This is a genomic window from Mucilaginibacter sp., assembly GCF_039921305.1.
Classification (GTDB): Bacteria; Bacteroidota; Bacteroidia; order Sphingobacteriales; family Sphingobacteriaceae; genus Mucilaginibacter.
This window is the reverse complement of record NZ_JBDSCA010000076.1, coordinates 57,354-115,024: the sequence shown is the minus strand read 5'-3', so window position 1 is coordinate 115,024 and position 57,671 is coordinate 57,354. Positions and strand designations below refer to the sequence as shown.

Sequence of the window (57,671 nt, the reverse complement as noted above, 5' to 3'; positions counted from 1 at the left end):
AGTGCTGCGAATCTCCACTTAATTGTGCACCGGTGCTATTCTGAATCTGATTCAGGATAGTATTGGTATTTTGCCCCTGGTGTTTGCCTCCAACAATGATACCCGTCCACCATGTGGTTGTGCCCGTTCCAAGCGTATGGTTCATTTCATGGAGCGTTGTTCTTAATTTTTGGTAAGTTGGGTCTGAACCATAGCGGATCCATCCTTGATTAGTAGCATCCGCAGTTGCTACTCCAGGTACGTAATTCAGAGTAACCTGCTTGGTGGCCGAAGTATAATTATTTAGATACCATACAGCGCTGTCGGCAGCAAACTGCATCCTGGCATATGCCGCGGTTTCGTCTGCCGTGGGTGCTGCAGATTTATTAATGGTATAGGTAACGTTACCTTTTCCAATAGTTTTAAAAGTTACATCACTGCTATAGCTTACTCCCTTTCCATTAATAGCGTATGCCCTCAAATGGTAAGACGTTCTTTCTGTTAAACCACTAAGTAAGCCACGAAACTTGCCTATCCCTATACTGCTGTGTTTTGCTTTTTTATCTGTAATTAACGGGTTGGCATTTAAGCCCCAGCATATTCCTCTTTCTGTAATGGCGCTACCTCCATCGGCAACCACCTGAACATCTACAGCGGCCAGGGCCGAACCTATGATGAACATAGGAGGTATAGTGAATGTAGCACTTAAAATATCGGCGGTATTGAATATCATTTCATTACCATAAGATGTACCGCCTTTATTGGTTGCATAGGCTCTTACATAATACGTTGTAGATGCTGTTAGTCCGGTTATTGAGCTGGTAAAGGCTCCTGATCCGGATACACTGGATGTTCCGGCTTTATAGTTGCCTATGGTGGGTGTCGGGGTTAAAGCCCAGCAAACACCTCTATCAGTTACCGAAGAGCCGCCGCGATCTACAACAACACCTCCAGCCATTGCTGTAGTTGTTGTAACACTTGTTAAAGTTGAAGTTGTTAATGTTGCAATAGCACCACCGGTTGTTGTTGATGGTATTGTAGGTGTTACTTCTCCACTCTGAGTACTCTTCTTACAGTTTGTTAGAAAAAGCACCAGTGCAAATAATAAAATATAAACACTATAGTATGTTTTTTTCATATTAAATTGATTAAAGGCTTGATAATAAATAGTGCATTAAGGATACCAAAACTTCACACTGCTTTGGTATCCTGTTAATGGTAGGTTATTAGTTACAAATACTTTATTGTGTAAAGCCTTACTGTTTTTATTTTAGAGTAAAAACCCGTACTGCCTGTTCCGCCGGTCATGGTAGCTTCAAATCCGATAGACACTGTAGTACTTGCTGTTAACGTAAATGTCATTGCGGTAGTAGGCATCTGTAAGCTGGCATATCCAATGGATGCTGTTGGAACGCTTGTTACAGCTGGTAAAGTAGTTCCGGCTGCAACAACCATGTACCTTGTTCCACCGGTATTTTGGTCTACGCCGCCAATCTCAAAAGAATAAGTACCTGCGGGTAATACTACAGTTTGATAAATGAAACCGTTTGTAATATCTGGAAGCCCCCAACCGGCCTCTAAAGAGATAAAGCCTACACCTGAGCGATTTTCGTATCCTCCATAACCACTTGCATTTTTAACAGCCGCGTTTGTAACCCAATCAGAAAGGATACCCCAACGGTTTCCGGTAATGGAAGAATAGTTTACCGGAGAACCGGTATTTTTTAAATAAGTAGTGGTTACATCCTGTTTAACAAACTTTGGAACAACTCTTGATACAAAAGCTGTACTAAAAGTATCAATACTGATAGTATCGGGCAGGAAAAGTGTACGATATTTCATAGTAGAACTTAATTTAAAGCTCGTTATTATGGTAGTATCTGTTTTTATAGGGATCCTTAATGTTTTTTCCACGTTATTGGCATCCACGTAAACAACTTCGGTAGCAAAAACACCGGTCAAACGGTCCATACCCTCCCAGGCAATTTGAGTTAAGCCGTTTTCCAGAGTTTGTGCTGATGCGACCCCCCTGTTAACAAGGGCAGATTGATATCTATCTGCATACACTCTTCCTGTTTTATAAACTGGAATAGATCTGTTTCCTGAACCGTCATAGGTGTAGATAGTGAAATTCTGCACACCTTCGGTTAGATTATTGATGGAGATATTCAGCGTATCTACAGCGTTTTTTCTAACAACAGGAACTATGATAGAATCTGCCTTATTGTTCCAAAATATTATACATTTTGTAATTTTAGGATCGGCCAGAAAAAGGCCTTTTACAACCACCCTGCTACGACCAGAATAAATCTTCACCGAGTCTACCTTACCCGTGTAAGATATTTCTCCTCCTGTCGTAAATTTTTTATAGGCGTCCATCTTGCTGCATGAATACATCATGCCTGCCAATAGCAATGGCAAAACAAGAAACAGTAGATTTTTACTTTTATTGCTTATATGATTTTTCATATTATCTAATTGTTTTTTAATATTTTACCTTGGGTCCCCATAAACCTGTACTTCAGAAATACTCATAAAAGAAGTACCTTGCCAGTTTTTGATGCTCTTGATCCTTAAGTATCTAAACTTTTGAGCCGAGATAGTGAAACTGTAGCTAATCCCCACATTGGCAAAGTTGTAATCTTCGCTGGTTTGTATGCCATACCCACTTCCCGAAGGTTTTACACTGCTAAATTTCCCTAGTAATGTCCAATTGTTAAAGCTTCCGTCACTCGGCGGGTTATCAGAACCATATACCTCAAAATCTTTGATGTCGCCGCCATAGTAATAGGCACGGCCCGCGTTCAAATATTCAGGATAGTCCCAAATCACAATCCGGCTTAAATTGGCCAATTTACCAATATCAAAAGTCACCCATTGCGGTGTAAGTATAGCTGTTGAAGTGAGGGATATATTAGGCCAATTAATAATATCATTATCCCACATTTTCGATAAACCGGTAGATGCATATTGCTGGCCCACATCGGTAGGTAACAAAACTGCTTTATAACCAGATTTAGGGATTGTAGTTTCGTACAAAGGCTTCAATGTGGTGTACAAAGTATCCGTATAATTTAACCATCTGTCGCGTATGGTAATGGCAAACTTTTGCGATGTGGTATCCAAGCCTCTAACAGATTGATCTATTTGAACTGCAGCTGTATATATATTTCTGGATGTAGGAATATATTTCCCTTTGCTATAAGTCATCAGCTCTATCGCCAAATCGGCTTTGGTAAGGTTATCGGCTAAAAACTTAAGTCCTCCAAAATCTGCAAGTACCTTTAAGCTTCTATATACCGCCCATATTGGGTTTTCCAGGGGCTTAACCACAACAATAATAGGATCAGAAGCCACTTCGCTCCTGTTCACAGCGTACAATTTTACTTGATGTTCCTTCGTATCGGCAAAACCTTCTAACGTTAAGGTATTGCTGTAATAAGAAGCCTTAACTTCCATTTCTTTACCTGTGCCTAAGGTATAAACTGCTTTGATGTATAGCAGATCTTTATCACCGGGTGCTATATACGTTAAAACAGCAGTACCCGGACCATTAGTTACCGTCACTTTTGACACCGCACCCGGAGGAGTTGTGTTACTTTCCAAAGGTGAAACTTTGTCTTCCTTACACCCTGAAAACATTATAGTTATTGATAATAACAATAAAAACAGGTTCATAATCATTTTTTTCATAACTGTATCTTTTAATATTTAAAACAGAACTATTACCACCCTGGGTTTTGAACAAGATTTGGATTAACCGACATATCGTACACTCTAATCGGCGTCAAATAATCTCTGGGTGCAACAAAGTTTTGAGCAAAAATGGTTCTCACTTTATAGTATTCCGAAGTTGTTGGTTGGAAAACACTCCATCCTGTAATAGATTGGTTAAACACATCCGAAGCAAGCTTCCATCGCTTCATGTCCCAATAACGGCTACCTTCAAAAGCCATTTCAATATTTCGCTCCTGGTGAATTATTTCTCTTAAACCGTCTTTAGTAGCGTATTTTGAAGCATTAGTTGAAAAATTATTCCATGAATCTTTGACACCTAATAATCCAGCGCGAGCGCGAATCAAATCAAGATAAGTGAAAACGTCATTTACAGGTCCGTCACTTTCATTCAAAGCTTCGGCATACATTAAATAAATATCAGCTAAACGAATCTCGGGCCATGGGTAATCTCTATAAGTTACTCCATTTGTTCCATTAACCATATTCCAGTCTACAACCTTTTTTATATAATAACCTGTTTCATTGTACCAACCGAAATTGCTGGCACCTGCAAGCTGGGTAGATTTGCCCTCCACAGAGAAAGTATTCTCGTCTGAATTTGAAGGGCTATCATATTTATACCATATTCCACCGTCAAAACATAAATCGGCATAAAACCGGGGCTCTCTGTCAAAATTCAACCGTGCAGTTTGATACCCTTCTTTAATGTAAAACCGCTCACTATGTACAGCCGTTCTAACAGTATATTTGTTATTGAAGTTTAATGTTTTATCTTCATTAATGGGTACGCCATTAACAGAATAAAACATTTCGGCTATTTTTATAGGCGCAGAAAGTTGTTCCCTTGCATCGCTGGTGGTGACTGTTGATACCAAACGCGCCATAGCGGTTTGTTGTAAAAAACCAGTTCTGCTATTTGGATTTGCCCAAACATGTTCTGTATTCACATTAAAGCGTTCAGTCAAAGCACCACGAATGGTTAACTGACGTTTAGTACTATCAGACAGCTTGAAGGTTGAAGTTGTTGGAAATTGATACAATTTAAACCCAACACTTTCAGCAGAAGTAATGGCTGCTTTTGCCGCATCGGCTGCCTTTTTCCATTTATTAGCATCATAGGTTGTATTCATTAGCTTAACCCCATCTTTATCTTTGAAACTCGCATAATCGGCATTTCCATTAAATAAAGGGCTTGCAGCCATCAATAACAATTTAGCTTTAACAGCTAACGCCATAGGTTTTGTGGCTCTTCCCAATTCTGTACCCCTATCTGTAATAATAAGGGGAAGGTTAACCGTTGCCGAATCCAAAAGATTAGAAACATAGTTTACGCAGTCGTCAAATGGAACACGTTTAATACGTACTTGCTCTTCGGGTGCGCTTATATCAATATTTTTATCTACAATTGGAATTGGCCCATACATTCTTAGTAAGTAAAAATTATAATAGGCCTTTAAAAATTTCACTTCCGCAATCCATCGTTGGCGCTCATCCAGCGTTAAATCCCTAACCTTGGTCATATCCTGAACATTCTCCAAAAAGATATTGCAGTTTCTAATGGCGATGAACATTCCGTAAAGGTCACTGGGTCCACCACCTTGGTAATTACCAGACCAGGCATTCATATACGGGTTTGCTGCATTTTGCCCCCCACGAGCTATCCTGAAACCATACGAAACCAGCTCTCGTTCATCTAAAGGAGCCCAAATTTCATCGCCGGCCATATAGCCCATATTGTACAGCGGGTTTCCATCCTTAGGTAAAAATGAATAACAAGTAAACAAATACTTTTCTGCTTCATTACGCAAGGTAAAAGCATTGGCAATTGTGGCCACATTATCTGGGATAATATCCAGATACTTTTTACAGGCTGGCAATGTTAAAACAACCATGCCAATAGCTATCGCGTAAAGGGCCTTCTTCACGTTATTTTTAATATTTTCGATCAATATATTTCTGATTTTCATACGCTGTGTGTTAATTAAAATGATGTGCTTAAGCCTATATTATATACGCTTTGAACAGGGTAACCGAGGCCATTGCCCCCCATTTCCGGATCCCACATTTTAAACTTGCTGAATATGGCAAGATTGGTTCCATTAACATAAAACCTTAGGTTTCTAAGCCCCAGTCGTTTTTGAAGATTTTGAGATAAGTTATATCCAATTTCCACACTTTTCAGTCTTAAAAAAGTACCGTTACGCATCCACCAGGTTGATGTTTGATTATTATTATCCACAAAGGTGGAACTCAATCGTGGCCAAAAAGCATAACTATCACGCTTATCTTCAGACCAATGATTATTCGCAACATCTGTCAACAAACCATTTTGATTTCCTCCGTTCAACACAAAAGGGGCAATATTTTGAGGGTTTATAAAGAAAGACGACCGTCCTGAGCCCTGGAAAAATGCTGAAAAATCAAATCCTTTAAAGCCTACCGTTCCACCAAAACCATAAATAACTTCGGGCGATGTTGGATAGCCGATCGGAACCTTATCCGCATCACTAATAATACCATCGCCGTTAACATCTCTGTATTTGATGTCTCCGCCGCCATATGTAACCCCTGGTGTTCCGGCTAATTGTATCGGGGAGTTTTTGGCTTCATTATCATCAACAAACAAGCGCTCAGCAATATATCCAAAGGCTTGGGTAGTTGGCAAACCAACATGGTAACGGTAGTATTCATTACTGTTGTATGATGTTTCATCGTAAATTAAAACCTTATTGGTAGCATAAGTAAAATTCCCTCTCAACTGTACAAACCATGTATTACCTAATGTTTTATTATAGTTAACAGATAAGTCTAAACCTTTACTTTCGGCTTTATTGGTATTGGCCTGTACAGCGGCCTGTAAGCCCATTGTGGCCGGTATATATGTTCTTGGTGTAAGGATATTTGAGCGGCTGGCTTTATATACATCAACAGATACATCTAAGGCATCCAAAAATCTCAGATCTACACCAAGGTTTACTTGTTTTGATCTTTCCCAGGTAATAAAAGGATTGGCGTATCTGGATACAGAAATACCGTCTCTATAATATGAGCCATCTTCACCAAAACGTGCGCCATAATTGGCGTTAGTCATATTTACTTCCGACATGTAAAAGAAGCGGTCGGCAGCTGCGCCAATCTGGTCGTTACCAACCAAACCATAAGTGGCCCTTAGCTTAAATGAATTAACAATATCTTTATAAGGTTCAAAAAACTTCTCATTAGATACTACATAACCTAAACCCACCGAAGGGAAAAAGCCAAAGCGATTATTTTCGGCAAAACGCTCTGAGCCATTGTAACCGAAGTTAAACTCAAAAAGATAGCGGTTATCATAACCATAGGTAGCTCTTCCCGAAACCCCTTGGTTTCGCGAAGGCAAAGAAAGCTGTAGGCTCCCGGGATTGGCAGCCAAATAATTACGCATAGTGGTGATCAACATACCGCTTACAGCATGTTTGCCTTTAAATGTACGGCTGTAGTTTGCAGCAGCCTCCAAATAAAATGTAGAGTTCAGGTCTTTTGTACCTTCGGCATAACCCAAATACTCTGTCCCTACTGTACCGATTGAACTTGCGCCCCCCCCGTTTATTAGATTGATAGTCGCAGATCCATCCGGTTGTTCCTGAGCAGAATAATAAAATGGATTGTAAGACCGGGAGATGTCAAAATAAGAATATCTTCTTACATAACTCATCATTCTTACATTCAAACCTGGAGTAATAAACTTCAGATCTTGTTTTAGTTCAATTTGAGCTTGTATGGTTGATGCGTTCTTATCCTGGTATCCTTTAACCATTTGTGCATATGGATTTACATACAAACCGCCCGAAGGAGATATGGCGTTACCAAAAAGAGGGTGTGTGGCAAAAGGCGAATAACTGGAAGGATAAACCGCAGGAAACATTACCGGATTTGACCAAATTGCCTGGTTAAAAATATTAGTACCACCACCAATTGGCCCCACATAATCGTCAAACTGACCATACACCCTTATTATCCCTTCCAGGGTCTTGGTTAAGTTGACATTAACATTTGAGCGTATAGAATAATTTTTAAGTTTAATGTTGCTGTTAAAGTTGTTTAATCCATTAACCTTTAATACACCATTATCAATATTATATGTACCTGCCAGGTAATAAGTCGCCTTATCTCCACCACCTGAAATATTCAGATTGTAGCGTTCATTTATGGTATAGTCTTTAATCAACTGGTTAATCCAGTTGTTATTAGGATATAACAGCGGGTTATCGCCTCTTGCTGTGGCATCAATTTTGGTTTGAGTATAAGGCAGAATAGCCAAACGATTCCGGGTTAGTGCGGCCTCGTTTGCCAATTTCATATAGGTAATATTATCTGCAAACTGGAAATTACTCGTATTTGCAGAAACAGATGACTCGGCTCTAAATCCAAATTTTGTTACTCCGGCCACTCCTGATTTGGTTAAAATAAGTACCACCCCGTTTGCACCTCTGGCACCATATACCGCAGATGCAGTTGCATCTTTCAGCACGTTAAAAGATGAAATATCATCGGGTTGCAGCCTGGCCATATCGTTCTGGCTGGATTCAACTCCATCGATCAGGATCAAAGGGTCTTGTTTCCCTGTACCAAAAGTTCCCAGGCCACGGATAAAGAATTGGGCGTTGTCGGCCCCGGGTTCTCCACTACGCTGGTACGCAATTAAACCAGCCACCCTGCCTGCCAGCATTGTAGTTAAGTTACTTGTTGGTCCTTTTAGCTCCTTAGGATTTATAGATGTAATGGAACTGATTAAACTTGTTTTCTTTTGTGTACCAAAGCCAACAACAGCTACCTCCTCCAAAGCATTCTCGTTAGTCTCTAAGGTTATATTGATCCGGTAATACCCATCGGCACTTTTTTCATAATCGGCAACAGATACTGATTTAGGCTTATAACCAACCATAGTAAAAAGCAGTCTACCAGATCGGGGTAAACTGATGCTATAATTCCCGTTAGCATCAGTAGCTACACCCTTATTAGTACCGGATATTTTAACTCCGGCTCCTGGCAAAACACCTATGGAATCCCGTACAACCCCTCTTACGTTAACTGGTTCTTGAGCTAGTGCCCGGGCACTTCCTGTAAGTAAAATACAATAGATAAATATTTTAAAAATTGATCTTAGATTACTACAGGACGGATAAAATTGAAACTTTTTGAGTAGTTTTTGATTCATGTATGTAATTTATTTTTGTTGACTAATTGACAATAAGTGATTATGCTGGAACGTTATGTTATTTGTGATTGAGGTTGCTCTATGAAACCAGCTTACCTCTTGTTGATTTACTCTGAATGCTTTTTCATATTTTATTTTGCTTGATTTATACTTCAGTATTAAATATTCTGATAAAATTAGGCTCAATTAAATTTGTATAATCAACGAATTTTAGCCAAAACAACCCTCATATTATCCTATGTTTAAATTGAGGTAACAAACACTTCTGAGACAATCCTAAACACGGTTCGTCCCGCTCAAAATGCAAGTATTAAATGCAGTAGCTATTTGCTATTGAGACTATTGCAGGATGAACCGGGCTAATACAATTACTTTTTAATATGAAATAAAGATGAGTGCCATGATTTGAATTTGCGCATACCTAACTAGCTCATAAACCCATTATCTATCTGACTATTAACAATATATAAATATACCTACTATTCACAGCGATGAATCCCCGGATTTTAGCCACATCAAACTCTATATTAACACTATGTAATTTTCTTGAGACAAATACCTAACTAAAAACAAGGAATGTGATAATGAAAGAGGGCGTATAAATAAAAAACCAACCTGCATAATAAATGCAGGTTGGTTTAAGAATGAAAAACGTAACTGGGTTTTTCCTAATAAAAAAAGCCTGTTAATAGATCATAATTTTATCTATTAACAGGATCCCTATTGAAAAAGCAACACCTGGCAATTTTAATTTTTCATATTACTTGCTTTATTTCAACGGTTGCTGTTTTGAGGCCATCGGCTGTTGCTGTAAGCACAACAGAACCTGCTTTACTTCCCGCTTTAATAATTATTTGGGCCTTACCCCCAAACAAACTACGTTGCCATTTGCCTGGTAAACATTGGTCGGCTTCGTGGCTGCTCGGATCGCCATTTCCAACGCCTATTATTTGGGCGTCGCCGTTAATTTCAAAATGCACTAAATTTAAAGCATCGGGTACTTCACGACCCTTTTTATCAACTAAACTTACATTAACTACAGAAGCATCGCCACCATCGGCAATTAATGTTGTTTTGGATGGACTTAGTATAACTCTGTAAGCTGGCTCGGTAGTTTCAACTTCGGATACCAATTTTTTCCCTTTTTTATAGGCTATAGCTTTCAGCTTACCAGGTTGATAATTTACGTCCCAAACCAAATGCCCGTTTCGCTCCATATCCTTTTTACCAAGGCTTTTGCCATTGAGGAATAGCTCAACATTATCCGCATTGGTATTTACCCAAACCTTTATGGGTTGGCCCTCTTTTCCTTTCCAATTCCAATGTGGCGCTATATGCAATACATCCTTATCTGTCCACCATGACTGATAATAATAATAAACATTTTTTGGAAAACCGCACATATCCATAATCCCGAAGTGAGAGTTAATATTTGGCCACCTGTATGGTGTTGGCTCTCCGCGATAATCAAAACCCGTCCATGCAAAGCCTCCCATAAACCATTCGCGCGCTACTGTAATTTTCCACCACGACTCGGCTGTAGAGGCCCAGGATGGGTAAGTCACATCATAATCCGGAACGTAAGCATGCACCGTATCTTTAACGTAAATACTACGAGTGGTAACCGTACTGGCTACCTCGGTACCAATAACCGGCTGGCCGGGATGTTCTTTATGATAAGCATCAATGGCAAATAAATTGTAATTGAACCCTCTAACAGGTATTACTTCGTTTACGCCATGATAAGTGTTACCCACATTGGCGGCGTAAGTACTTGTACGGCTTGGATCAAGCTGTTGCTGAAGTAATATTTGATTTTGAGCTATACGCTTACCAATGTCTGTTCGCTGCGTAACATATTCCTCATTACCGATAGACCACATAAAAATACTCGCGTGGTTCCTGTCACGAAGGATCAGATCGCGAAATTGTTGTTCATATTCTTTTCCGCTGGTTAACAAACGTGTTTCATCCATAACCACCATTCCAAGGCTATCACAGGCGTCCAGCAACTCAGGCGTTGGCGGGTTATGTGTTGTGCGGTAAGCATTAACGCCCATCTCTTTCAAAAGTCCGATCCGGTAATATTGCAGGTGATCAGGCAATGCACTGCCTACCCCTGCATGATCCTGGTGGCAACTCACTCCCTTAACTTTTAAAGGCACTCCGTTTAAAAAGAAACCATGATCACTATCAAACTTAAAAGTCCTGATCCCAAATCTTACATTAACACTATCACAAACGCGGCCTCCATATTTTACAATAGAAACAGCTCTGTAAAGATACGGGTCGTCCAACGACCATAAATGAGGATCCCTTAAAGTTAGCTGTTCTTTAATTGTTTTACTTTCGTTTATAGCCAATGCTAAGGGTAACTCTTTACCTGTAGCTACTATCTTACCTTTTCTATCGGTAACGTAACTGTATACTGTTGCATCTGAATTATTGATCGCTTTATTTTCAACAGTAGTTTCAATATTTATTTGTGATGTATTGCCATTTATAGTGGAATTTACATAAAGTCCCCCTTCGGTTTTAATATGAACATTGTTATATATATTTAACCAGGCATGGCGATAAATACCGGCACCTTCGTAAAACCAGCCTTCGCTTTGTGTTGCATCCGCCCTTACTACAACAATGTTGGGCTGTCCAAAATGTACAAAATCTGTTATATCGAACGATACACCGTTATAGCCGCTAAAATGCCCGCCAATATAATAGCCGTTCACCCAAACCTTGCTATCCCGGTATATACCGTCAAACTGCAATGCAATACGTCCGCCAGAATCTGCTCTGGTTACTGTAAATGATTTACGGTACCATCCAATGCTATTTTCGGGAAACAATGCACCTACAGGTTTATAACCATGAGAATCGATATCATCATTTTTAACATATTTAAAAGGTAAGCCTACAACCCAATCATGCGGCAAACTTACAGGTGCCCAGCCGGCATCATTAAATTTCACCGCGGTTGCAGTGCCAGCGGTTTCTCCGGATTTTGATAAAATATTACCAATGCCGAAGTTAAAATCCTTTGCAGGATCAGCAGCATTACCAAGACTGAATTTCCAACCCGCATCAAAATTAAGATGCTTGCGTACACTCGTTTTTTGAGCCATTGCATTCATACCTATGCATGAGACAAAGAAATAAAACAGAACATCTATTTTTTTTACCATTTTAAATTTGTTTATACTGATCTGCGAAGTTTGCCCTGAGTAAAAATTCCCGATCAGCCATTTTAAGAAATATTAAATTTTGTTCATGCTGCATTATTGAGTTTACACTCTTATTCCCTGAATACAGTTTAACCTGATGTATAATAGCCCGGAATTTAAATTGCTCAACTTAACTGGGTTTACTTTTTCAAAACATTAACATGTAAAATAACCCCTATAGTAAACAATAAAACTAAGCTGATCAACGCAGATTTATACTAATTTAATTATCAATAACTAACAATATTTTAACAACTTTTCCAATTCTATAGTTCGCTCAATATTTAAGATGTAAACAAGTCTTCCCATAAACCAAGAAGAAGTTATCATCAATCAATCACAATAGTTGATATTGATCTTGCTGGTAATTTCACATGCCCTGTATATAACTGTGCACCTGCTGTTTGCATATTAACACCCTCACCATTTGCCGTTAAATAACGTGACAACATTTTGTATTTTCTCTTCTGATGCCTGATATCCAAATCAATATCAATATTTCCGGTGCCATTATTAATTGCTACTACAACCAGTTTGTTATTTTTGTCTCTATAGGATGAGACCAATACTTTGCTTTGATCAGCATTCAGTTTATTGCTCATTGAAGTAACAATACGTTGCATCCCAGGGCGCACAAAGCGACTGTAACTACCTAATGCCCATAAGTTTTTAGTCATGGTAAATTCACCGTCTTTAAAATCGGGCTTAGCATTAAGCGCAATTAAATAGTACCTGGTATCAAAATCAGGGCTTCCGGGTTCATAGGCATTCCAAAACTGCCATGCGGCAGCATTACCGATACTGATATCGGTATGAATAATTTTGGCTAAAAACAATGCGCAGTCCATAGCACTACGGCGCCCCTTAGCCCCCTCTTTGTAACCATCGGCCAGCATTGAATATTCCGTTTGCCAAAAACCAACATTATACCGTTTTACAGTATCTGCCAGAATACCACGGGTAGTTACAAGCGCGCTATCATTCGATTCTGTATAATAACTATGGCCGCCGATCACTTTAGGTACATGACTCAATGCCCCCATATATAGTGGACTTACAGGATCAAAAAAGCTTTGGATCTGATGCGACGCAGGTGTCTTTCCGCCATATAAATAGGTAAGCATTCCTGCTTCGGTCACTAAAATTTTACTGCTGACTTTGGCGCTGTCTAAAGCCGCATTCAAGTATCTGGTTACTTTATAGATATCTTCGTTTTTCCAGGGAGAACCCTCCTGGCTACCCTGCATATATTTATTAGACCAATCCCATTGGGGCTCATTAACCGGGCTAACATAATCAAAATGTAGCCCTTGTTGATCAAAATGCTTTACCACATCAGATAAAAAACGACCATATGCCTGGTATGATCCCGTTTTGAGATTTGATCTAAAATCCCTTTCGGTTTTATAACCTAATCCGTTAGCGGTAAACTGTACCGGTGGCGAATTTGAAAAAGCGATCAGCGTTTCTACACCATACTGGTGTGCCTTTTTTAAAAAAAATTGGTACCCCGACTGTTTGTTCCAATCGTAAGTTCCATCCTTGTTCAAAAAACTTTCCGTTCTTTTTCTAAAATCAGTAATACCGCTGCTATCACCTTGTTCAAAGGTACCCGCCCCTACGTTAAATCGCCACGAAGATAATCCTATCCCCATAGGGTTCCCTTGTTTATCAAAATTTCGGCTAAACAATAACTCTGCTATTTTTTCTTTTTTTACAGCAGGCCAATACTTACCGATACCTTCGGAGAACCAGCATCCCGATGCGCCAATATTATCGATGGTTTGGGCTGTTTGATCTACATCGATAATTACTGTAAACAAGGTGTCGGTAGTAGATCGTGCTTTAGCAGATAATGTTATGAAACCGGCGAGAAGAAAGACACCTATTCTTTTAAACATATTGTTTTTATTTATATTCATGATAATTAACGAGGATCAACATTATTTTGGTAAACCAGGTGCAGAAATATCAGTAAAAATTAATCGTTAAGTACATATAATATTTGCTCATCATCAATTAAGGCTAATACTTCGTCCTCTTCCTTTTGTTTGATAAATGGAGATACGACCAGGTAAATAACAATAAATACACCAAGCAAACCTGTAAAAAACCAATAATAACCCGCCCCTTTAAATTGCGAAAAAAAACCACCTGTAGCAATACTTTGATTAACCAGGGCTGTAAAAAGGTTGCCCAATGCAGTAGTTAACAACCAAATGGCTATCATCGTACTTTTCATTGATCTACTGGCCTGGGTATAAGCATACTCCAAACCGGTTATTGAAACTAAAACCTCGGCAGCGGCTAATATTATGTACGCCAACACCTGCCACATTACCCAGGGGTGCTGCCCAGCATCAACCTTGGTTTGAATAAGCGCAATAACAATAAAGGATATTGCCGTTAATACCAACCCTGTCCCAATGCGTCTTAACGGTGTTGTTTTTATGCCCCGTTTATCTAAAAATGGGTAAATCCAGTAATTAAATATCGGTATAAATACCAGCAGGAAAAAAGGATTTGCAGTTTGGATCTGTTCTGGTAAAATTTCAATACCTAAAACTTTTCTGTCCAATTTAGCTGCCTGCAACACCCACTCCGATAGATTCTGATCCCACAGGGCCCAAAATATGGGTATAAAGCAAAATACAGCCAACACATTATAAACCGTCTTCACATCATCTACCTTTTCGGGTGTAAATTTTTCTTTGGCAACATCAAGTAAATGCTTGCCTTTTTCTTTTTTCCGCCAGTTAAAAAGCGCGTATAATGAAATAAATACAAAGTTATTTTATTTATTCCGGATGGTGGCAAACTCACGTATATTTTGCGCCCGTTAATAAAGATCAACGTTGCAATGGCCATCAAAATTCCCGGTATCCCAAATGCCCACTTAGGGCCATAATAAGCATAAACAAGCGGAATTAATATGGTAGATAATACCGATCCGGCATTGATACTAAAATAAAACCAGCCATAAACCTTCGACATTAAATGTCTGTTTTCGTTTGTAAACTGATCGCCAAGGTTAGCCGACACGCATGATTTAATGCCACCGGCCCCGATCGCGATCAGCAATAAACCACATTTAAAAATATCAAGCCGGTTATCAAACATAGCCAGGCAAAGGTGACCGAAACAATATACAATGGATATATAGAATATTACCCGGTACTTGCCAAAAAACCAGTCGGCCATTAGGCCGCCTAAAAAAGGCAGCGCATAAGCCAAAGACACAAAAAAATGGGTGGTTTCATTGGCTTTTGCTTCTGCAACAGACCGCAAAGCCGGATCCATGGTCGGGTTAAAAAAATGCAGTACCAAAAAAGATGCTAAAATTGATCTCATCCCATAAAAACTAAAACGCTCCGCTCCTTCGTTTGCTATAATATGGTATACGCCGGGTGGATATTTGTTATTTATAGTGTGGGTTTGAGTCATTTGATAAAAATCATCCATTTCTCCTGATCTTTATTGACGGATCTTCACCATGTAAAGCAATATTTTATCTAATACCAGTTAACACATCTATATTTTAGTCACATTTTATTTGCTTTTAGTACTTTCATCAAAAAACACCAACCAGATATGTTTAGCTCCGAAACTTATATCAACAGAAGGGAACTGATTAAAAACAAGTTACAAACCGGCATTCTTTTATTCCTGGGGAACGAAGAAAGCGCTATGAATTACCAGGACAACACCTACCCTTTTAGGCAGGACAGCACTTTTTTGTATTATTTTGGTATCAGCAGCCCTGGTTTGGCAGCTATTATAGATATAGACGAAAACCGGGAAATAATTTTCGGGGATGAGATGAGTATTGACGACATTGTTTGGATGGGCCGACAGGAAACCCTGGCCGAAAAAAGTAAAAAAACAGGTATTAGTAATATACAACCTTATAATCACGTTCAAAAGTATTTGGAGCGGGCTATGGCAAAGCAAAGACCTGTCAATTTTTTGCCACCATACCGTCCAGAAAACAAGATAAAACTAGGGCACCTGTTTGGTATTAATTTACAAGCTTTAACATCGGCTGTATCTGTACCATTTATTAAGGCCGTGGTTGAGCAGCGTTCGGTAAAATCAACCGAAGAATTGGATAAGATAACCTTGGCGGTAAATACCACATCGGAAATGCACCTCATGGCCATGAGAACCGCCCGCCCGGGAATGACAGAAAACGATATTGCCGCTTTGATCCATGCGGCAGCATTAGCGAAAGGCGGAAGCCTGGCCTACCCCGTTATACTCACGGTACATGGTGAAATTTTACACAACCATTCGCGCGGTAATATCTTTAAAGACGGAAATTTAATTTTAAATGACTCGGGGTTTGAAACCGCTATGGGCTACTGTGCTGATCTTACCCGTACGTTTCCGGCTGGTAAAACCTTCACCAGCAAACAACGTGATGTTTATAACATAGTTGCTAACGCCGTGAATACGGCAGCCACGGGCCTTAAACCCGGAAAAAAGTTTTTGGATGTGCACTTTACTGCCTGTAAAGTATTAGCTGAAGGCCTGAAAGAACTGGGCCTGATGAAAGGCAACGTAGATGATGCTGTAGCAGCCGGAGCCCACGCCATGTTTTTTCAATGTGGGACCGGGCACATGATGGGCCTTGATGTGCATGATATGGAAGATATGGGTGAACAATATGTGGGTTACACCGAAATGCTAAAAAAAGAGACGAAGCTTTTTGGGTTAAAATCATTACGGCTGGGCAAAGAGCTTGAACCGGGATTTGTATTTACCATTGAACCCGGCATCTATATCATACCCGAACTGATCGATCTGTGGAGATCAGAAAACAAGTTTGCTGATTTTATCAATTACTCAAAACTGGAAGAATATCGTGATTTTGGTGGTATCAGGATCGAAAATAATTACGCCATTACAGCTAATGGGTACAAGATTTTAGGAAACCCGCTTGCCGAAACGGTTGAAGAGATAGAAAACATCAGGAGCTTTGCATACTAAACTCAAATGACCCACCAAGAGAAACTCCATGCCATACGCTCAATGATGGCGTTACAGCAAATAGATGCCTACATTATCCCGTCGGCTGATCCACACATGAGCGAATATGTTCCGGATCATTATAAGTGCATCCACTTTGCATCAGGCTTTAGCGGATCGGCGGGCACTCTCGTCATCACACAAAATTTTGCCGGCTTATGGGCCGATTTTAGATATTTTGAACAAGCCGAATTGCAATTAGCAGGCAGTGGTTTTGAATTGGTAAAGCTACAGGTGCAACATACTCCGGAATACATTGACTGGCTTTATGAAACACTGCCCGATGGCGCAACGGTAGCATTTGATTTTACCTTATTATCAATTGTTATAGCCGAACAGTTAAAGCAACAATTGGATCACAGGTCCATATCGATAAAAAATGCTGATCTGTTAAGCCTGATCTGGTCAAACCGTCCTGCTCTGTCTCATAGCAAGGCGCATTTACTAAAAGATGAAGATTGCGGCAGATCTGTTGCTGAAAAATTAGGCGACCTACGGCTGAATATGGGCAAATACAAAGCGACCCTTCACCTGATATCAACGCTTGACGATATAGCATGGCTGTTTAACATCCGGGGATCCGATGTGAGCTACAACCCCGTGGTATTAAGTTTTGCTCTGATCACCCAAACCGAAGCAACTTTATACATCCAAACAGAAAAACTCTCGAACGAGGATAAAAACGCCTTGCAGATGAGTTGTGTTTCGGTGGCTCAATATAACGAAGTGGACTCCCATCTCACACAAATTGCAGCAGGCTCCTGCATTTTGCTGGATGAAAAGAGAACATGTTATCAATTTTTAACGCTGATACCGCCATCTGTGCGGGTTATTAAAGACACCAATCCGGTCGTATTTTTAAAATCCATAAAAAACCCGGTTGAAATAGCAAACATGCGTTCGGCCATGATCACCGATGGAGTTGCACTAACCCGTTTTTTTAAATGGCTCGAAGAAAACATAGGCGGGGGAAATGTTTCCGAGATCTCGGCGTCCGAGAGGGTAAAAGCTTTTCGTGAAGAAGGTAAAGGCTTTGCCGGTTTAAGTTTTGGTTCAATAGCAGGTTATCAGGCCCATGCCGCGCTTCCTCATTACTGCCCGGATGATAGCAGTAATACTCTGTTGTTATCCGAGGGCTTATTTTTACTTGATTCGGGTGGGCACTATTATTACGGCACTACTGATGTTACCCGGACAGTTCCTTTAGGTAATAACACCAATGAAGAAAAGAGGGATTATACATTGGTGCTTTCTGCAATGATAACGGGTTCGGCAGCAAAGTTTCCTAAAGGCACCCGTGGTTACCAAATTGATTCGCTTTGCCGGAAACAATTATGGGAGTTTAATATTAATTACGGCCACGGTACCGGGCATGGTGTGGGCTATTACCTGAACGTTCACGAAGGGCCACAAAATATTGGCCCGGCAAATGCTGCTGTGGCAATGGCTCCCGGAATGATAACATCTATCGAACCCGGAATTTACCGGCCCGGCAAACACGGCGTACGTATTGAAAATTTAGTTTTAACAGTTAAAGGGGATGTTTCGGAATTTGGAGAGTTCTTAAAATTTGAAACCATAACGCTTGCCCATATTGATACCACACTGGTGATAACTGATCTGCTGCAGCCCAAACAAATACAATGGCTAAATAGCTACAACCAATTAGTATTTGAAAAATTAAGCCCTTTGCTTAAACCCGATGAATGCGAATGGTTAAGCAAAAAGTGCCAGCCAATCTAACTAAACCCAGCGCTTGCATTAAAACTAAAGTAAGCATTATGCGCTGCTGATTATTTACCAAACAAGGTTAGTTGTATTTTCAGCAAACTGCTGTTTAATGGTACTACATATGTACCGTTTACCTTCGTAAATTTACTATTTAACCCGTATTGCTGTTTTGCTTGTTCAATATTTAAATAGGCGCTGGGGGTGTAACCATCTTTTTTATCCAGCCATATTGAAACCGCTTTTGTTATGTTATTATAGGCAACTTTGTTAAACGCGCCCGCTTTTAGTGTTAGCCAAAGTTTTAGTGGTGCGATATAAATTCGTGATCGTGAACCGCTGGTTATCGCCATAGTTATCCACTCACCTTTTTGGCTCACGTTACCGCCAAAAGCTAGCCAACCATAATTTTTATCAAAGGCTAGATAAGCCGCGTTATTCACAGCATATCCAAAAAAATTGGAACCATAATCACCCGAAAGGCCATCTATTTGCAGCGTGGATGGGAACGAGTGAAAGGCTGACGGGCCGAAGCCATTATGGGTTATATTTGCGATTGACCCCATCAACCCGCCATAGCCAACCCTTAGCATGTAAAGATCGGCAGGTGCTTTTCTGTAAGCCGATAGTACCGGAATAGCATTTAAGCCCGAACCGTAGTGATGCAGCTGGCGCTCTATACGGGATAATTTCCCCCCCGTACAAAAAATCCCAATACCGGCGTGCCGAACCGTTATACCCCCAATGCGGTACAGTGGGCATATAAGCTAAAATTGCATTAATGGTAGTTTGGGCCTTGTCGTTATACCCAAAATAGTCCGACCATAAATATACCTCCTCCTGCCCGGTGGAATCCCAGGGCATTTCACTTCCAAAAGGATATAGCAGCGTATGCCAGTGATCGGCACGTGTTTTCATTGCTTTTTCAAGTGCCACAGCTTCCTTGTCCCATCCCTCGGTCTTCAGATCCATCAATATGAGGTAAAATATAGTTCCTTCCATCTGCCCAAATTGCGCATAGTAAGGCGCCTGATCCACCATCGCCATCGAAGTATGATAAGCGTTATCTAAATACCAATTCCATGGTTTACCGGTAACCAGCCCGGTGTGGTAACGTGCCAAACGGTAAAATGCCCAATGTGCTGCGGCAACATGCGGGTAATTGTAAGAACGCCCTACATCATTGGCATCTTTATGGCTCCAGGCCGACCATGTTTTATAATTGATACTATCGCTGTAAGCGCCTGCCGGCATTTCGTCAGGCTGATAATAAAATACACTCTTTTTAACTCCGTACTTTTGTTTACCCTCTTTGTGCTGTATATTCCCCCATAAAGTATGCTCTACAAATCCCTGTAACTTGTCTATTTCAACCTTATTTGGCTGTACCACTTCTTTCATCACCGCGCCCAGCCAACTCCCGGCACCCCCTTCGTCACTTAAGCCCGCTATCCAGGCCCGCTTATCCTGGGTTACCTGCTGCTTCTTTTCGTAATCATAACTAATTACCGATTGATCACGGCCAAACGGGTCGGTCTTGTTATTAAACCATTGTTCGTTCGTTAAAAAATGCCCGTAACTTTTTACAACTTCGGCCTCGGGATCAATTACTTTGTAACTAATGGTTTGGCAAAGCCCATCCTCGTAAGTAACAGTAAGCCGTGCCCTGCCCCATGTTTTACCTATTAACTGGTACACTTGATCTTGATTGGCCGCATCCGGAAGTTTTTTCACCGTTAATGCACCTCGCGGTTCTACTTGTATAGATGCTACCTTTTTGTCATAATTTAAGAATAAGCGTGCGTCAACATCCTTTGCTAACACATAACCAGGAATTCCGATCGCTACCGGCCTTTTATTTTCAATTAACGTCTGTTCTATACGCTCAACAGAGCCGGACAGTAAAAATTTCATCCCATACTCACTTGATTCTCCTGGCTTTAAACTGTACATCGTTGGCTTATTCCAGGGCTCTGCTTTGCTCCATTCATTTTCGGCGTAAGCTTTACTGTATACCATCCATTCATAAAATCCTTCAAAGTCTATTCCTCGCGGAGTAGGGTCGCTAAGCGGATTATATGCCTCAAACGACGATCTTGCATACGGAACGACCAGTAATACAGGGCCTTTTCCACTTAAGCGTGTAACCTGTAAGTAACCTGCATCCTTACCAATATACGGATCGTAAAAAACATTCCCGGCATGTGTTTCTTCCAGTGTTCTACCCTGTAAAATATTATTAAAAACCATAGGAATACCCAGCGAACCAATTTCTATAACTTTACTACCATTATTTTTTATCCTGAAAAGTAATACCAATTGCCCATTAACTAATTCCCAATACCGTTCTACCTTAACAGGAATATCGGCAGGTAATGTGTTGGTTAGATCGGCGGCTGCAAGTACACCTGTCTCGTTTGGTGTGATGGCGGTAACTGATTTTCGAGCCGTAGCCGTTGAATATTTTTTCCAGGCGGTATCTCCTTCCAACCTTAAACGTAAATTGAGATCGCCTAAATGGTACATTCCATCGCTACTACGCAACTTAAGCCGGTCTGCCGGTGTAAAATCAAATGTAGTATCTGCATTGGGCTTTAACGCAGCAACCGTTTGTGAGGCTTTTACCAGTTGCAAACTAAACGCAGCTGTTTTGATGGTTATAAAACCCTTTTCGAGCCCCAGTGTTGCAGGCCTTGCCTCCAAAGCCTTCCATGGATCTTGCGCCCATAAGGTATGGAGGCTGCATATTAAATACAGTGCAATAAAAACGGCGAACTTTAAAGTGTTATTGATGAACTTGTGCAGATGCATAGCCAAATACATTTAAATATAAAATGTGAAAAACAACAGGCAAGCCCGCCTTTTATAACTTTAATTTTTGCGACTACTTATAATTTGCAAGTTAAAGCTATGCATGTAGATCCACGTATTATTCAATTTTGCAAGCTTTATATCCAAAGATATTATTACGATCCAAATTAATGTTCGCCTAAATCCCTTTGCGGCGGATTTGCATGAAGCAGGTGTGTTACAAAAAAATCTCTTTTCTTTCTTCGCCCGTAGGGGCCTCCATCACTGTGCCCCATTCCGGGTACAACAAGGAAATCAAAGTTTTTATTGTTTTTGATCAGGGCATCTGCAAAACGGTAGGTAGACTCGGGCGGAACATTTTCATCAGCCTCTCCTACTATCAATAATAAGTTACCTTTTAGTTTACCGGCATTCGTAATATTGGATTGTTGTTCGTAATGAGGGCCAACGGGGTAACCCATCCATTGTTCGTTCCACCATTGTTTATCAATGCGGTTATCATGACAACCACAGGCAGATACAGCAGCTTTGTAAAATTCCGGATGAAACAATACGGCACCTGCCGAATTTTGCCCACCGGCAGATGTACCGTAAACGCCAACGCGGGTGGTGTCTGCCTGTGGATATTTTGTGGCCAATGCTTTCATCCATAAGATCCTATCGGCAAAGCCTGCATCAGCCAAGTTTTTCCAGCAAACATCATGGAAGGCCTTTGAACGGTTAGCTGTGCCCATGCCATCTATCTGTACTACAATAAAACCAAGCTCGGCTATGCTTTGCATTTCGTTAACGGGCGAAAAGTTTTTAGGAACAAATGAATCCTGCGGGCCGGCATATATATTTTCGATAATAGGATAGCTTTTGGTTTGGTCAAAATTACTGGGCCGATAAACCACGCCCCATATATCTGTTTTGCTATCCCTTGCTTTGGCTACAAATATCTCGGGTAATTTTACACCCGTAGCAAGTAAGGCTTGGGTATTGCCTTTATCAACCTGTAAAACAATTTTACCATTCAACGTTTCGTGCAATTCAACAACCGGCGGCATATTAACCTGCGAGTAGGTATCTAAATAATATTTTCTATCCGGCGAAAAAACTACACGGTGATTGCCTAAAGCGGGCGTAAGATCTACTCTATTTTTTCCGTCGAAACCGATGCGGTAATAGTGTACAAAGTAAGGGTCTTCGGCAGGATCTACCCCATTTGCAGTAAACCATATTTCTCTTTTCTTAGTATCAACGCTGTCAATGTCTTTCACTACCCAGTTACCTTTGGTAATCAGTTTCTCGCTTCCGCTGATGTCGTTAACATTATAAATATGTCTCCAGCCATCTTTTTCGGTGATCCATATAATTTCGTGTGTAGCGGATAGGTAGCGGGTATAAATTCGTTGTTCGTAAATAAATGTTGATGTTTTTTCATCAATAATATTGCGGGTGTTGCCATTTGTAACATCAACCTCGATCACCCTGAAACGCTGGTGCCCCCGGTCAACTTTTTCATAAGTAAAATACCGGCTGCTTCCATCTCGCCAGTGTAGTTTCGGCGCACCAAAAAAATCGATCTTTTCCGCATCGACCTTAATTTTCTTTTGCCCATCAATGCCCAGTATAAATGGTGTAAAGCTGGTCATCTCATCACCCGGTTGTTGATACTCACGCGATTTTAGCTGGCCGCGTGTTGTTCCGGGTACTGAACTTAAAACATAGTATACTTCTTTAACTTTTTTAGGATCGATCAGGTAAACGATCATATTCTTACTATCAGGCGACCATGAAAAATCACCGTAAGGTTTATCTAAGCTACCATCTTTAGTGAGCTGCAATTCATTTTTGCTGCTAACCTCTTTTATAAAAACATTACCGCCTTTGCTATAAGCTATCCATTTTTTATCCGGAGATAACGAATCCCTGGCTGCACCTCCCCAGCGGTAAGCTTTTGCCTGTAACGGCTTAGCATTATCATAACGTGTAAAAGTAGTATCTGTAGTTACCTTGCTTTGATAGGTGTTTAAATCACATTGCAGCCATGCAGCATGGGTTTTAAAAGTAACCGAGCTTTTATCATTATTAAAAAACATTTTACTAATGTTTAGTTTTAGCGGATCAATGTTTTTTCCGGTTACTGCTTTGATACTTTCTACTAACCGTTTCGGGTTAAAAGCTGTTTCGCTTATTTTCTTGGCCCCGTTTACATAATAGTATTCCTGTCCGTCGCCACTTAAACGCTTTACATACCAAAAAGCGCCATCCGGTTGCCAATTAGGATTCAAGCTGGTATTGAGCGGGATGATTTTAAGTAAAGAATCTATATTATTTTGACGGATGTAGGCCTCCTCAATTTGTTGTTTTGAAGGGTAATAAGGAGTAACCTTTTGTTGCCCAAACACTTTAGCAACTGATATGAATAATAAAACAAGGATAAAAAAACCTGATGATGAAATGCGCATATATTTACGATATAGTAGCCGCTAAATTACGATTTGACCGAAATTTATAATTGAATATTTTACCCGGAAATAACTATGAATTATCTCTTTACAAGAAAGAAATCATCAATTGGTCGCTTTAAAAAAAACCACAATTCCCCCGGGCTGAGAAATTGTGGCGAAACAAAAAACGCCGCCATCTACAATTCAATCCTATGTAAAGCTGCGGTTACAACACACTATCAATCAATTCACTATTACTGATACTAAAGCTGTTTTTTGCCTGCGCATAATGAGGTAGTAAGCGGGTATGCCTGCCAACGTAATAATAAGGCCTGGCCATGTGTAGTTTGGCTTAAACTTAATGAGCAATATGCAAAAGGCAAGCCCCATTATAATGTACAATATGGGTAAAACAGGATATCCAAACGCTTTGTATGGGCGCTCAACATTAGGGTATTTGCTGCGCAATATAAAAATGCCTGTAATGGTAAGCATATAAAATACAACTACCACAAACGATATCATATCCAGTAGGTCGCCGTATTTACCACTTAAGCCCCAAATACAAGCAAATAGGCACTGTACCCATAAGCCATAAGCCGGTACCGAATTTTTATTGAGCGTTGCCACCTTGTTGAAAAATAACTTGTCTTTAGCCATGGAGTAATATACCCTTGCACCAGCCATAATTAACCCATTGTTACAACCAAAGGTTGATATCATGATCAATACGGCAATGATCACCGTTCCAACATTGCCGAATATGTGTTGTGATGCTGCAACGGCCACCCTGTCTTTGTTGGCCGTTGCGATCTCGTGCAGGGAAAGCACACCCGTATACATAATATTGGTTACTATATAAATTACCGTTACCAGCAAAGTACCCAGGGCCAGGCTTAAGCCAATATTTCTTTTTGGATCTTTAATTTCACCAGCTATAAAGGTGACATTATTCCACGAGTCGCTGCTGAAAATCGAACCAACCATAGACGATGCAATGGCACCCAAGGCAGCTACCGTTGTATATGATTGGAACGTTCCCCCCTTCATCATGCCGTGAAGATCCCACGCGTTGCTCCAGTTGGTTTTCCAGATATTTCCCTTCAGGGCAAAAAAACCAAAAATAATGAGTCCGAAAAGGCTTAATAGCTTTGTTAAAGTAAAGGTGGTTTGTATCATTTTTCCGCTTTTAATGCCGCGGGTATTAATAGCAGTAAGCAATATGATGAGAGCAATAGATACCAATTGAGCAGCATTTAAAACAAAGCTTCCACTCCCTACCGGAATCTTCAGTAAAACATGATCTTCGCTTACTACAGGTACCAGATAGGCCATAAACTTTGAAAAAGCCACACCTACCGCCGCTATGGTCGCTGTTTGTATCACCGTGAAAAAGCTCCATCCATATAAAAAACCAACCAAGGGGCCATAAGCCTCTTTTAAGTAAACATACTGGCCACCGGCTTTGGGATACATTGCGCTTAATTCGCCATAACTTAATGCAGCCGTAAGCGTCATGAAACCGGTGATCAGCCAAACAAATATCAGCCAGCCTGTACTGCCTACGTTACGGGTAATATCGGCACTAACAATAAATATCCCTGAGCCTATCATGCTACCAGCTACCAGCATAGTAGCATCTATCAATCTTAACGAGGGCTTAAAAGAGGCGTTGTCATCCATTGAATTTATAAGGCTTTAGGGTTGTTGGGTTATTTATTAAAATTGTAAAACTTCCAGCTGGTATTAAAATCACGGCTTAGAGGTACTTCTGTTAAAGTAGCTCTCACCATTTCTATCGGGATCAGGTTTTCATGGATCACCGCATCGTTAAATTGTTTATACGTCATTTTACCGCCGTCTACCAGTTCTGTTTTCAGGCTCATTAATTGCAAACCTCCCAGCAAGTAAGCAACCTGGTATAGTGGGCTATACCCTCCTTCAAATGAACGCCTCACTTCGCCCTCAGCATTCGCTTTTTCATGCCCTACACGGTCAACCAAAAAAGTAATACATTGCTGCGGTGTCCAGTTACCTAAATGATAATTGAGCGAAAAAATAATGCGTGCACAGCGATGCATCCGCCAAAACAACATTCCTATCCGCTCTTCGGGTGTTTTTGCAAAACCCTGATCGTAAAGTAACAGTTCCCAGTATAACGGCCAGCCTTCAATAGCAAACGGGGTTGCAAAATCCTGCCGGTAAGCTTTATACCTGATATTGGTAAAGTATTGCAGGTTGTGTCCGGGTATCAATTCGTGTTGTACCGTTCCCCGCGAAAAATAAGGGTTATTGCCACGCATGCTCATCAGCTTATCATTCTCTTCCATACCATTTGTTGGGTAAGATATGCTGATCTCTTTTCCACCCGTAAAAAATGGATTAACCAATTGCCGCTGCGGGGTCATCATGATCATTCCCCATGTTTCTTCGGCAAGTGGCGGTATGGTGATCAGGTTCTTTGTCTTAATAAAGCTGATGGCATCATTGGATAATTTTAAGATCAACTCGGGCTGGCTACCTGGCTCTACATAACTGTTCTTAACTTTCTCCAACGCCTTTTTCCAATCATTACCATAGCCCATCTGTTGCGACGCTTTGAGCATTTCTTTATCACACCACGCAAACTCTTTATTAGCCAGTTTGATCAACTCTTCGGGAGTATAAGGTATCATCTCCACATTCAACTGGCTTATCAGTTCATCCCTTCCAATTGGTACTCCTTTAATACCGCTGCTATCGGGTTTTTGCGTAGTATGTAGTTTGCCTTTTTTTATAATTTGTTTGCTGTATAAAGCTAAGGCGCTATCCAAATCTTTATAGGGCGCAGGTACCCACCAGGTGAACATCGGGTCATACCCATAATAAAAATCGTAAAAGTTTTTGAGCCTGCTCTTTAATCCCTTTACCGCCTGTTGTCCTACTATGGCAAGGGGCATATCTAAAGCTGTTAATTTAGCAAATTCAGAAGTATCGGCCTTTAGCTCTTTAAAAATAACGATCAGCCCGGCCGCCACCTCTTTGCCATTCATGGTTATACCACGTCTGCGCTTTTTTTCAAGTAAATAGATCTCGTCAGCAAAAGGGATGTACTTTTTTATACTGTTATACTGCTGTTCTTCTTTTTGCAGGCCCATAAGCTCAATGTTGATCTTCTTTTTCAGCAGGATGTAATCAACCTTGCCATAAACGCTGATCTGTTTAAACGCCGTTTGATCCAATTGTCTCAAATAATCATTATTGATCTGGATCAATCGTTCGCGCTGCTCTGGTGAATTTAGTACCTGATCTTTAAATTGCTCCTCCCCTTTTGGATTAAGTATATAAGGCCGGTAAAATTCGTTTATCGCTGCAATATCCTGCCCGTAGCGTACAACCAAACCGCTTACCTCGCTGGCTTGTTCGTATATGACTGAGGAAGTAACTGTTGGCACCTGTGCAAAGGTATCCGCGTTAAACAGGGCAAACGATAAACATAACACTAAAATCAGCCGCTTATAAACAAGCAGAAAATAACCCTTATTAAAACAAATCATGGCTAAAAAAGAATAAATGCTGAAACGTAGCATTTATTAAGAAGCGATAGCTTAAATGCCTAAAGCAAAAATAAAAGCTTAATGGGTTATATTGTTGCTTAATTTATCCGCTATTGGCAGTTTTTTAGCCTTTTAATATATTTAAAGAACGTTTTTAGAAAACAACCCGGAGCAATATGTACTGGTATTAGCTGGCTATTTTGTTTGCAGTATTCACGTTATTGGTGTAATTATCTAAATATTCGCGCGGCGAAGTACCAATGATGCATTTAAAAACACGGTTAAAGTTTGTGATACTTTTAAATCCGCATTTGTAAGCCACCGTGGATATGCTTTCAAATTTATGAGCCGTTAATTTCTTACAAGCTTCGTTTATCCTGATCTCATTAAGGAATGAGATAAAAGTATGCCCGGTGTGCTTTTTAAAATACCGGCAAAATGATTCGGATGTCATATAAGCAGCCTTGGCAACATCTTCTAATGTGATGGGCTCGGCATAGTTTTGCATAATAAAATTATAGATATTACCGATCCTGACCCCTTCATTTTCGGTAATAGAGGGCAGATCACCATAAGTTGAAAGTGGTTCCAGTTTAGTATTGATGGACAGTAAGCTTTTAAGTAGATTTAAAAACTGCATTAACTGATCGGATCCGGAAGTTCCTTTAACATTATTCATACATTGTGAAACCTGTTTAAAGTTTTTATCAGGAATTTTAAAGCCTTGTTGATGCTGTTGCAGAAAAATTTTAAAGGCCTTCATCTCCGGTAAGTTAAACAAGGCTGATAAAACTCCATCGGGATTAAAAAAAAGCGTGAACGCTTTAATAGGCCGGTCACTTTGAGGATTAAAATACTCCGGATTACTTTTAAATAAATGCGGGAGGTTGGCACCCAACAAAAATACATCGCCTGACTTATAATCGTGCATATTGTTACCAGCGATCAGGATGCCTTCACCCTGCTGTATCCAGGTAATCTGTGCTTCTTTATGACGGTGCAAATAGGGATAGTGATAAGGTAACTCTACCTGATCAGTGATCACACTCTTATCATGAGCCACAGGGATCGTAAATTGCAATACTTTCATGGCGGTATATTAATTAATTGTTGCGTTAATTTACAATTAATTAACCCTAAAAGGAAATTATTCCGCAATTCAGGATAAAATATAAGAAGAACTGGTTAAAATGTATCCTGATTTACCATATTTTAACATAGTAAATACCATTATCACAACAAAGAAGGTAATTTATTGCCATTTCGGAATACTACATTGATGATTATTGGGGTTTTCACTATAGCAAAACTACAAAGCCTTTGAAGTGTACACAACACCACTTTTTGTAAAGAAACATTCAACAAAAAAGACAAGCTATTGGCTTGTCCTGTTAATATCTATTTAAAATATTTAACTGTATCAGTTAAAAACGATCGGCAGAAAAAGGCTCAATAGCAATAGCTGTTTTTATCCCGGCAATAACCTGGCTTACCAGCAGGCCCGTTGCCGCACCCAAACTAAGCCCCATCATTCCATGACCGGTGGCTATAACCAGGTTTTTGTACTTGCTGCTATACCCAATGTAAGGCAAGCCATCCGGAGATGATGGCCTGAAGCCATACCAAATATCCTTTTCTGCCGGAATTTGCGGCCGCAGATCAGGGAAGTATTCGGGGATGGATCGTACGATCCCTTTCACCCTATTCATATTGATCCGGGTATTGATCTTATCGAGTTCCATAGTGCCGCCGTATCTTAAACTGTCGCCCATTGGCGTAATGGCAACTCTGGCTTCGGCAAGCAAAGCAGGTATTCGCAGGCGCTGTTCCGGCTCTTTAACCATAAACGAATATCCTTTACCCGGCATTATAGGCACATTAAGATTAACAAGTTTGGCAATGGCCGTTGACCATGCCCCGCCAGCTATAATGTACTGATCAGCCGTCCACTCTTCGTTTCCTGTAAAAACACGTGTAATTTTTTCATTCGATGTTTCAATTTTTGTTACCTCGTGGTCTCTTTTAATTTTCACACCGCTGGTTACCAAATACTTCAGCAAAGCGGCCATCAAATGATTGGGATATAAATGAGCATCGCAACGGTAATGTACCGCGCCTAACACATTCAATTTTAGATCCGGTTGCAGGGCCTGGCATTCGGCAACGTTAAGCACAGCCATATCTAAACCAAGTTGGCGGCCTTTATCTGCCATGTGGCTCTCTTCTTCGGCAGCTTTATGTGTTTTATAAAACATCAGAATACCCTTTTCGGCAAGCCCAAAATCAAACCCTGGTTGCTGAGCGAGTTGTTTGTAGAGGCTTTTACTGAGTAATGACAGCTCCGTTAACGGCCCGGCAGATTGCTCAACATGCCGGCTATTGGCATGCTTTAAAAATTTCACCCCCCACGATATCAAGTTGGGATCAAGTGATGGCTTAACGTAAAAAGGACTTTTACTGCTAAACATCCACCGCACACCCTGATTGATCATTCCCGGAGCAGCCAGCGGAATAAAGTGACTGGGCACGATCATCCCGGCGTTGCCGAAAGAACAATTATCGCTTAAGTCCCCTTTTTCCAGAATAGTAACATCGTGCCCTTCCTTGCTTAAATAGTAAGCAGAACAAAGCCCCATAATGCCACCGCCAATGATCAATATTTTCGACATCTTATCAATAGTATATCCCTAGCATACCGCTGGGTTTAAAAAAATAACAGGGTTATTAATTAAATGACCTGAAAACCATGCGCATACGGGTCATCGTCATCAATCTTTATGGTATTGTAACCATACACTTTTGCCCAGCCTTCTATTCCGGGTATAATTGCATCAATATCGCCTACCTTTATCACACCCTCAACCGTACCAATAAATTTGCTCCCAATAATACTTTCGTGGATAAATACGTCGCCTTGTTTCAATTTGCCTTTTGCATGCCACTGAGCCATTCTGGCAGATGTACCTGTACCGCATGGTGAGCGGTCAATAGCTTTATCGCCATAAAAAACCGCATTTCTGGCTGTTGAATCGGGCGATAAAGTTGCTCCGGCCCAAAGTATGTGTGTACATGTATTAATGGTTGGATCTTGCGGATGCACAAAAGTATAAAGCTCGTTGATCCGCTGGCGCAGGGTGCGGCTCCAGCCGATCAACTGGCCGGCGGTATAATTTTCAAGGCCGGGGAAGTTAGGTTGGGGGTCAACAATGGCATAGTAGTTACCACCGTAAGCCACATCAATTGTTAACATTCCCAGATCAGGACATTCTACCTGTAAATTTTCGGCAGCCAGAAAAGCAGGCACATTGGTCAACTTAACCGATGTAACCTTACCCGCCTCTTGCTTGTAGGTTATGTTAACAAGGCCGGCAGGTGCTTCCATTTTGATCATTCCGGGTACTCTAGGCTGGATAAGCCCCTCCTCAATAGCTATGGTTATGGTGCCAATTGTACCATGACCGCACATGGGTAAACAGCCGCTGGTTTCAATAAATAAAACGGCAACATCGTTTTTGGGGTCATGAGGCGGGTATAAAATACTTCCTGACATCATATCGTGACCGCGAGGCTCAAACATAAGCCCTGTGCGTATCCAGTCAAATTCCTTTAAAAAATGTTGCCGTTTTTCACTCATATTTCCCCCTTTGAGTGCAGGGCCACCACCTGCAACTAACCGCACCGGGTTACCGCAGGTATGCGCATCTATACAAAAAAAAGTTTTACTACTCATTATTATTCCTTAGTCCAATTATTATTTACTTGCCGCCAGATGTTGAGCGGATTGCTCTCCTGTAATTCAGGAGGCAACAGGCTATCATCCCAATCTTGCCATGCTACCGGCCTTAAAAACCGGTATACTGCTGCTGTACCCACAGAGGTAAAACGGCTGTCGCTTGTAGCCGGGAACGGCCCCCCATGCTGCATGGCTGCGCAAACCTCTACGCCAGTAGGTACACCATTCAGTATAATACGCCCTGTTATATAAGTTAACGCATCTAACAACGAGCTATACCCAGGTAATTCCTCCTTCTCTGCCATCACGGTTGCCGTAAGCTGGCCTTCCAAAGATTCTATTACCCGCTGCAACTGGGCTACATCATCACATTCTACAACTAAAGACCATGGCCCAAAGATCTCTTCGCTAAGCTTAGGATCGCTCATAAATATGGTTGCCGAAACTTTGGCTACGGTAGCGACCGCCTGATTAACGTTTTCAGAATTGAGCAGCGCCGATCGCCCTATCAGATCCAAGCCTGGCTTTGCCAATGCCTGCGAAGATAAAAGCGTATAGTTCTCCCATATCCCAGAAGTGAGCATCGTTGCCGAGGGTATCGCTTCAATTGAATTCAATAATCCGTTAATGAAACGATCTAAGCCCGGCGATCTTACAGCCAGTATTAAACCAGGGTTTGTACAAAACTGCCCAGCACCCAGAGTAATTGAAGCCGCATATTTTGTGGCGAGTTCTTCAGGGCGTTGCTTCAATACCTCTGGTAGCAGTATAACCGGGTTTATGCTTCCCATTTCTGTAAATACAGGTATAGGGACATTACGTTCGTTGGCAAGTTTTACCAGGGCCATACCGCCCTTAAACGATCCGGTGAATACTACTGCTTTTGTTTGTTGGTGTTTAACCAATTCGGCGCCTACAGTATAACCGTTATCAAACAAAAGTGAAAAAACACCATCGGGCATGCCTGTGCTTATAGCTGCCTTACTTATAGCCTGGCCTACCAGCGCACTGGTACCAGGATGAGCGGGATGCGCCTTAACAATGACAGGGCAACCCGATGCCAATGCCGATGCGGTATCGCCACCGGCAACAGAAAATGCAAGTGGAAAATTACTGGCGCCGAAAACAACCACCGGCCCTATAGGCAACAGCATTTTGCGAATATCCGGCCTTGGTAAAGGTAAACGTTCAGGCAATGCTTTATCGATAACGGCATTAACCCATGAGCCTTCTTCCAAAAAGCTGGCGAACATGCGCAATTGCCCGGTAGTACGGCCTAATTCGCCCGTTAGTCTTGCTTTGGTCAAACCACTTTCGGCCATTGCCCGGTTTACCAGTTCATCTCCCAACAAAATAATTTCGTAGGCTATGGCCCTTAAAAACTCTGCTCTGCGTTTAGCTGATATGGTGCGATAGGTTTTAAACGCTTCGGATGCTGACATTAAAGCCTGATCGACCAGCAAATAGTTGGCCGCACTAAAACTGCCTGCCAATTGCTCCCCCGTAGCCGGATCAGATGCGTTAAATATACTTGCTTCCGCTTCGGAATATTTACAGGCTATTATATTATTACCGTTTATCATTTTTATATCAAGCAGTTACTTCGTTCAGTTTACCCCAGCTTCCTTCCGGTAATTCAGGGCGAATGGCTAATGCAGAATGAATTATATTTAATACCTGCTCGCGTTCTGTTCCGGTTAAAGGTAAACGTGGTGCACGTACCGTTTCGGTACCTATTTTTGTAGCAACTTCGGCCAATTTAATATATTGAACTAATTTAGGATGAATATCCAATTCTAAAAGTGGCAAAAACCAACGGTTAATGGCAATAGCCTCTGTATAGCGGCCTGCTTTTATTAAACGGTATATAGCTACAGTTTCTTTAGGGAAAGCATCAACCAAACCGGCAACCCAACCAATTGCCCCCATCATTAAACTTTCGGCAGCTAAAGGATCAACTCCTGTAAATATTTTAAACCTATCGCCAAAACGGTTGATTAACCGGGTAATGTTAATCACATCACGGGTAGACTCCTTAATGGCTTGGATATTATCATATAAAGATAACTGCTCAAACATATCCAAAGTAATGTCTATTTTATAATCAACCGGATTGTTATAAATCATAATAGGCAACGGGGTGCTTTCAGCAATGGCAACAAAATAGGCAACAGTTTCGTCGTCGCTTGCTTTGTAGCGCATTGGCGGCAGTAGCATTAGGCCATCTGCCCCACACTCATAAGCTTTTTTTGCAATGTAAACAGCATTTTTAGTTGATTGCTCCGCAATATTTAATATAACCGGAACCTGCCCGTCTACAAATTTCAAAGTATGCTTTAATAAAGCAAACTTCTCATCTTCTGTTAACGTACTTGCTTCGCCTAATGAGCCTCCCAAAATAAAACCATCTACACCTGCATCCAATTGTGCTTGAATATTGATATCAAACGCATCGAAATCAAGTTCGTCATTATCCGTAAACTTAGTTGTTACCGCCGGGAAAACACCCTTCCATTCAAATTTTATCATAATTAAATTTTTATTAGTTCAAAGTTACCGGTAAAACCAAATCCAATAAGTTGCAATTTAACCTATACTTATTTTATATTACCCTACATTATTTCCTGATCTTATCCAAAGTCTGTTATTGCTAAAAAAAGCATTATGTTTAAAACGGCTGTTACCATTATAAATGTACTCATCTGCTATAATATATACGCATGCCAGATTCCTTTATTATTAGGTTAAAATCCGTGTACAACCAGCCAATTTATAAGCGTGAATTATAAAAGCACACCGCTAATTTTATTTTCTGAAATGTTAGGTTCCCATATCCAAAAGAATTGTCCCCAAATGAAAAAAAGCTTCTTTATAATAACATATTGTATCGGCGTCAATCTTTTAAGTTTATATCAGGCTACAGCCCAATCTTATGTGCCCGAAATAAACGATACGCGGATGGTAATAAAACCCCAGGTTAAACTAAAGGCCTACTCGTTCAACCTACAGGATGTACACTTGCTTAATAGTCCGTTTAAGCAAGCCATGCAAAAAGATTCGGCATACCTCATGTCTATCGAGCCCAACCGGTTACTATCCGGCTTCCGTTCGCATTCGGGATTAAAACCTAAAGGTGCAATGTATGGTGGATGGGAATCATCCGGGCTGGCCGGGCATACTTTAGGGCATTTTCTATCGGCCATGTCGATGGAATATGCATCAAGTCGTAACCCTGAAATTCTAAAACGTATAAATTACATTGTAAACGAGCTACATAACTGCCAGGATGCCCGTAAAACCGGTTATGTTGGCGCAATTCCGAAAGAGGATACCGTTTGGGCCGAGATAAAAAAAGGTAATATCCGGTCACGGGGGTTTGATCTGAATGGTGCATGGTCTCCGTGGTACACGGTACATAAAGTGATGGCCGGCCTTTTGGATGCCTATTTATATTGCGATAATAAGGAAGCTTTAGTTGTTTGTAAAGGAATGGGCAATTGGACCACTGATCTGTTAAAAGATCTGAATGATGATCAGATACAGCGCATGCTGCTTTGTGAATATGGAGGCATGGCCGAAACATTAGTTAACTTGTATGCCATTACCGGCGATAAAAGCTATTTAAACACTTCCTACAGATTTTATGATAAACGGATACTTGACCCGATCTCTGAAAATAAGGATATTCTGCCCGGCAAGCATTCCAATACCCAGATCCCCAAAGCCATAGCCAGTGCCCGTAGATACGAGCTTACCGGCAATCAAAAAGACGCTGATATTTCAAAAAACTTTTGGCAAATCATCACACGGGATCACTCTTATGTAACCGGTGGTAATAGTAACTACGAGTACCTTACTGAACCAGGAAAATTGAACGATAAGCTTACTGAAAATACCACCGAAACGTGTAATACATACAACATGCTGAAGCTTACCCGTCATTTGTTTGCGGTTGAACCATCGGCAATGCTGATGGATTATTATGAAAAGGCGCTTTACAATCATATTCTGGCTTCGCAAAATCATGCCGATGGTATGATGTGTTATTTTGTACCTCTGCGTATGGGTGGCAAAAAGGAATACAGTTCGCCTTTTGACACTTTTACATGCTGTGTAGGTTCGGGCATGGAAAATCATGTAAAATACAACGAAAGCATTTACTGTTACGGCACTGATGGCAGCCTGTATGTAAACCTGTTCATACCATCGGTACTACGCTGGAAAAACAAACACGTAACCCTCACCCAGACCACCGCATTGCCTGCAAATGATGTAATATCTTTTGTTTTAAATACCACTAAGCCGGTTGCGTTCGCTTTAAGGCTCCGTAAACCTAAATGGGCCAATAACTGTGTAGTTAAAGTTAACGGAAAAAGTGTATCAGCATCCATTGATGCCCAAGGTTACATGGTACTAAACAGGCAATGGAGAAATAACGATAAAATACAATTAACTACCCCCGAAAGTATTTACGCGGAAGCAATGCCCGACAATGCAAACCGCAAAGCGTTATTTTACGGCCCAATATTGCTTGCCGGTATATTAGGGCAAACGGAACCCGACCCATTAAGGGGCATCCCGGTTTTTGTAACCAGCCAAACCGATCCGGCTAAATGGCTTACTGTGGTTGATGCTGAAAAGATAGCTTTTACAACCTCAAACAGCACACAACCAACAGAAGTAAAACTGATACCTTTCAATCAAACCAAAAACGAATATTATTCGGTTTACTGGGATGTTTTCACACCTGAAAGCTGGGCAATTGAGCAAAAGCACTACGAAGAAGAGAAAATGAAACAACAAAACCTGGAAGAACATACAACCGACAACATCCGTTTAGGAGAAATGCAACCCGAACGCGACCACCATTTTACAGGCCAGCACGAAGTTACAGGAGAAGACCATCAAAAGAAATGGCGAATGGCTGAAAACGGTGGATTTTTAAGTTATGAAATGAAAACAGATCCGGAAGGACATCATAAACTGACCAACACTTATTGGGGAATGGATAACCGTGGAAGGGTTTTTGATATTATGATCGACAACATTAAAATAGCTACGGAAGATCTGAATAAGTACAAGGAGAGCAAATTTTATAACATAACCTATGAGATACCTATTGAGCTAACTAAAGGAAAAACTAAAGTGACCATAAAATTAGTTCCCAAAGCCGATAACAGCGCGGGACCTGTATACGGCTGCCGGATGACAAAAGACTAATGAACGTTTAAATTACAATTATCAAAATCAAACAAATATAAAAAAGCATCAAACATCTAACGTCCAGATGTTTTTTGGACGGTGACGCACATGTCGCTGGACTGAAATAATAATCGGACGAAACAATAATTGGACCTGCTTTGGTAAATATGTATCTTTCAATGCCTTAATCCTTAATGCAGATCAATCTTTTTTATTTTTGTTGTTTAGGTCAGCTTATTACCACCCTGCTTTGGTATCATCGGCACGAGGGTCGGCACCACCCTGGTAGCCGGTCGCTGTTTTTAAAATAGCATCAACCCTACCAATCCCATTACTGCTATTGAGCTTGTAACCTTTTTTTGCGAGGTTGCTTTGAGTGGCCTCGCTAAAGGCCCCCCTTTCTACCGAAACATTATCGGGCAACCATTGATGGTGAAAACGTTTAGAAGCGACCGCCTGTTGCATATCCTGATCAAACTCTATAACATTTAATATGGTTTGAAAAACCGACGTGATAATTGTTGAACCGCCCGGTGTACCTACCACCATAAACAGTTTACCATTTTTTTCAATAATGGTGGGTGTCATTGATGATAACATGCGTTTATTGGGTTGTATGCTATTGGCCGTACCACCAATAAGGCCGTACATGTTTGGCACACCCGGTTTTGAACTAAAGTCGTCCATCTGGTTGTTCAGTAAAAAACCGGCGCCCTTTACAACTATCTTTGAGCCGTACGAGCCATTTAAGGTAGTGGTAACTGATACAGCGTTCCCGTCCTTATCGGCAATAGAATAATGGGTGGTTTCGTCGCTCTCGTAGCCTGCAATGGTGCCCGGCTGTATACTGGCACTTGGCGTAGCCGTATCCCAGGTAAAACTATTCATACGCGACAGGATGTAGTTGTTTCTCAATAAACTATCAACAGGTACCTTGAAAAAATCAGGGTCGCCCAAATATTTAGAACGGTCGGCATACACCCGGCGCTCGGCCTCCACCATGAGCTGCACGGTCGAGTCCTGATTATACCCCCATCGGTGAACGGGGTATTTTTCTATTGATCTTAGCAAAGAGATTAGGGCAATACCACCGCTTGATGGCGGTGGCATTGTAATGATCTTATAATCCTTATAGGTGCCGGTTATGGGCTTGCGCCATACCGAGTGGTAGGCTTTAAGATCGGCCATCGATATTAACCCGCCACCGCTTTTCATTTCAGCAACGATCTGTTCGGCAACAATACCTTTATAAAAGCCACTGCGACCCTTATCGCGTATTTGCTCCAGTGTTTTTGCCAGGTCTTCCTGTATCAAAAGATCGCCTTCTTTCCAGGGTGTTTCTTTTAAAAAATACGATCGTCCTGGATTGGCCTTGGCAAAAGCGCCTGCGGTCCTGTTTAAGCCGTCGGCAAAGCGCCGGGTAACTTTAAAACCATTACGCGCGAGGTCAATAGCAGGCTGCACCAGTTCGGCCCATTTCAATTTGCCATATTTCTGGTTAGCTTGCACCATCCCATCCACTGAACCCGGTACCCCGGAAGCCTGGTGTGAGCTGGTGCTCATACCAGGCACTACACTCCCCGAAGCATCTAAAAACATATCCGCGCTGGCGGCGGATGGCGCTTTTTCTCTGAAATCGAGGGTGTTCGTAACTCCTTTTGCCGAGCGGTAAACCATAAAGCCACCGCCGCCTATATTACCGGCATCAGGATAAGTTACAGCAAGCGCAAAGTGTAGGGCAACGGCAGCATCAACAGCGTTACCCCCTTTTTTTAATATGCTAAGGCCTACCTGTGCCGCGTCGGGATAAGCGCATACTACCATTCCGTTGGCATAATAACCGTCTGATCGTGTCTGTGCCCTTACTTGCAGTGTGGCAAATAACAGCAGCAGGATACCATATTTCTTTATCATGAATGTATGATCTTTGAGTGTTAATTTGTACGATGGCCACCGTTTGTTAATAATTGATCATATCATTCAGAAAATCCATATCAGGCATACCTATAGGTGCTCCCGGGGGCATGGTAAGCGCAGGATCGGGTACAAACTTCGACGGACTCTCGTGGAATTCACTGATCTCTGCAAGGGCGAATAACACATTGGCTTTTTGCTCATCATGAATACTTGGCAGTTTGGCGGTAAGCCATTCCTTAAGCTCATCAATTTCTAAAAGCGCCTGCCCTCTTACGCTTTCCGATGTCCGCGTATCAGCAGCCAGCTCCAGCAAATACTTCAACGTAAGATTATTAACCAGTATCTGTAGCTCACCTTTGTAGCCGGGTAAAACCGGCGCCTTCCACGTTTGCTCCAATAGCTTATTTGTAATAGCGATAAAGCCTGGCTGTTTAACATCGCGGGAGTGGTATTCGATCAATCGGGCGGCGCGTTCGGCGTTTAATAACGACGACAACGTTTCGGCGGCCGCTGATTCGGCCGCGGCTATCGGGTCGAACGTAGGCCCGGTATAGCCGGTAAATGTTTCAACGCTTGAAGGGTATCCGGTAGGGCGTGGCGGTATTTTGGATATCAGGCCATCGGGCAAGGCCAGAGCATCCGGCGAAATTGTGGCCATTAGTGCGTCAAAAGCCTTCCATTGCACAGCAGGGTCAACCATTTTTGTAGGTTCCTGTCCGTCGTTTTTTATAGCATGGGTAAAATACAGACCGCCTATGGATTTGGCTACTGCTTCTATCTGGTACCGGTGTAACAAGTAGGTCGGCACCAGTACCTCTTCCAGGGTCGCTAAAGGGGCATCTTTTGCAATGGCTTTTTCAGAGAACCTATCCAAGGCGGCCCTGCGTATCTTCATCAACTTATCCAGCTCGGCTATCGGGTCGGCGCCGTCGTCCCATTGGTGAGATGCCGGGTGGGTATAACCACCAATATCGGGGATATATTTAAAGCCTAATTTGATGGTCTCATTCATGATCTTATCCAGCGTAGTATTTTCGTTGGTACCTTTCGGGAAATCACTGTAACCCCATATTACGGCACGCTTGTCCCAACTACCAATGCCCTTGGCATAAGCATCGGATACATCAATAGAGCCATCAGCTTTGATAGAAAGGCGAGGGAAAGGATAATCCATTACCGAAGCGCGATCTTTCTCGCTGGCGGCAAAATTATGGGTAAACCCCAGGGTATGGCCAATCTCGTGGGCGGCTAACTGCCGCAAGCGGGCATAAGCTACCTGTTCAAGCCTCTTATCAAACGGTTTGCCATCCTCGTACGGTTGTAGTAAACCTTCCATGATCAGTATATCCTGCCGATGCCTGTCAGACCCCAGTGTAACCACACCTTTGATGATCTCGCCGGTACGCGGATCGATGTATGAAGCACCCGATGAAAAAGCACGATTGCCGCCAGAGCGGTTTATCCAGTTCACTACGTTGTAGCGTATATCCATTGGGTCGGCACCTTCCGGTAATTCCTTAACAATAAATGCGTTTTTATAGCCGGCGGCTTCAAACGCCTGGTTCCACCAGGAACCACCCTCGATCAAAGCCTTCTTGATCAGTTCTGGCGCGCCCCTGTCTACATAATAAACAATAGGTTCTACAGGTTCGCTCATGGCTGCGTTAGGGTCCTTTTTTGCCAAGCGGTGGCGGCGGCTGAATTTTTTTTCGAGCGGTTCGTTTAATGGTGCCGAAAAATCGATATAACTAAAAATATTGAACGATGAACGGGGGTCGAATTTCCGGGGCTTGTAGTTACCGTCAGGCAGTTCAATAAACGACTGATGCATTTTTACGGTAACGGCTGTTGGGTCTGGCGCTATCCCATCGCCGCTACCACCACCAAAACGCCCGCCACCTGCCGATGCACCCGTTAAGGTTATTAATGCTTCAAATTCGGAATTCTTAGGGAAGTTTTTTGTATTGGGTATATAAACTGCCGAGCGTGTTTCGTCAATACGATAACCTCCTGCTGCGCCGCCTCCTGCCTGCACGGCAGCCCCGCGGCCCCCTGTACGCCCGCCACCACCAGGAGTGGCTGAAGCCCCAAGCCTCGGGCCAATGTTCTGGCTATCGCGCACAATAAACGGTGTCAGGTCTATCAGTACTTTATCGCCTTCAATGGCAAGGGGCGTAAACCCCCATATCACCGATCTGGCAAAGGCGTTTTCTACCGCCTTTATTTCATCAACATTGGTAGTATTGGCCCGGTAGCCATAGTTTGGCTCAACCAGTAAAATTTTGGGGCCTACTTTAATAAATTTAGCGATCGCGTCCGACGCTTGCCCGCGTTCGGCACTTCTGCCGGCGCCATCGGTTAGCGACTTAAAATACAAAAATTCGGTATCAAACTTATTGATCTCCAGCAAGATCCTTCCGGTTTTATCATCATAATAAAAATTAAAATAGCCTTCAAACATTTTCATCCCCTGCGTTACCGCAGCTATACTGGTAGCCGGTATGCCCGCTGCCGCCCGGCCTGCCCCGCCCCGCCCCCCGGCCGGTGCGGTGGTTTCCTGTGCTAAAGAATGATCGGCCAAAGCAACCATCGCTGCCAACACTAAGATATATTTCTTTTTCATGGTTTTATTTATTGTGGATTTTGTACAATTAGTAAATTGATAGCGGTTTCGGCGCCGGATATTGGCCATATGTACCGGTTATCTGTTGGCAGTATCGCCGGAGCGTTTCCTGCCGAGCCGGATTTTGCTGGAAGCGTAAGGCCTAATCTTTGCAGATCAGGCACTCTGAATCCTTCGCCTAAAAACTCAATCTTTTTCTCCTGTAAGATAGTAGCAATTAAAGCTGATTGGGTTGATATACTGGCCACCGGAAATACATAAGTAGCATCAGACCGGTTACGTACCGCAGCCAATAATGCCACTGCTTTAGTTAAACTTGCAGCATCACCCACTCTGGCTAAGGCCTCTGCATAGTTCAACATTACTTCGGCATACCTTATCACAGGAATATAATCAGAATAAGTGCCGGAAACTTTAAATTTGCTTAACCATTTTTGACCGGTATTGGTAAATACAAAACCTTTACGGGCATCAGTAGAAGCTGTTCCGTAAACCGCATCGGATATAGTACCCGAAGCATTAAGGTAGAACTCACCGTTACCCGGAGAAATATTGAAGTAATAAGCCAGTTGGTTTTGAGTGCCGGGTGTTTCTGTAGCGGTAAAAGGTAACGAAAAAATCGACTCCGAACCTGCATAGCTTCCCAAAAACACGGTGGCTATACTGGCCTCGAGTTTGTTATTCACACCCGTTGAAGCCTGATAAGGAGCCGTTGCCGATACGATCTTAGCTGCCTCGGTAATTACGCCGGCATAGTCGCCTTTTACCAGCTTAACCCTTGTTTTTAAAGCAATGACAGTATTTTTTGAGGCCCTCGTCGTATTTAAAGCCGCAGAAGTGTAAGTTAATGGCAAACCTGTTTCGGCTGCATTTAGATCGCTTAATATTTGTGTGTAAACATCGGCAACTGAACTTCTGGCCAATTGATTGTCGGCAGTTGAGTTCTCTGTTATTAAACGAAGCGGTAACCCTAAGCTTGTTCCATTATTTAATGTATAGGGCTGGGCATAGGTTTGGATCATGGCAAAATAACATACAGCTCTAATAAATTTGGCCTCGCCAATGTAGTTGGCAAACAAAGCCGGGGTTATTTTACTTTGGTTAGCGGTCAACCCATCAATAAAAGTATTAACAAGGTTTATGGTAGCATAGCCGGCACTCCAAAGGGAGTTTACTTCGCTGGTGCTGGGGTTTACGGCCTGAAGCCAGGTTTGCTGACCGGTAATTACGTTTGGCTTGTTCATAATAAACTCGTCGGCACGCAACTCGTTATAAATAATTAACCGGCCGCCATAAAAGCTTCCGCTTTTTAAAGAGGCATATAACCCGTTTATTTGGGCAACAATTCTGGTTGGGGTATCAAATGCATTTGCATCGGATATATTGGTGGTGTTTACCGGGTCAAGGAGGTTCTTTTTACACGCCGTGCTGCATAGCATCAGCAAACTGAATAAAGACGCCTTGAAGATCATCGTTTTGTATCTTTCTGAAATTTTCATAGCCTTTATAATTAAAATCCAACGTTAAGCCCAAATGTGAATGATTTCCCGGCAGGAACAGAGTTCTTATCGCGGCCGGATGCTGTGTTTGAGTCGCCGTTCGCCGAAATTTCCGGATCGGAACCTGTGTACTTGGTATAAAGTATAATATTGTTTACCGAACCATAAAGCCGGATAGAAGCTATACCTGTTTTGGAGTACCATTTGGCCGGTACATTATAACCTAAGGACGCTGTTCCTAATTTGAGATATCCTCCGTCTTCAACATTGAACGAGTTTGGAAGTACCGAACCGCTGGCTTGCTGATCATTGTAATGCAAGGCAGGAATATCTGTTACTTGTCCGGGAGTGGTCCAGCGGCGCAAAATATCAACCTGGTTATTAAAGAAACGGTTATCCAATAAAGTAGCTTTAGTTCCATTGTATATTTTGTTACCGCCCGAGTAAACAATGTTAACATACAGGTCCAATGCTTTATACCTGAACGTATTATTGAAACCACCATAATAGGTAGGCAATGACGGGCCGTAGATCACACCATCTGCCAAGGCATCTAAAGCAGGTGCTGCTGTGCCATTAAGATAAGACCAAGAGCCATTTACCGGGTTATACTGAACAGTTTCGCCATTTTTATTCTCGTACATCCTTAGCCCATTGGCCGGATTAACGCCTGTTGTTTTAACTACATAAACCGACGCAATAGAATAACCTACCCGGGTAATATTTGTTGTTTCGGTACTGCTGGTCCAAAGATCGGCATTGTTATTGGCTAATGAAGTTACGCGGTTTTTTACCGTACTAAAGTTGAAACCGGTCGTCCATTTAAAGGCGCCTTTATCAATAATGTGTGCTTTGATGTCCAACTCAATGCCTCTATTGTACATTGACCCGATGTTGGTAGTAATTGAATTGTTCGGAATGCCTTTTGATGGCGACTGCGGAGCAGCTAAGATCAAACCATCTATATCATTATTATAATAATCGGCATCAATAGTTACTTTGTTATCCCATAGGCCAAGGTTTATGCCTATATCTGTTTTCTTACTGGATTCCCATTGCAGATTTGGATTGCCGGATTGGGAGAGTGCCAGAGAGGCCAAGCCTCCGTAAACGCTCGGACTGTATAAGGTTAACGAAGGATATTCACCAATGTTAATATTGCCTACCTTACCATAACTTGCCCTGGCCTTTAAGGATGATACAGTTTTTATAAGGGATGAATTTTTGAAGAAATCTTCATCTGAAATATTCCATCCAATTGAACCGCCTCCAAAATAACCGTATTTATGGCCGTAGGCTAAACCGGAGAAACCGTCCTTACGCAAAGTAGCTGTAAGTAAGTATTTCTTATTGTAATCGTAAAACAGGTTACCAAAAAAGGAACGGAAACCACTCTCGGTGAAAGTACCTGTAGCACTGCTTATGGTTGTAAAGCCCCCGGCAAACGATTCAAAATAAGGATCTGTTAATCCTGTTTTTGTAACGCCAAATCTGTTACTCTCGGTGTGTTGTTCTTCGTACCCAACCAACGCACTAATGTTATGTTGTTTTGCTATATGGGTGCTGTAACTTAAAGTATTTGAAATTTCAGTACGATAATATGTGGCAAGTGCCGATGTAGCGGATCCGTTGGTGGCATATCCTCCTGCCTGGTACGGGTTATTAAAAGATAGGTTTTCTGCATCAAGGCTATTGATACTATAATTACTTTTTGCTTTGAAACCTTTAAATATTTCCCACTCTGCATATAACGACCCAATAAAGGATTTACTTTCGGACGTGAATTTATCATGTTCTAATTGCGGCAATGGGTTATAGTAACCTGTTAAATTGGTATTTGGCCCGAAACCTATACCGCTGCCATTAGTATTATATGATCCGTCAGGGTTGAAAGGTGATACGTTTGGCGGCAGCACCATCGACTCCCGAACCAAATTGTTTAAACCGAAGGTATTATTAACGCCACTGGTTAAATTGTTATTTAAAGTATTACCGTAAGTAAAGTTGGTGCCTATATGTATATTTTTTATTAAAGCATGATCTAAATTTACCCTTGCGGATTTGCGCTCAAAAGTGTTTTTTACTAAAAAACCGGTTTGGTTGGAATACCCTAGCGAAACAAAATAGGATGTTGCATCTGATGCTCCGGATATACTGAGATTATGATTTTGTGAATGACCGGTTTGGTACACATAGTCGTACCAATTAGTTTCCTGAATACTCCCATCTGGGTTTTTGCCTAAAAAATAAGTTGGTGCGATCCCGGAGTTAACTTCCGATTCATTTTTAATGGTAACATAATCGGCTGCACCTAAAACTTCGGGTAGTTTAGGTTTTTTATTAATACCTACCCAGCCATCATAATTAACCTTAGGTTTCCCTTTTTTACCTCTTTTAGTGGTGATCACAACAACACCTGCCGATGCCCGTGAACCGTATATGGCCGTGGCAGATGCATCTTTTTGAACCTCCATGGATTCAATATCATTTGGGTTCAGCGTTGACAGCGGGTTGTTTTCTGCTGAGTTACCCACATCCCCTGTAAATGAGGCAACACCGTCAATAATAATTAACGGATATGAACTTAATGTAATAGAACTTGCTCCCCTGATCCTAAAAACAGGGACCCCGTTCAATGAACCGCCGTTTGATGTGATCTTCACACCTGCTGCCTGGCCGGCTAAAGCCTGGTCGAAACTGGTAACGGGGCGATTTTCAATATCCTTGCCACTCACGCGCGTTGATGACCCGGTAAATTCAGCCCGGTTTTGTACTGTATACTTGGAAATTACAACCTCCCCTAATTGGTTCATACTTTCACTTAGTACTACATTAATTACCTTTTTACCAGCTATCTTAACTTCTTTAGGGGTGTATCCTATAAAAGTAAACACCAGCACTGCATCTTCCACAGGTACATTAAGCGTATAATTACCGCTTGGATCCGTTTGCGTGCCGCCGGTTTTGGCCCCCTTGATCATTACTGTAACTCCGGGTAATGGCTGGTTATTTTCGTCCTTTACCTGCCCTTTAATTTGGACAGGAACGATCGCGGTCACTTCGGGCTTTTTTTCGTATTCGTGTTTTAATTGTAATACAATGGTTTTGTTTACAATGGCATAAGTAAGCGGCTGATTGCTGAAGCAGGCATTCAGCACCTCTTCCAGCGGCGCTTTGTTGGCAACGATATCTACTTTCCGGGCCATGGTTATCCACTCCTGATTATACAGAAAAAGATAACCGGTTTGGTCCTTAATTTTATTGAATACTTTGACCAGTGATACATTATGTTCGTTCAGGGTCACATTTTGCGCATAACCTACCGCGCTTGCCTGAAGGAAAGTTGTAAACATCAGTAAAGCAATTAATTTCATACGCAACAGTATCCGTTTATTTACACTAAAAATTGAAAAGCCTTTAAAAGCGCCGGTCTTTTCAAAATTCTCATCGGCCAGAGATAAGGCCGGAAACCTGGGGTTAATTATATTCCATATTTTTCGGAATAGTAATGCGTCAACGATCATTTTGTAACAATGTACAAGCGCGTTTTTGCAAATAGCAGTTAAATGCATAATTTTGCAGGATTAAGGTTAAACATTAAATTTCGGGAAGAAAGATCTTTTTTGATTGGCCTCAATTTAATAGCCGGGACGCTACGAACGTTCCGGTTTTTTTTATTGAGGCCATGGGTGGGTAGTTATGGGTCCATAGCTTATTTGCGTTTAATGGTTAAAAATTAATTAGTTGATTATTGTAACCTTATTTTCTTTTATGGAGCTTTTTACCCCGCTTATTTCCAGCATTTTTAAAACCTCTGTTAAATTAGAAGAACGGGCAATATACCCCGTCAGTTGATTTGCCGGTATCTTACCCTGATAAGCAATTTCAACACCGTACCATCGTCCTATTTGCCTCATGATAGTTTTAGTATCCGATCTATCAAAGCTAAACAGCCCATTTTTCCAGGCGATGCTTTTCTGCGCATCCACGGCAGAAACTTTGATCTGATCTGTGATCTCAGCTTGTTCACCGGGTATGATCATTTGATCTACCGCGCCTTTTTTTACTTTGATGGAACCCTCCAGTAAGGTGGCATTGATGTTTGTTTCATCCTGATAAGCCATGATATTAAAATGGGTCCCTAAAACCTCTATTGAGGCATGATCTGCCAGTATGACCTTAAATGGTTTGTGCTTATTTTTTGCCACCTCAAAGTAGGCCTCACCCGTCAGCTCTACCACCCTATCAGCCCCATTGAAGGCTGTTGGGTATTTTAGGCTACTCAGGGCATTTAACCAAACTTTGGTACCATCAGCTAAAGTTACTTCATACTGGCTGCCTACCGGTGTAGCTATGCTGTTATATTGCATATCCGATGTGGCCATACCGGTGACGGTACTATGGTAGCTTAATGATCCGTTGCCGGTTTTATTTACTTGCGTGTTCCTCTGTTTGGCCACCAGTCCTTTTCGGGTTTTATCCAAGATCACTGTTGAACCGTCGGCTAGCGTAAGTATCGCTTTATTAGTATTTTTTGTTCCCGATAAAATAGCCTGACCAACGCCCGTATTACTTTTATTAAACGGCAACAGGTAATAAAACAAGGCAGCGCCTGTAAGCAAAACCAGAGCAGCCGCCAGCTTTCGGGTATGGCTTAATCCTATTTTAATTATGAAGGGCCTATGCCTGACCGGGGGTTCTTTCTGCGCTTTCTGTATCCCTTCAAATAAACGCTCTCCTAATTCAAATTCATTATTATCCCCGTTCTCCCAGTTAATGGCCCCGGGCAATTCCTGGTTATACCATTTATCCAATTTCACCCGCTCTTCGCAGCTAAGATCACCACTTAACCATTTGTCGGATAATTCTTGTAACTCTTTTTCAGTCAAGTGCTGCATTTAAAAATGATTTGCATTTATTACATAGCGTATAAAACCAGTAAGGTACCCTTAGTGAGCGGAAAAATATTTTTTTTACCAGCCTGCCAGATAGACCAGAACGCATGAGAAAAGCGTGAGGCAAAGGAAGTTGTTAAGACTTAAGCGTAGGGTTTTAAGCGCTTTACTAATATGGGCTTCAACTGTTTTTGAAGATATAGCAAGGTTTTCAGCGATCTGTTTATCAGAAAGTCCTTTATCCCGGCTTAGTTTAAATACCAACCGGCACTTATCCGGCAGTGTGTCTACCAATGATTCTATTTGCAGCTTTAATTCATCGAAATCAAGCCATTGTTGAGTAGCATTGTCGGCAACTGCAGGGATCTCCAGATCATCAATATATAACGGTTGTTTGTTCTTTTTCGCCAATTGCGTCATTACTTCATATCTTACAACTGATGCGATATAAGTGTGGAAAGTATATTTGAGCGTAATGGTATGCCTGCGTTTCCAAAGGTTAATAAAGGCATCCTGAACAACCTCTTCTGCAAGTGTATAAGATCGTAACTGACCATAGGCTTTTGCCAGCATTTTTTTCCAATACCTGTTATAAAGCATTTTAAACGCAATGGTATTGTCCTTGGCTATTAAAAGGATCAATTCTTCGTCTGTAGGGGTTTTCGACAATTCCATTTGCTATTTTGATAAGTATCTTGCGTTTACATTATCTTTATTTAAAATTAACACTATAAATTTAGCAAATAAGCAGATTATTAACCCAAAAAGATGCGAACAACTAAAATAATTATGATTGTATTATTTTTTTGATCAAAAAACAAATAAAAATTACGTTCCTGATATAAAAATTAATAAAAAAATAGAGAATTTTCATAGAAATACCGATTCCGGTAAATTTCGCATGCAAAAATTCAGTTATTTCGATAAAAAAATTACTTTTAAATGATCTCATTCACCGTTCACCTGCATTTAACGGACGGTTACTGAAAGCGCTCAGTCCCTCACCGCTGATATCAATATCAAACACAGGAAAAGCCCGCAAATCTAACGATAGCGGGCTTTTTGTTTTTAGGTCAAAACACTATTTATTCACTAATTCCCTACAAAAGGTGAGTAATTTCAGGAAGTACCCCTACTCATCGAATGACTCATAAGACTATGACACTCAATATATTCATAAAATCAACATCTTAATTTAATAGTAGTTGATTATCCTTTATCCCCGTTTTTAAAAATGGCTTCACTATTTAACAAATAAGCGCCATTGGTGACCACAATATCGCCTGGGCTTAATCCTGAAAGAACAGATACATAAGTTGAGTTCCCCGAACCCAATGTGACCATTTTTGCAGAAAAGCTGCCGTTCTTATTTTTAACCCAAACCATATTTCCTTTACCAGATGTCAAAATAGCGGATGCTGGAACAGCCAATGAACGATTTCCTTTGCTCGAAACAGCGATATAAGCCAGCATCCCAGGCCGGATCAATCCCTGCGGGTTGGGGATACTTACCCTTATCAGATCAACTTTAGAGGCTTCTGATAGTTCGGGATTGACAAATGCTACCTTACCCCGAATAACTTGTCCGTTCAGATCAGGAAAAGAAACACTTACCTGGTCGTTTTCTTTGTAGTTCCCGGCATCGCTGGCGTACAATTGTGCTTCTATCCACAAATTATTTAATGCCTGCGTTTTTAATATGGTCATACCCTCGGTCACATAATCTCCCTCATGAACCGAAATATCGCTAACCGTGCCGCCGACTTTACTTAACACGGTTGTGGTGGCCGATACTTTCCCTGAAGTAGCCAGGTTTTTGATCTGAGCGGCTGATAAACCCCATAATTGCAGCTTGTTTTCGGCGGCACTGATCAGTTGCTGGTAGTCCACATCCGGGTTATGTAATATCTTTTGTTGCTGTTTAGCCAACAGGTATTCCTTTTCAGCTTCCTGCAAATCTTCGCTGTATATGGAATAAACGGGTTGCCCTATGGTTATTTTTTCACCGACAGTCCTTACAAATAATTGCTGTACCCGTCCCGCTATTCTCGCACTTAATTCGGCGGCTGTATTTTCATTCGTAGTTACCTTACCCGTCAGCGTTTTTTCGTTGCCAATATTTTCATCCCTAACGGTATCTATTTGGATACCGGCTAACTGAAGCTGAGTTGCCGTCAGGGTTATTTTATCAGAATTGGCACCGACTGTACCCGTAAGTTCCACTTTGATCAGTTTCATGCCACAAATAGGACAATTGCCTGGATGTTCCTCATGTACCTGCGGGTGCATAGAGCAGGTATAATAAGCTTTGTTTTGCTGTATGGCTACCTGCTGCGGTTTTTGCTTGCAGGCAGCAACACCTAAAACTAAGAGCAGCGCTACTATTTTCAATTTATTCATGACTTTGCGTTTTAATAAAACTTTCGCTGTCTGTTAAATATTGGGCGTTTGATGCCAGGCTATCCGTAACAGCTAAACCCTTAATAATTTGTATTTGAGTGCCATTTATTGTACCAGTACTGACCTGGTGCGCCTGGTAGGCTGCGCCCTTTTTCAGCCACACAATTTGCGTCAGGCCCAGATCAACCAATGCAGACCGGGGTATCCATAAGCCCTTTGTTTGCCCGGTTTGTATTTCGGCTTTGACGAGGCTGTTTACTTTCAGCTCGTGATCCATATTGTCCAGATAAACCCGGATACCCGTTGTCTTATCCCCACTCTGTAAAACAGGCTCTATAAAATTAACCTTTCCGTAAAGTGTTTTCCCCGGCATATCCGGCAGCGAAATTTTTACCGGCTGGTTTAATTTTAAAGTAGCCATATCAGAACGGTCGATCTTGATGATGGCCCATATCCTATGCGGATCAACTACATTGAACAAGGTTTGCCCTTTTTCAACATACATACCCTCTTTGATCGCTAACGGCAGGTTATTTGAAAAGTCCGAAGCCGCCTTTTGATCCGAAATGCCGCTCATCTGGCTATGCGCCACATCATGAACATGGCCATCATAAGGGCTAAAAACGGGCAGGCTATAAAAAGGCTTCCCGTTTTTAACAACCTGGTTAACCTGATCATTGGTCATTCCCTGTAATAATAGTTTCTGTCGCGCCGCATTGAGTAATCCTGGTTCCCCTGGTGAGTTTTTACTGATAAAAATTAAGTCCTGTTGTGCGGTAACCAGTTCCGGGCTATAAATATCAAAAATGCGCTGCCCATGGTGTATCTCCTGGAAAACATATTTGATGTATAACTTTTCAATACGCCCCGAAAAACGGGATGCGATATTATTAAAAGTTCGTGTATCAAAATCCAGGTAACCATCTGCCGAAATGCTGGTTTGTATTTCCTTTTGTTCGGGTACAATAGCTTTAACCGTGGAAACGACCGAAGAATTAACCGGCTGCAATACGGTATTCAAACTGATACCCGCGCCCTCACTGGCCTGGCCTGATCTTTTTACCAGGGTCATGCCGCAAATGGGGCAGCTACCCGGATGGTCTTCCAATATCTGCGGGTGCATCGGGCAGGTATATTTCACTTCGCTTTTTGCCTGAACTACTACTGGAGCAGGTTTCGGGTTGGAGCAGGCGCTGAGTACCGCTATAAAGCCCACCAGGATAATTTTAATTGCTTTCATTTTCCCTTTCATAAGCTACCTGTAAGGTTAATAGTTCCTGTAAGCGATCTAATGCCTCCATGCGTATTAGCTGTAAACTTTTGATGCCGTCCAAAACGGATGGTAAGTCCCCGGTGTTTTGGTCGTAGGCCAGCAACGCTGTTTTGTAGCCATTTTGCAAAGCAGGTATGATGTTTTGCTCATAGTTTTTCAACTGCCGTTTCTTACTGCTCATATCCGTTCTCATTCCCGCCAGTTGCCCCTGTGCCTGGTTGAGTATGTCCAGCTTCTTTTGCTGTAATTCTTCTAGTTCATAGCGGATACCTTTCAAATTGGCCTTATATTCCTTAGAGGCCCAGGGAACGATAGGGATGGTTACCGAACCCATCAGTAAATATTGGTTGGCCATACCGCCGTAGCTTTGCATGTGTCCCGCCTGTATCCCAAAATCCGGTTTGCGTTTGGCGTATTCCATTTGTGCATTGAGTTGCTGCAAATCGATGTTCCGGTTGATCCCTTTTATATCGCTCCGTGCATTGGCGAGGGTAGCAGTGTCTGTTATAATCGTTTCATATTCCTTTAATACGTAAATGGTATCCACCAAAAAGACGGCCTGTTTCTCCCGGTTCATTAAGGTATTCAGCATGATGTTTTTTTGGCTGATCTCGTTATTGAGTTGCTCCCGGGTATTATCCAGTTCAAATAACTCTGCTTTGGCTTTATAAATATTGGGCAGCTTTTCCTTGCCATAAGTCAGCCGGATATTGGCATCCTTGAGCATATATTCAAGCAGATCTTGCGTATGCTGTAACAGCGCCAGTTTTTTTTCCAGTACCACACGTTCATAATAGTATTGCTTGGCCTGGGCGATCAATTGATTCTTAAGGTAGTTTTTATCCGTTGCCGTTACCTTAGATAAACCTTTCATATAATCTTCCTTTGCTTTTAGCTTGGCCGGATTGGTAAACATTTGCTCTGCCTGTATCATAAACGCGCCGCCGTTCGGACTAAGCTGATAAGGAACCTGGTACTGGCCCGCGCTTACCTTTGGCGCATCCAGGCTTTTTGCCCCGGTCGCGTAAGCTTCCTGGGCACTGGCCTTTGCATCATAAGCCATTAAAGCAGGGTTAGTACGAACACGGGCTAAAACGCTGTCTAAAGGCAGGCGCTGTGCTTTGGCAAAACTGGCCACGCATAGCATCGCTGTTAATATAATTTGATATTTTTTCATTATTCCTTTACCTCCAATACTTCCAGCTTGCCATATTTCTTAAGTTCGTATTCTTTCACCATCAAAAAGATGAGCGGTGTAACCAGTAAAATGTGCGTGGAAGAAGTTAATACCCCGCCGATCATCGGCAGTACGATGGGCAGCATCACATCGCTGCCAGTTCCGGTTGCCCAAAGCACCGGCACTAAACCAAACAAGGCAACACAAACCGTCATTAGTTTTGGCCGCAGGCGTTTCACGGCACCGTTCATTACATAAATTCGCAGATCCTCTTTGGTAATGGTTTCCTTAGAATTGCCTTTTAAGGTAACCAACTGTTGCATCGCATCATTAAGGTAGATCACCATCACAATGCCCGTTTCTACGGCGATACCAAACAAGGCTATAAAGCCGACTGCAACAGCTACCGATAAATGTACCCCAAAGAAATACACCATATATGCGCCGCCGATCAAGGCGAACGGTATAGAGATTAGGCTGAAAAATGCCTCGCGGATAGAATGAAAAGCGAAATACAGGCAGGCGAAAATAATAAGAAGTACAACAGGTAATATCATCTTTAAGGTGTGTTCTGCCCTTATCAAATTCTCATACTGTCCGCTCCATTCGATATAATAGCCCTTTGGCAGCGTTTTGACCATCGCATTTAACCTGTCCTGCGCCTCCTTAACGGTACTGCCCAGATCACGGTCGCGCACATTAAATAATACCGTTCCCCGCAATAGCGCATTTTCCGATTGTATCATGGCCGGGCCATCATTGATCTTTATATTGGCAACGGATGATAAGGGTATCGGGCCGTTATTGGCTGTTTGTACTAAGGCGCCTTTGATCGCATCCAGGTTATTGCGGTAATCCTGCGCAAAACGTACATTGACACTAAAGCGCTGCCTGCCCTCTATCGTTTTGGTCAGGTTCATACCGCCCAAAGCGCTTTCTACCACTTCGTTCACATCATCTACGCTTAAACCATAACGGCCTATGGCCTCTTTATTCACCTGGATATCCAGGTATTTACCGCCGGTAATCGGGTCAACATATAGATCTTTAACGCCGTCTACACCTTGCAAGGACATTTTCATCTGGGTGGCTAAGGCGCTGATGGTATCTAAATTCTGCCCGTATACCTTCAATCCCACATCGGTACGGATACCGGTAGATAACATATTGATCCGGTTAATGATAGGCTGTGTCCAGCCGTTCACTACACCTGGTATTTGCAGCTTGGCGTTTAGCTCATTGATAATATCTTCTTTTTTGATCCCTTTGCGCCATTCGTCTTTTGGTTTCAACAGGATAATGGTCTCCGTCATACTGATCGGCGAATTATCCGTAGCGGTATTGGCCCGCCCTGCTTTCCCTAAAACGCTTTTTACTTCGGGTATGCTTTTAATGATCTTGTCCTGTACCTGCAACAACTGTTTAGCTTCCGCATTGGAAACGTCCGGTTGGGTGACTGGCATAAACAAGATCGTTCCCTCGTCCAAAGGCGGCATAAACTCACTGCCTAAGCTTAATAATAGCGGTATGCTGATTAACAGCGCAATAATATTGATAGTTAGGGTAGTTTTACGCCAGGTGACACACCAATTAAGAATGGGGTGGTATATCTTTTCTAATCCCCGGTTCAGCGGGTTATGGTCGTCAGTCCTTAGTTTCCCTTTCAAAAAGAAAGAGATCAGTACCGGTGCCAGCGTTACCGCTAATATGGCATCAATGGCCAGTATAAATGTTTTTGTCCAGGCTAATGGCCCGAATAATTTGCCTTCCTGTCCCTCTAATAAGAATACCGGCAGGAAGGACGCTACAATGATAAGCGTTGAAAAGAACACGCCACGGCCAACCTGCTTGCAGGATGCTTCTATGATCTTAATTCGTTCTGCTGTGGTCATGACTTTTCTTTTTGTTGTGCGATAGATAAGTTTCTATGCGAGTTTTCTACCATGACGATGCCGTTATCTACAATTACCCCGATGGCTAAAGCGATACCGGTTAATGACATGATATTGGAACTGATGCCGAAAGCATTTAATAAAATAAAGGCGGCCGCGATAGTAATGGGTATCTGAATAATAATGCTCAAGGCACTACGCCAGCTAAACAGGAACAGGATAACGATAATGGAAACGGTTATCATTTCTTCGATCAGCGTATGCTTGACCGAATTAACCGCGTTTTCAATGAGTTCGCTACGGTCATAAGCAATATTAAAGCTAACACCGGCAGGCAAGCCTTTTTGAATATCGGCCATTTTATCCTTGACGGCATGGATCACCTTATCCGCATTTTCGCCATAGCGCATCACTACGATACCGCCTACAGCTTCGCCATCGCCATTCCGGTCAAAGATACCCAGACGTTCATCACCGCCCATTTGTACGGTAGCCACATCTTTAATTTTAACCGGGATGGAGTTGATCACCCCGATAGGGATATTTTCTACATCACCCAAACTTTTAATATAACCCAGGCCCCGTACAATGTACCCGGTGCCATTCATTTCAAACTTGCGACCACCAACATCATTGTTATTGCTTTTAACTGCCTTTAAAACTTGTGATAGCGGTATGTTATAATAACTAAGCTTATGCGGATCGATAGTGACCTGGTATTGTTTTTCAAAGCCGCCGAAAGAGGCTACTTCGCTTACTCCGGGAACGGTTTGCAAACCTAATTTTACATACCAATCCTGCAAAGCCCGCTGTTCGCCCAAACTCATGCCTTTGGCAGTTAAAGTGTACCATAAAATATGACCTACACCTGTGCCATCCGGCCCCAATGTTGGCGTGATACCCTCGGGTAGTAAACGCTGCGCATAGTTAAGCCGTTCCAGTACCCGGCTTCGTGCCCAATACACATCCGCTTTATCGTCAAAAACGATATAAACAAAGCTCATCCCGAACATGGAAGTAGCGCGGATGGCTTTTACTTTGGGGATGCCTTGCAGGTTACTTACCAATGGATAAGTTACCTGGTCTTCCATGATCTGCGGGCTGCGCCCTTGCCATTCGGTAAATACGATCACCTGGTTATCCGACAGATCGGGGATGGCATCGATCGGGTTTTCCCTGACCGAGTAGGCGCCCCAGGCAAAAAGGGCGATGGCGGTTAGCAGCACGATATACCTGTTTTTTAAGGACAGGGAAATAAGTTGATTAATCATCTTAATTGTATTAAGGGGATACAGCGAACCGTATCCCCGTGATAGCTTACATTTTCATCTTTTCAGCGGGTTTCTTTTTGTCGCCCTTTTTCACCAACGTCATATCGCATTTGGGGCATTTGCCTGGTTTATCGCTAATCACTTCCGGGTGCATGGTACAGGTGTATTGAACTTTCGCAACGGGTTTTACCTTTTTGGTTTTGGTGGTGTCAGAAACTGGGTTAATTGAATGTGCGGCAAAAACAGTCGCGGCAGAAAACAGGATGGCAACAGCCATCAGCATTACTTTTTTCATGAGTTTAAAATTTAAGAAATGAATAAATAACATAGGCAAAACCTATGCGTGCATTATGAATTAAGATGGGTTATAGTGAAAATATAGCCAGGTACAGAAATGTTGGGCTATTGAAAATACAGGTCAGATCCTGTAGGCGCAGTTAAGGGTATAGATGGGTATATCAGGGCTCCCCGGCGGAGCGTTAGCCTGATAGTTGACAGAAGTAGCTTGTTCAGTAAGAATATTAACCGCATCCAAATAAGCAGGCGCAGGTAATACTGCCGGCATGGACGGACTTAAAACGGTGGTGTTCCCCGTAATATGGCTATCCTTTATTTTAAAGCTTTTGCTTTCGTGCTTGCAGCAATTACCTTTATCGGTATGATCTGCCGAAGCATAGGTCAGTGTAACCGAAGTGAGCTTACCGCAGCAATAAAAACGATTTATACCAATACCCACAAGGGATAAAAGATAAATTGCCGTTAATAAAATAAGCGCGGAGCGTTTCATTATTCAAATATATGGATTTATCTGTTAGCTATTGGTTCTTTACTTTTAATAAGCTGGCATTGATCGCAACCACTACGGTACTTACCGTCATCAGTACAGCACCAGCCGCCGGACTTAACACAATGCCCTGGTTATACAGCACACCCGCGGCCAGTGGTAAAGCCACAACATTATAACCAGTCGCCCAGGCCAGGTTCTGTATCATTTTCCGATAAGTCGCCTTACCAAATAGGATCAGGCTAACAATATCTTTGGGATTACTATTCACCAAAACGATCCCGGCGGTTTCTGCGGCTATATCGCTGCCAGAACCTACGGCTATGCCAATATCAGCCTGGGCAAGTGCAGGTGCATCGTTAACGCCGTCCCCGGTCATCGCTACAAACTCGCCTTTGCTTTGTAATTCTTTGATCTTTTCTAATTTTTGATGCGGCAACACTTCTGCAATATAACTATCCATGCCCAATGTTTTACTTACGCTGGCGGCTACTTTTTGGTTATCCCCGGTTAGCAGGATCGATTTGATGTTTTCTTCCTTTAAAATTTTAATAGCTTCTGCAGATTCGGGCCGTATTTTATCAGATAAGGCAATATAACCTGCTAATTCGTTATTGACCAATACAAAAACTACGGTTTCGGTATCATTGGCGGTAAAGCCATCAGGTGGCGTTAGCTTATGCTCCTTTAAATAACCAGGACTAACGACCAGTATTTTTTTACCCTCAACTGTCGCTTCGACACCCTGACCGGTTATAGCTTTAAAATCGCTTGCTGGAGGTACGCCGATCTTTAAGTCTTTAACTTTTTGCAGGATACCTGTTGCAATAGGGTGTTCCGATTTTTGCTCTAATGCCGATGCTAAACGTATGATCTCATTTTCATTGATGCCTTTTTGTAAGGAAACCACTTTTGACACTTCAAACTTTCCAACAGTAAGCGTACCGGTTTTATCGAATACAACGGTTGTGATCTTCCTGGCATTTTCAAACGCGGTTCTGTTTTTGATGAGCAAGCCATGTTTAGCTGACAGGGCCGTTGACTTAGCCACCACAAGCGGTACGGCTAAACCCAAAGCATGAGGGCAGCATATAACGATGACCGTTACCATTCTTTCCATCGCGAACGCTAAGGTGTGCCCTGTTAAGTACCAAAACAGAAATGTGCCGATACCCGTTACCAACGCGATCACGGTTAGCCATTTGGCTGCTGTATCAGCCAATAACTGCGTTTGAGATTTGGATTTTTGTGCATCGTCCACCAATTTAACCACCTGCGACAGATAGGAATCTTTGGCGGCGTGGGATACGGTAACTTTAAAGGAGCCGT

35 protein-coding genes and 1 pseudogene (2 of these 36 cut by a window edge) are annotated in these 57,671 nt (G+C 42.0%); 3 read left to right on the top strand and 33 right to left on the bottom strand.

The window, feature by feature from the left end:
• The 9 genes from ABIN91_RS21925 to ABIN91_RS21885 form a co-directional block, all read right to left on the bottom strand.
• Positions 1-1,117: the 5' portion of a hypothetical protein gene (locus ABIN91_RS21925; protein ID WP_348053758.1), read on the bottom strand. Its footprint begins 131 nt before the window's first position; the window shows 1,117 of its 1,248 coding nt (coding positions 1-1,117); its start codon is at positions 1,115-1,117; its stop codon lies off the left edge, out of view.
• Positions 1,118-1,209: 92 nt separating this feature from the next.
• The gene (locus tag ABIN91_RS21920; protein WP_348053757.1) at positions 1,210-2,448 is read right to left on the bottom strand and encodes a DUF4998 domain-containing protein; all 1,239 of its coding nucleotides are present in this window, start codon (positions 2,446-2,448) and stop codon (positions 1,210-1,212) included.
• Positions 2,449-2,472: 24 nt separating this feature from the next.
• Positions 2,473-3,672: a DUF4959 domain-containing protein gene (locus ABIN91_RS21915; RefSeq protein WP_348053756.1), complete on the bottom strand. Its 1,200-nt coding sequence runs from the start codon at positions 3,670-3,672 to the stop codon at positions 2,473-2,475.
• A 32-nt stretch (positions 3,673-3,704) separates the two neighbouring features.
• A complete protein-coding gene (locus tag ABIN91_RS21910; RefSeq protein ID WP_348053755.1) occupies positions 3,705-5,684 on the bottom strand; it encodes a RagB/SusD family nutrient uptake outer membrane protein in 1,980 nt (659 codons plus the stop codon).
• 14 nt (positions 5,685-5,698) lie between these two features.
• Entirely contained in the window at positions 5,699-8,914 is a 3,216-nt protein-coding gene (locus ABIN91_RS21905) for a TonB-dependent receptor (RefSeq protein ID WP_348053754.1), read from the bottom strand.
• A gap of 755 nt (positions 8,915-9,669) precedes the next feature.
• The gene (gene galA, locus ABIN91_RS21900) at positions 9,670-12,099 is read right to left on the bottom strand and encodes a beta-galactosidase GalA (protein WP_348053753.1); all 2,430 of its coding nucleotides are present in this window, start codon (positions 12,097-12,099) and stop codon (positions 9,670-9,672) included.
• 368 nt (positions 12,100-12,467) lie between these two features.
• On the bottom strand, positions 12,468-14,060 hold the full coding sequence (locus ABIN91_RS21895) for a glycoside hydrolase (RefSeq protein ID WP_348053752.1): 1,593 nt from the start codon (positions 14,058-14,060) through the stop codon (positions 12,468-12,470).
• Positions 14,061-14,119: 59 nt separating this feature from the next.
• Positions 14,120-14,818 carry a hypothetical protein gene (locus ABIN91_RS21890; protein ID WP_348053751.1) on the bottom strand — a complete coding sequence of 233 codons (699 nt, stop codon included), beginning with the start codon at positions 14,816-14,818 and terminating at the stop codon, positions 14,120-14,122.
• Between the two features lie 5 nt (positions 14,819-14,823).
• Entirely contained in the window at positions 14,824-15,582 is a 759-nt protein-coding gene (locus tag ABIN91_RS21885; protein WP_348053750.1) for an MFS transporter, read from the bottom strand.
• A 147-nt stretch (positions 15,583-15,729) separates the two neighbouring features.
• Here ABIN91_RS21885 and ABIN91_RS21880 point away from each other — a divergent pair, with 147 nt between their 5' ends.
• The gene (locus ABIN91_RS21880; protein ID WP_348053749.1) at positions 15,730-17,127 is read left to right on the top strand and encodes an aminopeptidase P family protein; all 1,398 of its coding nucleotides are present in this window, start codon (positions 15,730-15,732) and stop codon (positions 17,125-17,127) included.
• Positions 17,128-17,133: 6 nt separating this feature from the next.
• Positions 17,134-18,909 carry an aminopeptidase P family protein gene (locus tag ABIN91_RS21875; protein WP_348053748.1) on the top strand — a complete coding sequence of 592 codons (1,776 nt, stop codon included), beginning with the start codon at positions 17,134-17,136 and terminating at the stop codon, positions 18,907-18,909.
• Between the two features lie 50 nt (positions 18,910-18,959).
• On the opposite strand, the gene ABIN91_RS21870 is transcribed toward ABIN91_RS21875, so the two are convergent.
• The 10 genes and pseudogenes from ABIN91_RS21870 to ABIN91_RS21825 all read right to left on the bottom strand — a co-directional run bounded on the left by ABIN91_RS21870 (position 18,960) and on the right by ABIN91_RS21825 (position 33,938).
• Positions 18,960-19,562, bottom strand: a complete 603-nt coding sequence (locus ABIN91_RS21870; RefSeq protein WP_348053770.1) for a DUF5695 domain-containing protein — start codon at positions 19,560-19,562, stop codon at positions 18,960-18,962.
• 100 nt (positions 19,563-19,662) lie between these two features.
• Positions 19,663-21,705 (bottom strand): annotated as a pseudogene (locus tag ABIN91_RS21865) (DUF5695 domain-containing protein); the annotation flags it as partial.
• A 167-nt stretch (positions 21,706-21,872) separates the two neighbouring features.
• On the bottom strand, positions 21,873-24,158 hold the full coding sequence (locus tag ABIN91_RS21860; RefSeq protein ID WP_348053747.1) for a DPP IV N-terminal domain-containing protein: 2,286 nt from the start codon (positions 24,156-24,158) through the stop codon (positions 21,873-21,875).
• 225 nt (positions 24,159-24,383) lie between these two features.
• The gene (locus ABIN91_RS21855; RefSeq protein ID WP_348053746.1) at positions 24,384-25,823 is read right to left on the bottom strand and encodes an amino acid permease; all 1,440 of its coding nucleotides are present in this window, start codon (positions 25,821-25,823) and stop codon (positions 24,384-24,386) included.
• A 29-nt stretch (positions 25,824-25,852) separates the two neighbouring features.
• Positions 25,853-27,709 carry a DUF885 family protein gene (locus ABIN91_RS21850; RefSeq protein ID WP_348053745.1) on the bottom strand — a complete coding sequence of 619 codons (1,857 nt, stop codon included), beginning with the start codon at positions 27,707-27,709 and terminating at the stop codon, positions 25,853-25,855.
• A gap of 154 nt (positions 27,710-27,863) precedes the next feature.
• Positions 27,864-28,766 carry an AraC family transcriptional regulator gene (locus ABIN91_RS21845; RefSeq protein WP_348053744.1) on the bottom strand — a complete coding sequence of 301 codons (903 nt, stop codon included), beginning with the start codon at positions 28,764-28,766 and terminating at the stop codon, positions 27,864-27,866.
• Positions 28,767-29,100: 334 nt separating this feature from the next.
• Positions 29,101-30,345: an FAD-dependent oxidoreductase gene (locus tag ABIN91_RS21840; RefSeq protein WP_348053743.1), complete on the bottom strand. Its 1,245-nt coding sequence runs from the start codon at positions 30,343-30,345 to the stop codon at positions 29,101-29,103.
• 59 nt (positions 30,346-30,404) lie between these two features.
• The gene (locus ABIN91_RS21835; protein ID WP_348053742.1) at positions 30,405-31,406 is read right to left on the bottom strand and encodes a 4-hydroxyproline epimerase; all 1,002 of its coding nucleotides are present in this window, start codon (positions 31,404-31,406) and stop codon (positions 30,405-30,407) included.
• A gap of 2 nt (positions 31,407-31,408) precedes the next feature.
• The gene (locus tag ABIN91_RS21830) at positions 31,409-32,992 is read right to left on the bottom strand and encodes an aldehyde dehydrogenase (NADP(+)) (protein WP_348053741.1); all 1,584 of its coding nucleotides are present in this window, start codon (positions 32,990-32,992) and stop codon (positions 31,409-31,411) included.
• A 7-nt stretch (positions 32,993-32,999) separates the two neighbouring features.
• Positions 33,000-33,938 (bottom strand): dihydrodipicolinate synthase family protein, encoded by a 939-nt coding sequence (locus ABIN91_RS21825; protein WP_348053740.1) that lies wholly within the window; start codon positions 33,936-33,938, stop codon positions 33,000-33,002.
• 429 nt (positions 33,939-34,367) lie between these two features.
• Between ABIN91_RS21825 and ABIN91_RS21820 the strand changes: the two genes are divergently transcribed.
• On the top strand, positions 34,368-36,629 hold the full coding sequence (locus tag ABIN91_RS21820) for a beta-L-arabinofuranosidase domain-containing protein (RefSeq protein ID WP_348053739.1): 2,262 nt from the start codon (positions 34,368-34,370) through the stop codon (positions 36,627-36,629).
• Between the two features lie 219 nt (positions 36,630-36,848).
• Here the strand turns inward: ABIN91_RS21820 and ggt are convergent, their stop codons facing one another.
• The 14 genes from ggt to ABIN91_RS21750 all read right to left on the bottom strand — a co-directional run.
• On the bottom strand, positions 36,849-38,525 hold the full coding sequence (gene ggt, locus ABIN91_RS21815) for a gamma-glutamyltransferase (protein ID WP_348053738.1): 1,677 nt from the start codon (positions 38,523-38,525) through the stop codon (positions 36,849-36,851).
• A gap of 46 nt (positions 38,526-38,571) precedes the next feature.
• Entirely contained in the window at positions 38,572-41,151 is a 2,580-nt protein-coding gene (locus ABIN91_RS21810; RefSeq protein WP_348053737.1) for a zinc-dependent metalloprotease, read from the bottom strand.
• 8 nt (positions 41,152-41,159) lie between these two features.
• Positions 41,160-42,650: a RagB/SusD family nutrient uptake outer membrane protein gene (locus ABIN91_RS21805; protein WP_348053736.1), complete on the bottom strand. Its 1,491-nt coding sequence runs from the start codon at positions 42,648-42,650 to the stop codon at positions 41,160-41,162.
• A gap of 11 nt (positions 42,651-42,661) precedes the next feature.
• On the bottom strand, positions 42,662-46,174 hold the full coding sequence (locus ABIN91_RS21800; RefSeq protein WP_348053735.1) for a TonB-dependent receptor: 3,513 nt from the start codon (positions 46,172-46,174) through the stop codon (positions 42,662-42,664).
• Positions 46,175-46,390: 216 nt separating this feature from the next.
• Entirely contained in the window at positions 46,391-47,548 is a 1,158-nt protein-coding gene (locus ABIN91_RS21795) for a FecR family protein (RefSeq protein WP_348053734.1), read from the bottom strand.
• Positions 47,549-47,623: 75 nt separating this feature from the next.
• Positions 47,624-48,220 (bottom strand): RNA polymerase sigma-70 factor, encoded by a 597-nt coding sequence (locus tag ABIN91_RS21790; protein WP_348053733.1) that lies wholly within the window; start codon positions 48,218-48,220, stop codon positions 47,624-47,626.
• 534 nt (positions 48,221-48,754) lie between these two features.
• Positions 48,755-49,945 (bottom strand): efflux RND transporter periplasmic adaptor subunit, encoded by a 1,191-nt coding sequence (locus ABIN91_RS21785; RefSeq protein WP_348053732.1) that lies wholly within the window; start codon positions 49,943-49,945, stop codon positions 48,755-48,757.
• Positions 49,938-51,185: an HlyD family efflux transporter periplasmic adaptor subunit gene (locus ABIN91_RS21780; RefSeq protein WP_348053731.1), complete on the bottom strand. Its 1,248-nt coding sequence runs from the start codon at positions 51,183-51,185 to the stop codon at positions 49,938-49,940. The genes ABIN91_RS21785 and ABIN91_RS21780 overlap by 8 nt, the downstream gene beginning before the upstream one ends.
• Complete coding sequence (locus ABIN91_RS21775; protein WP_348053730.1) at positions 51,172-52,395, bottom strand: TolC family protein; 1,224 nt, start codon at positions 52,393-52,395, stop codon at positions 51,172-51,174. The genes ABIN91_RS21780 and ABIN91_RS21775 overlap by 14 nt, the downstream gene beginning before the upstream one ends.
• Positions 52,395-54,287 carry an efflux RND transporter permease subunit gene (locus ABIN91_RS21770; RefSeq protein WP_348053729.1) on the bottom strand — a complete coding sequence of 631 codons (1,893 nt, stop codon included), beginning with the start codon at positions 54,285-54,287 and terminating at the stop codon, positions 52,395-52,397. The genes ABIN91_RS21775 and ABIN91_RS21770 overlap by 1 nt, the downstream gene beginning before the upstream one ends.
• The gene (locus ABIN91_RS21765; RefSeq protein ID WP_348053728.1) at positions 54,284-55,558 is read right to left on the bottom strand and encodes an efflux RND transporter permease subunit; all 1,275 of its coding nucleotides are present in this window, start codon (positions 55,556-55,558) and stop codon (positions 54,284-54,286) included. Before ABIN91_RS21765 ends, ABIN91_RS21770 begins: the two co-directional genes overlap by 4 nt.
• A gap of 46 nt (positions 55,559-55,604) precedes the next feature.
• The gene (locus ABIN91_RS21760) at positions 55,605-55,853 is read right to left on the bottom strand and encodes a heavy metal-binding domain-containing protein (protein WP_348053727.1); all 249 of its coding nucleotides are present in this window, start codon (positions 55,851-55,853) and stop codon (positions 55,605-55,607) included.
• 123 nt (positions 55,854-55,976) lie between these two features.
• A complete protein-coding gene (locus tag ABIN91_RS21755; protein WP_348053726.1) occupies positions 55,977-56,345 on the bottom strand; it encodes a hypothetical protein in 369 nt (122 codons plus the stop codon).
• Between the two features lie 28 nt (positions 56,346-56,373).
• Positions 56,374-57,671, bottom strand: partial view of a copper-translocating P-type ATPase gene (locus ABIN91_RS21750; protein WP_348053725.1) — the 3' portion only. The gene runs 703 nt beyond the window's last position; only the last 1,298 of its 2,001 coding nucleotides appear in the window; its start codon lies beyond the right edge, outside the window; its stop codon occupies positions 56,374-56,376.

Excerpts from the sequence above, each read along its gene's own strand:
- ABIN91_RS21920 (WP_348053757.1), bottom strand. The coding sequence starts at position 2,448 with ATGAAAAATCATATAAGCAATAAAAGTAAAAATCTACTGTTTCTTGTT.
- ABIN91_RS21915 (WP_348053756.1), bottom strand. The coding sequence starts at position 3,672 with ATGAAAAAAATGATTATGAACCTGTTTTTATTGTTATTATCAATAACT.
- ABIN91_RS21910 (WP_348053755.1), bottom strand. The coding sequence starts at position 5,684 with ATGAAAATCAGAAATATATTGATCGAAAATATTAAAAATAACGTGAAG.
- ABIN91_RS21905 (WP_348053754.1), bottom strand. The coding sequence starts at position 8,914 with ATGAATCAAAAACTACTCAAAAAGTTTCAATTTTATCCGTCCTGTAGT.
- galA (WP_348053753.1), bottom strand. The coding sequence starts at position 12,099 with ATGGTAAAAAAAATAGATGTTCTGTTTTATTTCTTTGTCTCATGCATA.
- ABIN91_RS21895 (WP_348053752.1), bottom strand. The coding sequence starts at position 14,060 with ATGAATATAAATAAAAACAATATGTTTAAAAGAATAGGTGTCTTTCTT.
- ABIN91_RS21885 (WP_348053750.1), bottom strand. The coding sequence starts at position 15,582 with ATGACTCAAACCCACACTATAAATAACAAATATCCACCCGGCGTATAC.
- ABIN91_RS21880 (WP_348053749.1), top strand. The coding sequence starts at position 15,730 with ATGTTTAGCTCCGAAACTTATATCAACAGAAGGGAACTGATTAAAAAC.
- ABIN91_RS21875 (WP_348053748.1), top strand. The coding sequence starts at position 17,134 with ATGACCCACCAAGAGAAACTCCATGCCATACGCTCAATGATGGCGTTA.
- ABIN91_RS21860 (WP_348053747.1), bottom strand. The coding sequence starts at position 24,158 with ATGCGCATTTCATCATCAGGTTTTTTTATCCTTGTTTTATTATTCATA.
- ABIN91_RS21855 (WP_348053746.1), bottom strand. The coding sequence starts at position 25,823 with ATGGATGACAACGCCTCTTTTAAGCCCTCGTTAAGATTGATAGATGCT.
- ABIN91_RS21850 (WP_348053745.1), bottom strand. The coding sequence starts at position 27,709 with ATGCTACGTTTCAGCATTTATTCTTTTTTAGCCATGATTTGTTTTAAT.
- ABIN91_RS21845 (WP_348053744.1), bottom strand. The coding sequence starts at position 28,766 with ATGAAAGTATTGCAATTTACGATCCCTGTGGCTCATGATAAGAGTGTG.
- ABIN91_RS21840 (WP_348053743.1), bottom strand. The coding sequence starts at position 30,345 with ATGTCGAAAATATTGATCATTGGCGGTGGCATTATGGGGCTTTGTTCT.
- ABIN91_RS21835 (WP_348053742.1), bottom strand. The coding sequence starts at position 31,406 with ATGAGTAGTAAAACTTTTTTTTGTATAGATGCGCATACCTGCGGTAAC.
- ABIN91_RS21830 (WP_348053741.1), bottom strand. The coding sequence starts at position 32,992 with ATGATAAACGGTAATAATATAATAGCCTGTAAATATTCCGAAGCGGAA.
- ABIN91_RS21825 (WP_348053740.1), bottom strand. The coding sequence starts at position 33,938 with ATGATAAAATTTGAATGGAAGGGTGTTTTCCCGGCGGTAACAACTAAG.
- ABIN91_RS21820 (WP_348053739.1), top strand. The coding sequence starts at position 34,368 with ATGGTAATAAAACCCCAGGTTAAACTAAAGGCCTACTCGTTCAACCTA.
- ggt (WP_348053738.1), bottom strand. The coding sequence starts at position 38,525 with ATGATAAAGAAATATGGTATCCTGCTGCTGTTATTTGCCACACTGCAA.
- ABIN91_RS21810 (WP_348053737.1), bottom strand. The coding sequence starts at position 41,151 with ATGAAAAAGAAATATATCTTAGTGTTGGCAGCGATGGTTGCTTTGGCC.
- ABIN91_RS21805 (WP_348053736.1), bottom strand. The coding sequence starts at position 42,650 with ATGAAAATTTCAGAAAGATACAAAACGATGATCTTCAAGGCGTCTTTA.
- ABIN91_RS21800 (WP_348053735.1), bottom strand. The coding sequence starts at position 46,174 with ATGATCGTTGACGCATTACTATTCCGAAAAATATGGAATATAATTAAC.
- ABIN91_RS21795 (WP_348053734.1), bottom strand. The coding sequence starts at position 47,548 with ATGCAGCACTTGACTGAAAAAGAGTTACAAGAATTATCCGACAAATGG.
- ABIN91_RS21790 (WP_348053733.1), bottom strand. The coding sequence starts at position 48,220 with ATGGAATTGTCGAAAACCCCTACAGACGAAGAATTGATCCTTTTAATA.
- ABIN91_RS21785 (WP_348053732.1), bottom strand. The coding sequence starts at position 49,945 with ATGAATAAATTGAAAATAGTAGCGCTGCTCTTAGTTTTAGGTGTTGCT.
- ABIN91_RS21780 (WP_348053731.1), bottom strand. The coding sequence starts at position 51,185 with ATGAAAGCAATTAAAATTATCCTGGTGGGCTTTATAGCGGTACTCAGC.
- ABIN91_RS21775 (WP_348053730.1), bottom strand. The coding sequence starts at position 52,395 with ATGAAAAAATATCAAATTATATTAACAGCGATGCTATGCGTGGCCAGT.
- ABIN91_RS21770 (WP_348053729.1), bottom strand. The coding sequence starts at position 54,287 with ATGACCACAGCAGAACGAATTAAGATCATAGAAGCATCCTGCAAGCAG.
- ABIN91_RS21765 (WP_348053728.1), bottom strand. The coding sequence starts at position 55,558 with ATGATTAATCAACTTATTTCCCTGTCCTTAAAAAACAGGTATATCGTG.
- ABIN91_RS21760 (WP_348053727.1), bottom strand. The coding sequence starts at position 55,853 with ATGAAAAAAGTAATGCTGATGGCTGTTGCCATCCTGTTTTCTGCCGCG.
- ABIN91_RS21755 (WP_348053726.1), bottom strand. The coding sequence starts at position 56,345 with ATGAAACGCTCCGCGCTTATTTTATTAACGGCAATTTATCTTTTATCC.